Here is a 55007-nt window from a genome sequence, read left to right on the forward strand (position 1 = left end):
TCGCCAGGTCGTACGCCTGCTGGGCCTGGAGCCGTTGTGCAGCGGAGAGCGCGCCGACGGCCGAGCTCAGCCCGTTGATCCCCCGCTGCACGGCGCGGACGGCCTGGTCGGCGCTGCGCGCGGCGGCGTCGTACTGCCGCTGGGCGGAGGTCACCTGGGCCAGCAGCGCGTCCCGCACCTGCGGGTCGGCGATCTTCTCGGCGGCCTTGCGGGCGGCGTCGAACGCCTCGCCGGCGGCCTTGTCGGTGTCGCGGCGGCTGCCGGTCAGGTCGCCTGTGGGAACACCTCGGCCGGCGCGCTTCGCGGCGGTCAGCGCCTCCTTCGCCTGGCGCAGGCGCTGCTGCGCCGACGGCGAGTCGACGACGGCGAGGACCTGGCCGCGCTTGACCCGCTGACCAGGTTGAACGCGCAGGCTGGCCACTGTGCCGTCGGCGGGTGCGGTGAGGGTCGCGGCTGCACGGGCAGTCACCGTCGCCGGGGCGTCGATCACCTCGGCGACCGGGTTGCGGGCGGCCGACGCCAGCGCGAGGTCGGGGTCTTCGTCGCCGCAGGACGCGGCGGTGGTGGCGGTGAGGACGGCGATGGCGGTCAGGGCGATGAGCAGGCGGGGCCGCGTGACGCTTGCGGGCCGCGGCGGCTGGGGGCGGCGCACCCATCGATGGTACGGCGCACCGTCACTGCCGCATCGGACGTCAGGCGGCGACCGCGCGGACGTACGCGACGCACTCGTCGTGCAGCGTCGACCACTGCTCACCGAACGACTCCTCGGCGGCGACGTCGAAGGGCTTGCGCTCGTGCACCACGGCCTTGAAGAAGGCGAGGAGCTGGGTCGTTCCGAACCTGTCGACGAGGTGCCGGACGGCGAGGTAGCCGACGCCGTAGCTGCCGCCGACCCGCTCGGCTTCGGCGTTGTCGGCGGGCGTGATCCCCTCCAGCCTGCCGTCCCATCTGCCCCTGACCAGCGCGCGCACCTCGGCGAGCCCCTCGTACCTGTCGACCGCCTGCCCTCCCGCACCGGCGAACTCGGCCAGCCCTTCGACCAGCCACCAGGTCGTCTTGCCCGGATAGCCGCGCTCCGGCAGCGAGGCGGCGTGGGTCAACTCGTGCCGGAGCAGGTCGTCCGTGCCACTGCTGGGCAGCCCTTCGGCGTTGAGCACCACCTCGTGGTGGCCACCGCCGACTGTCACCGCGTAACCGCCGGTCCACTGTGGCCGGCCGCCGCCGTACCAGCGCTGCCACTCGGTGCGACCGGCGTAGAAGATCCGGTAGCGGTCCGGCGGGGAGCCGGCCACGACGTACCCGTCGGCGATCTTGGCCGCCGCCTCGGCCTGGGCCAGCAGGCCGGGCAGCTTGCCGCGCAGCGCCGGTGTGGTGGCCACTATGGTCCGCGCGCCGACCGCAACGGCCAGGTCGCTGATCTCCCACGGTCGGGTGCCGGTCTCCGCCGACTTGGACTCCTCCACGGCGACCAGCCGGGGCTGGTCGCCGTTCTCCCGCCAGCGGGTACCGATCAACACCGGGCTCGGCCGGCAGTCGGGCACCACGAAGCAGTACTGGAAGCGCACCAGCAGCCGCCACTCGCCGGGTCGGCCGACGACAGGCACGGGCAGGCCGCTCGACTCGGCCCGCCACACGGTGACCTTGAGCGCGCGCAGCGCGGCGAAGCGGCGGCGCAGGTCGGCGTGCGCGCCCGGGTCGGCGACGGCCAGGTAGGCGGCCCGGTCACCGCCGAGCAGTGCCGTGGCCTGCCGCTGGAGCTGCGCGGTCATCCGGTCGGACAGTCCGCGGGCGACGGCTGTCGCCGGATCGTCGCTGGCCGGGGTGCCGGCACGGCTGACGGTGGCCCGGTCACTGGACTCCCGCACCACACCGGCGACAAGCAGCGCGGGCAGGCCACAGCCGAGCAGCAGGACGACCACCACGAGCACCGTCCACAGCGGCCAGAGCCGCCGCGGCGATGGCTGCTCCACCTCGTCAGTCACCCGCCGAAGGGTACGACCATTCGCCGGAGCAAACGAGCCGCTACCACCTCGACCCACCCTGTGGACCCACCCGCCACAGCGGGCTACTTCTTGGACATCAGGGCGCGGCCGAAGAAGACAAGGTTCGCCGGGCGCTCCGCGAGCCGGCGCATCAGGTAGCCGTACCAGTCGTCGCCGTACGGGACGTACGTGCGCACTGTGTAGCCCTCGCCGGCCAGCCGGGCCTGCTCCTCCGGACGGATCCCGAAGAGCATCTGGAACTCGAAGCGATCCGCTCCCCTGTCGAACCAGCGGGCCCGGTCCTCGCCGATCGCGATCATCCGGGGGTCGTGGGTGGCGAGCATCGGGTAGCCGTCGCCGGACATCAGGATGTTCATGCAGCGGACGTAGGACTTGTCGACCTCGCGTGCCGACTGGTACGCCACCGACTCCGGCTCCTTGTAGGCGCCCTTGCACAGCCGTACCCGCGACCCCGCCGAGGACAACTCCCGGCAGTCCGACTCGGTGCGACGCAGGTACGCCTGGAGCACCGCGCCCGTCGACGGGAAGTCCTTGCGCAGCTTGCCCAGCACCTCCAACGTCGAGTCGGTGGTGGTGTGGTCCTCCATGTCCAGCGTGACAGTGGTGCCCGCCGCGTCGGCCGCCGCGCAGATCGCCCGGACGCTGTCGTACGCCAGCTGCTCGTCGAACATCTGGCCGAGGGCGGAGAGCTTCACGCTCACCTCGGCCGCCGGGGTGAGCCCGGCCTCGGCGAGCATCTTCAGCAGCCTGAGGTATTCGTCCCGGGTGGCGACTGCCTGCTCGGGGGTGACGGTGTCCTCGCCGAGGTGGTCGAGGGTGACAGCCAGGCCGTCGTCGATGAGCCCGCGGGTCACGCGCAGCGCATCGTCGGTGGCGGCGCCGGCGACGAACCGGCGGACGACGTCCCGGGTGTACGGGGCAGTCGCGACAAGCCGCTCGACCTGGGATGACCGGGAGGCGGCGAGGATGACGGAACGGAGCATGAGCCGAGCGTATCGCCCGTGCCGGTACCTCCGCCGGGCAGCGGCCGGGGCACCTCGACCGGATGTCACTTGGGGGTTTATGTGCTACAACGGGCCCCTTTGACAGCCGGGGGCGGGGCGGTGCTGTTGGCATCGATCAGCTACAACGGTGCCGTGGAACAACGCCCCCGTCGCCGGCTCCGGTCGGCCTCCGTGCAGCTCGGCGCGCTCACCGCCCTGGCGCTCGCTCTCTCCGGCTGCAACATGACCTCCGACGACGACGATGACGACGACTGCGCCCTCGGGCCGGTCGGCGGCGGCGACACTGTCGCGCTGGCGATGCGGATTCCCCAGGCCTCCGCCGGTCGGGCGGCGCCGGAGCCCCCGACAGCAGCCGTGCCCGAACGCGGCGGCTTCGGCACCCACCTCGCCGCCTGCGGAGGTTGACGTGCGCCGTGTGCCGGTGACCCCTCGGCCCGACTGGGACGCCACCATCCGGGAGCAGGGGCTCGTCTACGTCGACACGGAGCTCCCCGACGGCGGGATCATGTCGTACTGGGACGAGACCGCCGCGTACGCCTTCGACCTGGACAAGGTGCTGCGCCTGGAGGAGGCCACCGAGGAACTGCACCGCATGTCGGTGGCTGCCGCCGAGCACGTGGTCGCCAAGCACCGGTACGCCGAGTTCGGCATCCCGCAGTGGGCGGCCGAGGCGGTGGCCAGGTCACTGCGCGAGGCGCCGCCCACCCTCTACGGCCGCTTCGACCTGGCGTACGACGGCACCTGGCCTCCGAAGATGTTGGAGTACAACGCCGACACCCCCACCGCGCTTGTCGAGGCGAGCATCATCCAGTGGTACTGGCTGGAGGAGACCCGGCCGGACCTGGACCAGTGGAACAGCCTGCACGAGCGGCTGGTCGGCGCCTGGGCCAAGATCGGCGCCGGGCTGCACGACCGCCGGGTGCACGTGCTCTGGTCGAACGAGGAGGAGTCGGGCGAGGACCACATGACCGCCGGCTACCTGGCAGAGACGGCACGGCAGGCCGGCCTGGACGCCGAGCTGCAACCCATCCAGAAGATCGGCTGGGACGGCCGGCGCTTCATCGACGCCGCGGACCGCCCGGTGACCACGTGTTTCAAGCTCTACCCGTGGGAGTGGATGCTTGCCGAGCCGTACGGGGTGCCGGCGCTCGACCCGGGTACGCCGACCACCTGGATCGAACCGGCCTGGAAGCTGCTCCTGTCGAACAAGGCGCTGCTCGCGATCCTCTGGGAGCTGTACCCGGGCCACGAATACCTGCTCCCGGCGTACCTCGACTCGCCGCGCGGCATGCGGGAGTACGTGGCGAAGCCGCTGCTCGGTCGCGAGGGCGGCTCGGTACGCATCGTGACGGCCGAGGAGGAGATCACCAATCCGGGGATCTACGGCGACGAGGGCTGGTGCTATCAGGAGTTCCGGGCGTTGCCACAGTTCGACGGCAATCGGACGGTGCTGGGGAGTTGGATCGTCGACGGGGAGTCGGCGGGCGTCGGGGTTCGCGAGAGCGCAAGCCTGATCACCGACGGTTACGCGCGGTTCCTGCCGCACTACATCGACGCGCCGCGTACCCCGTGAGTCGTCTACCGTTGGGGGCGTGAACTTCGACGCGTACGCCCGGACCGGTGTTGACCTGGTCAACGCCCGCCTGGACGACCTCGACGACCTAAGGGCGCTCTTTCCCGCCGAGAACGAATGGATGCGCGACGAGGTCGCGGAGCGGGATATCGCGATCTTCCGGCGAGCGCAGAAGCGGCTCCGCGACGTCTTCGAGTACGGCACCTCGGGGCGTGACGCCCAGGCGGTGACCGAGCTGAACGCGCTGCTCGAGGCGTTCCCGGTCCAGCCGCGCATCTCCGGGCACGACTCCAGCGACTGGCACATGCACGTCACCAGCCGGGGCGCGTCGGTGAGCGCGGAATACCTGGCCGGCGCGGTCTGGGGGCTGTCGGTGTGGCTCTGCGAGTACGGCAGCGCCCGTTTCGGCGTCTGCGCCGACGAACGGTGCGGCAACGTCTACCTGGACACGTCGTCCAACTGCTGCCGGCGGTTCTGCTCGGAGCGCTGCGCCACCCGCTCGCACGTTGCGGCGCATCGGGCCCGTAAGCGGGCCGCGATCGTCGAGCAGCCGACTGTCGCTTCGCAGCCGAAAGCGAAAGCCGATTCGCTGACGCCGATCAGCTAGGCCACCGGCCGGCGCAGGGCGGGCCCGCGCCGGGTCCCGGCGCGGGCGTTCAGGCGTCGACCGGGGACGGCGTGCTCAGGTGCTGGCGGGCGAACTCCAGCGAGGCGCGTAGGTCCGCCTCGCGCACCGCGCGGCTCTTCGCTCCCCGCGTCGCGACCTCCACCGCCACCGAACCGGTGAAGCCGCGCCCGGCCAGCGAGGAGAGCAGCTCCCCGCAGGGCTGGGTGCCCCGCCCGGGCACCAGGTGCTCGTCGCGGCCCTCGCCGGTGCCGTCGCCGAGGTGCACGTGCACCAGCCCGGAGCCCATCCGGTCGGCCATCGCGAGCGGGTCGCTGTGCGAGGCCGCGCAGTGCGACAGATCCAGTGTGTACGACGCATAGCCGGCCTCGGTGGGATCCCAGCCCGGCACGTACGGGACGAACTGGCGGCCTGCCATCCGCACCGGGTACATGTTCTCCACAGCGATGTGCAGCCCGCTGAACTGGTCCGCGATGGTGGCCAGCCCGTCGACGAACCCGCGCGCGTAGTCGCGCTGCCAACTGAACGGGGGATGCACCACCACAGTCGGCGCCTCCAGCGTCTCGGCCAGCTCGGCGGCCCGCCGCAGCCGCTCCCACGGGTCCGGGCTCCATACCCGCTGGGTGACAAGCAGGCAGGGCGCGTGCACCGACAGGACCGGCACCCCGTAGTGCTCGGAGAGGCCGCGCAGTGCTCCGGCGTCCTGGCTGACCACGTCGGTCCAGACCATCACCTCGACGCCGTCGTAGCCGAGCGCCGCGGCCATCTGGAACGCCGCAGCGGTCGGTTCGGGAAAGACTGACGAGCTGGACAGGAGGACGGGAACGCGGGAAGTCACATCAGCCAGGGTAGCCCGGTTGTCACGGGACTATCAGGACGAGCATCAGCAAAACACCCGCTACCGGACCCGTCCTCACATCGGTTCGAGTTGATCGAGTCGGCGGAGGATGACGCCCTCGCGCAGCGCCCACGGGCAGATGTCCACCGAGTCCAGGTCCAGCTTGCGCATCACCGCCTCGGCGACCACAGCGCCGGCCAGCAACTGGTGGGCGCGGCCCGCGCTGACCCCCTCCAACTCCATCAACTGCGCCGGGGGGATGTGCCTGATGAAACCGATTACCTGCCGCAACCCGGCGCGGGTCAGGCGGCGGGGCACCCAGAGCCCGGCGCCCGACGGTGCCGCTCCGGCGAGCCGGGCCAGGGTACGGAACGTCTTCGAGGTGGCCGCCGTCCGCTCCCAACCCACCTGGGTCATCTGGTCGACCACCTTGTCGAGCCGGCCGTCCACGTACTCCCGCAGCCTTTCGACGGCCTCGGCGGACGGCGGCGCCGTGCTGTCCGGCTCGACCCGCAGCCGCTCCCGGGTCAATCGGCCGGCCCCGAGCGGCAACGAGATCGCGACGTTCGGGTCCTCGTCGATCCCGGCGGCGATCTCCAGGGAGCCGCCGCCGATGTCGAGCACAAGCATTCGCCCCGCCGACCAGCCGAACCAGCGTCGCACCGCCAGGAACGTCATCCGCGCCTCGTCCGCGCCGGAGAGCACCTCCAGGCGTACGCCGGTCTCGTCGCGGACCCGGGCCAGGACGTCGGCGGCGTTTGTGGCGTCGCGGACCGCGGAGGTGGCGAACGCGATCAGGTCGGCGGCCTCCAGGCCGGTGGCCGCTGCCCTGGCCATGCCGACCGCCTTGACCAGGCTGTCCGCGCCCGCCTCGGTCAGCGCGCCGTCGGGGCCGATCTGCTCGGCGAGGCGCAGCACCACCTTCTCCGAGTGCGCCGGCCAGGGATGCGCACCGTGGTGCGCGTCGACAACCAGCAGGTGCACGGTGTTGGAACCGACGTCGAGGACACCCAGTCGCATGGTGAAGACACTAGGGGCAACACGTTTGCGTGGCTCGGCAGCCCATGGCCTACACCGGGCGTACGCTGGGCCGGGTGACGATGGAGCTCCGCGTGCTGGTGGACGATCCGGGCGACCCGCGTAGCCGCGAGGTGCCGCTGGACTTCCCCCGGGAGTGGATCGAGTTCGCCGACCCGGCGGACGACAACCACCTGATCCGCGCCGACCTGACCTGGCTGCTGTCCCGCTGGACCTGCATCTTCGGCCAGGGCTGCCACGGCATCATCGCCGGCCGGTCCGCAGACGGCTGCTGCTCGCACGGGGCCTTCTTCACCGACTCGGACGACGAGAAGCGCGTCCGCAGCGCTGTCAAGCGGCTCACCCCGTCGACCTGGCAGCATTTCCGGCGCGGCTTCAAGAGTTGGACCGACCAGGACACGATCGACGGCAAGAACCCGGCCCGCCGCACCGCCACCCAGGGCGCGGAGGGGCCGTGCGTCTTCCTCAACGACGCCGACTTTCCCGGCGGCGGTGGCTGCGCCCTGCACGGTCAGGCGCTACGCGACGGCGTGCACCCGTTGGAATACAAGCCGGACGTCTGCTGGCAGTTGCCGATCCGGCGCGATCAGGACTGGGTCAAGCGGCCGGACAACACGAAGGTGCTGGTCTCCACGCTTGCCGAGTTCGACAGGCGGGGCTGGGGTGCCGGCGGGCACGACCTGGACTGGTGGTGCACCTCCTCGACGGATGCGCACGTCGGCACCGAGCCGATGTACCTGTCGTACGGGCCCGAGTTGACGGCGCTCATCGGTGCGGCGGCGTACGAGCGGCTGGCCGAGCTGTGCGCGGCCCGGGTGAAGCAGGGCATGATCGCCCCGCACCCCGCCGACGAACCCAGCTGATCTTGGTAGCAGAGTTGCTACCATTCGCTCATGGCCATGACGCTTCGGCTTGACGACGAACGCGAACGGCGACTCCGCCTTGTCGCCGACGAGGAAGCGCGCTCCATGCACGCGGTAGTCGTCACCGCGATCGACGAGTACCTGGCGCGGCGCAACGCCAAGGAGTTCGACGACCTCGCTGACGAGATCATCGACCGCCACGCCGCGCTGCTCGCCCGCCTGGCTGAGTGATGGCGGAGGTCCGCTACCCCACGCTCGCCGACGTGGCACGCATCGCCCGCAAGCTCGGCGTCGGCATCAGAGACGCCGGCCTCGTGGAGTCGGCTGTGGCGCGGTCGAGGGCGAGCGTGTTCGGGGAGGATGCCTACCCCGACCTGTGGACCAAGGCGGCGGCCCTGCTGCACTCCCTGGTCAACAACCACCCGTTCATTGACGGCAACAAGCGGATCGGCTGGATCACGGCGATCGCCTTCCTGCTGCAGAACCGCGCCGTCACCATTGCCCAGCTCGACGAGATGGATCAGGACGCCGCGTACGATCTGGTGATCAGCGTGGCGGAGAGTCGGCTGACAGAGGTCGCCGAGATCTCCGCCGCCCTGCGCAAGCTGTTCTGACCTGAGCGGCTGTCGATCACGGCTCGAACTTGTAGCCCAGCCCTCGCACGGTGACGATGAAGCGCGGCGCGGACGGCTCCGGCTCGATCTTGGAGCGCAGCCGCTTGACGTGCACGTCGAGCGTCTTGGTGTCACCGACGTAGTCGGCACCCCAGACCCGGTCGATGAGCTGGCCCCGGGTCAGCACCCGGCCCGCGTTGCGCAGCAGGAGTTCCAGCAGCTCGAACTCCTTCAACGGCAACTGCACGTTCCCACCCTCGACGGTGACCACGTGCCGCTCGATGTCCATCCGCACCGGGCCGGCGGCCAGCGTCGGGGCGCCGGATTCGGCCACCTCCGGGCTCTGCCGACGGAGCACCGCCCGGATCCGGGCAACCAGTTCCCGGGGCGAGTACGGCTTGGTGACGTAGTCGTCGGCACCGATCTCCAGGCCGACCACCTTGTCGATCTCGCTGTCCCTCGCGGTGACCATGATGATCGGCACTGCCGAACGCTGCCGGAGCTGCCGGCACACCTCGGTCCCCGACATCTCGGGCAACATCAGGTCGAGCAGGACGATGTCAGCGCCGGTCCGGTCGAACTCGGTGAGGGCGTCGGTGCCGGTCGCGGCGACCGAAACCTCGAAGCCCTCCTTGCGGAGCATGTACGACAGGGCGTCGGAGAACGACTCCTCGTCCTCGACCACCAGAACGCGGCTCAACGGGGGGTTCCTTTCATTGCTGTCAGACCTGCCGTAGCTCGGCCGGACCGGCCTCGATCCCAGCCTGTGGCAGTGTCGCCAGCAGGTCGTCCGGTGGGCTGGCGGGCAACCGGAGGGTGAACGTCGATCCACCTCCAAGAGTGCTCGACACCTCCACCCGACCGCCATGGTTGCTCGCGATGTGTTTCACGATGGCCAGGCCGAGCCCGGTGCCGCCGGTGGCACGCGAACGCGCCTGGTCTGCCCGGTAGAACCGCTCGAACACCCGGTCCACGTCGGTGGGGGCGATACCGATGCCCTGGTCGGCGACCGCGATCTCGACGTGCTCGTCGCCGCCGCGGAGGGTGACCCGCACAGTGGTGTCCTCCCCCGAGTAGTTGATGGCGTTCTCCACAAGGTTCGCCACGGCCGTGGCGAGCTGGGCGTCGCTGCCGTACGCGGTGAGGCCGCGCTCGCCGTCCACCGTCACCTCGACGCCGCGGGCGGCGGCCGTGGTGCGCGTCCGGTCGACCACCTCGGCGATCACCCAGTCGAGCGCCACGGGCTCCGGAGGCGGCTGCGGCTCCGCGCCCTGCAAACGGGTCAGCTCCAGCAACTCCTGCACCAGCCGGCCCAGCCGGGTCGACTCGTGCTGGATCCGTTCGGCGAACCGGCGGGCGGCCACCAGGTCCTCGGAGAGGTCGGGCATCGCGGCGTCGGCCGGTTCGGTGGCGTCCAGCAGCGCTTCGGCGAGCAGTTGGAGCGCCCCGATGGGGGTCTTCAGCTCGTGGCTCACGTTGGCCACGAAGTCACGACGTACCCGGGTCAGCCGGTGCGACTCGGTCACGTCGACCGCTTCCACAGCGATGAAGCCGTTGCCGATACCCATGGCCCGCAGGTGCACGCCGAGCGGGTTCTCCCCCGCGCTGTCGCGGCCCCGGGGCAGGTCCAGCTCGATCTCGCGGCGCACGCCGGTGCGCCGCACCTGGCCCGCGAGGGTACGGATCAGCGGGTGCGCGGCGATCGAGCCCGGGGTGCTGCCGGTACGCAGCAGCCCCATCGCGCGGGCAGCAGGGTTGATCAGCACAGGCACGTCGTCGTTGTCCAGGACCACGACACCGGCCCGGAGCGAGTCGATCGTCCGTCGGCCGAGCCCGGTCTGCTGTTCGTCGGCTATCGCGGGCCTCCCCCTGCTCCATCGGGAGCTCACGCTGCCCGTCGATGTGGTGCGGGCGTCGCGCGCCGGCAGGAACCGGGGCAGCAGGAGACCGGCGACCAGTCCGGCCACCAGCGCCACTGCCACAACGATCGCCACTGCCCACTCCACCCGGCGATCGTAGGGTCATTGTTAACCTGGCTACCACGCAGAACGGGACGAACCACCCTCACTTTCGAAACTGTTCACCCACCGGTCTGGCGTCGTTCATCGTGGTTCATCCGGGATCCGTCAACGCCGCCTACCGTTGGCGTCGCACCTGCTCAGCCCCATGCGCCGACAGCCGTCGGCGGCGACGACCACAGGACGTGATGATGCGCGACGAGTTCCGGGCCGACCTCCAGATCGTCAGCCAACTGCTTGTGGACATGGCGGAGGGCGTCCGCGCCGCCATGCGCCAGGCCACCCGCGCCCTGCTCACCGCCGATCGGCAGGCCGCCGAGACGGTCATCGAGCGGGACGCCGAGATCGACGACCTCTACCGGCACGTCGAGGAGCGGGTGTGTGACCTGCTCGCCCGGCAGGCGCCGGTCGCCTCCGACCTGCGCGCCATGATCACCGCCCTGCACGTGGCGGCCGACCTGGAGCGGATGGGCGACCTCGCCGACCACGTGGCGAAGACAGCGCTGCGGCGGCACCCGTCGCCTGCCGTGCCGGCCGAGCTGCGGGCGATCTTCACCGAGATGGCCGACATCGCCGACCGGATGGCGGTGAAGATCGGCTCGGTGCTGGCCAAGCCCGACGTCGACCTCGCCAGCGAGCTGGACCGTGACGACGACGCCATGGACGAGCTGCACAAGAGCCTGTTCTCGGTGCTGCTCGGCGACGACTGGCCGTACGGGGTGGAGACCGCTATCGACGCCACCCTGCTGGGCCGCTTCTACGAGCGCTTCGCCGACCACGCGGTGAACGCCGGCGAACACGTGATCTACCTGATCACCGGAGAAAGCGCCCCCACAGCCAGCTGAAGTGCAAGGAAGGGCCCCGTGTTATCGCTTTATGCATAACAAGGGGCCCTTCCTAACTTCTTAGCGGCCCTGGTTCGCGACCGCCGCGGCGGCTGCCTTCGCTGCCGTGGGGTCGAGGTAGGTGCCGCCCAGGGTGAGCGGACGCAGCTGCGGGTCGAGGTCGTAGCGCAGCGGGATGCCGGTCGGGATGTTGAGCTTGGCGATCGCCTCGTCGGAGATCTGGTCGAGGTGCTTGACCAGGGCGCGCAGCGAGTTGCCGTGCGCGGCCACCAGCACCGTCCGGCCGGCCAGGATGTCCGGCACGATCGAGTCGTACCAGTAGGGAAGCATCCGCTCGACGACGTCCTTGAGGCACTCGGTACGTGGCATCAGCTCGGTCGGCAGCAGCGCGTACCGCGGGTCGCCCACCTGCGACCACTCGTCGTCGTCGGCGATCGGCGGCGGTGGGGTGTCGTACGACCGGCGCCAGAGCATGAACTGCTCCTCGCCGTACTCGTCAAGGGTCTGCTTCTTGTTCTTGCCCTGCAGTGCGCCGTAGTGCCGCTCGTTGAGCCGCCACGACCTGCGCACCGCGATCCAGTGCCGGTCGGCGGCGTTCAGCGCCAGCTCGGCGGTGCGGATCGCCCGGCGCATCACACTGGTGTGGACGACGTCCGGCAGCAGGTCGTGTTCGCGGAGCAGCACGCCGCCGCGCCTCGCCTCGCCCTCGCCCTTCTCGGTCAGGTCGACGTCGACCCAGCCGGTGAAGAGGTTCTTGGCGTTCCAGTCACTCTCGCCGTGCCGCAGCAGGACCAGCGTCCCGATGGTGGGCCCCTCGCTCGCAGTCATGCGGATCATCCTGCCTCAACCCGGCACGGGACACGCGGCCACCCGTCGTGACGACCACCACGTGAAAAAGCGGGTGACCCGTCGATCGGACCACCACTAGGGTCGTAAGGCGCTACGGTCACTTCGGTCATTACTTGCAAGCGGGGGCACGACGTGTTGACGATGCGGAGCTGGTTCCGGGACACCACCGGCGGCCTCCCCACCACCTTCTGGTACCTGTGGACCGGCACCCTGATCAACAGGCTCGGCTCGTTCGTCCTCATCTTCCTTGCCATCTATTTGACCCAGGAACGCGGCTTCTCCGCCTCCCAGGCCGGCCTGGTGCTCGGCCTGTGGGGCGTCGGTGGCGCGGTCGGCACCACTGTCGGCGGCACCCTTGCCGACCGGTGGGGTCGCCGGCCGACACTGTTCACCGCGCACGTCGGCGCGGCCGCCATGATGATCGCCCTCGGCCTGGCCCGGGACCTCTGGGCCGTGGCACTGGGCGCGCTGCTGCTCGGCCTGTTCGCCGAGGCGGCCCGACCCGCGTTCGGCGCCATGATGATCGACGTGGTGCCGGCGAAGGACCGGCTACGCGCCTTCTCGCTCAACTACTGGGCGATCAACCTGGGCTTCGCCTGCGCCGCCATCCTTGCCGGTCTCGCCGCGCAGGCCGACTACCTGCTGCTGTTCCTTGTCGACGCGGCCACCATGCTGATCACCGCGCTGATCATCTTCATCCGCGTCCCGGAGACCCGCCACGCCGGGCCGACCGTCACGACCGCGAGGGCACCTCGTGGCGCCCTGCGCACGATCCTCGCCGACCGGGTCTTCCTCGGCTTCGTGGTCCTGAACCTGTTCGCCGCGCTTGTCTTCCTCCAGCACATCTCGATGCTGCCGATCGCCATGGGCGACTCCGGTCTGAGCCCGGCCACCTTCGGCTCGGTGATCGCGCTCAACGGCGTCCTGATCGTCGTCGGCCAACTCTTCGTGCCCCGGCTGATCCGGGGCCGCAGCCGCTCGCACGTGCTCGCGCTGTCCGCCGTCGTGATGGGGGTCGGGTTCGGGCTGACCGCGTTCGCCGGCTCCGCCTGGTTCTACGGGCTGACCGTGCTGATCTGGACGGTCGGCGAGATGCTGAACTCGCCGTCAAACGCCACGCTGATCGCCGAGTTGTCCCCGGCCGCGCTACGCGGGCGCTACCAGGGCGTGTTCGGGCTCTCCTGGCAGATCGCCGGGGCCAGCGCGCCGGTCCTCGGTGGCCTGGTCCGCGAACACGCCGGCAACTCCGCGCTCTGGCTCGGCTGCGCAGCGCTCGGTGTGCTGACCGCGGTGGCCCACCTGGTGTCCGGTCCGGCCCGGGAACGGCGAGCCGACGCGCTGCGCCGCTCCGGTGCGGGGCTGGTGCCTGCCGACGCCCGGACGGCCGCACAGCCCGCCGAGGCGACGGCCTGACCCGCGCTGTGACGTACCGCCCATGATCAGCAATACGACTGGCGCGAACGGGCCCGACTTCCTACCGTCCCAGGGAAACGGTTAGGAAACTGAACTGTCGGGAGGTCGGGTGCACGCCCTGCGGCGCTTGTGGAACGACACCGCGGGCGGACTTCCCGCCACCTTCTGGTACCTCTGGGCCGGCCTGCTCATCAACAGGGCCGGCGCGTTCGCCATGCTGTTCCTGTCGCTCTATCTCACCGACGCGCGGGGCGCCAGCGAGTCGCTGGCCGGCACTGTGGTCGGGGCGTACGGAGCGGGCGGGGCGGCAGGCGTGCTGCTCGGCGGGGTGCTTGCCGACCGGTGGGGCCGACGGTCCACCCTGGTCGCCGCCCACCTGGCCACCGCCGCCCTGATGGTGGCGCTGGCCTTCAGCCGGCCCCTGCTGTTGATCGCGGTGCTGTCCGCGCTTGTAGGCGTGGTGCACTCGATGCCCAGCCCGGCGTTCGTCGCGGCGATCGTCGACGTGGTGCCCGCGCAACGCCGCTCGCGTGCGTTCAACCTCCAGTTCTGGGCGTTCAACCTGGGTATGGCGGTGGCCTCACTGCTCGCCGGGGTCCTGGCCGAGGCGAGCTTCACAGCGCTGTTCCTGGTCGACGCGGGTGCCACGCTTACCGCCGCGGTGCTCATCGCCTGGAAGGTCCCGGAGACCCTGCGACGGGCCGCTGCAAGCGTCGACCTCCGGCCACCGGCCGAGTCCGCCCGAGCCCGGCGTCCCGGCCTGCGTACCGCGCTCACCGACCGGACCTTCCTGGTCTTCGTCGGTCTCACATTCGTGCTGGCCGTACTCACCATGCAAACCTCGACGATCATGCCGCTGGCGATGCGCGCGGACGGTCTCGGCCCATCGGCGTACGGGGTGGTGGTGGCCCTGGGCGGCGCGCTGATCGTGCTGGGGCAATTGTTCGTGCCCCGGCTGATCGACAGGCACCGCAAGGACGTCGTCCTGGCGGTCTCGACCGCTCTGCTCGCTGTCGGTTTCGGCGTGCTGGCCGTGGCCGACGTGCTGGGCGTCTACCTGGCCGCCGCTGCGGTCTGGACGGTCGGCTCGATGCTCGCCGCCCCACCCAACGCGCAGATCAACGCGGATCTGGCGCCACCGCAGCTACGCGCCCGGTATCAGTCGGTCTTCTACCTGACGTTCCCGGCGGCGGCGTTCGTCGCACCCACGCTGGGCGGGGTGAGCCTGCAACACCTCGGCGACGGGCACTGGCTGATCGTGGGCGGGCTGGGCCTGCTTGCCGCACTTGGGCACCTGCTGGCCGGGCCGCACCGGGAGCGCCACGTCGCCGCGCTGCGCCGGGCCGCCGGCCTGGAGCCGGCTCCGGCCGTGGACCACGCGCCGGCCCGCTGACCTCACCAAATGGGAGTACGAACACGCAAAGCGCCCACCATGCCCCGAAGGTCATGGTGGGCGCCCGCTGGTGGGGCCGGCGGCGGCGGGCAACACTCACCCCCGTAAGCATCGCCCGCTCACGCCGCCGGTCCAAACAGGTGGGCACCGTCCCCCAACGGTAGATCCACCCGTTCCTCGCATCTCGCCTGGTGCACGGATCTGATCGATCCGCCGCTCCCCCGAACGTTTCCAAGCGCGACGCGGTGCAATAAAGCTAGTTCGCCCGGATTCTGGATTCAACCCAACTGGATGTCTCGCCCGTCACAACTGGCGGGTATCCCCCAGTCGGGGGTCACCGTCTCTGGCAACCGCCGCATACCCCTCGGGCATTCCCGCAAACACCTCAGCCGTCTTCCCGATCGGGTGACTCGGTCCGGAAGAAGTTGCTCTGCCGGCCGTCGCGCATCTGCTCCTGATAGATCAGGTTCAGCCGGCGCAGATCGAAGGTGTGGAACCACTGGTCCCAGGTGATCTCGCGAATCTTGCTGCTCTCGCGATAGCCGGGGATGTTGAAGGTCAACACACCCGCCCGGCCGTCCCGCTCGGTGCCGGCGATGGTGGCCGGCTTCGCGCCACGCTCCCGTGCCCAGCGCTGGATCACCTCGTGGTTCGCGGTGATCAGACTGCGCCCCGGGCGCTCCGGCCGGTCCGCGATCGACGAGATCACCTGCGAGCTGCGGACCGACCGACCGGTGCCCCGCCCGGTCCGGATGCCACCGGCCGCCGTACCGCCGCCGGCCGGACGGCTCGCGGCAGCACGCTTCGCGGGCGCCGCACGCTTGGCCGCCGGTCGCGCCGGTGCCTTACGCGCGGTACGGGCCGCGGACGTCTTCGCCCCGGCGGTGGACTTGGCTCCGGCCGCCTTCCTGGCCGGGGCCGTCTTGCGCGCCGCCGCCGGCTTCGACGCGGCAGCAGTGGTACGCGCTGTCGTCGACTTCCGCGCCGCAGCAGTGGTACGCGCTGTCGTCGACTTCCGCGCGGCGGTCGTCTTCTTGGCGGCGGCCCGCTTCGCGGGGGCGCTCTTGTTGGCCGGCGCGGCCTTGGCGCGGCTGGGTGCCGCCCTCGACGCCGACTTCTTCGTCGCGGCGGCCCGCCCGGCCGACGCCCTGCTGCCGGTGGCCCGACCAGCCGGGCCGGTGCTGCCCCGGGCCGCGCCACCGCGTTCGGAACGCAGCGAGCGCCCCAACTGTTTCACCAGATCGGGCTTGCGCAGTGCGGAGATCCCGGAGATCCCGCGTTTGCGCAACTGGCCGCGGATGTCGTCCACCCGCATCCGGGAGATCTCCGACTCGGAGACCCCTGGAGTATTCGGCGTCTGGTTGCCGGCCCGCCGTTTGGTCCTGGTCGCAGTCCCGCCGCGACCTGAGCTGTTCCGCTGAGCCATGGGATGCTCCGCTCCTCGACACTCCGTCCTCGGCGCGCGGGGGTCCCTGTGCCGTACCGCGCGGTGCGGCATACCCGTCAGGAGCAGTCCGAACCACAGACAACCGGCGGGCTGGAATCCGGGTCATCAGGCCAGGCGGAAACGGGCGTCGGGCCAGGCGGAAACGGGCGTCGGGCCAGGTGGAAAACGGGTGCCGGGCCGGACGGAAGCGAGCGTCAGGCCGGGTCGGGACCGGTGCCGGACGGTTCGAAGAGGTGGGCGAAGGCGGCCAGGTTCGCTGTCGACTCGCCGCGCTTGACCCGCCACTCGTACTCGCGCCGGATGGAGCTGCCGAAGCCGATCTCCAGCATCGTGTCGAACGACTCGTCGGAGTACGTGAGCACCGCGCCGAGCAGCCGGTCCAGTTCGTCGGCGTCCACACCGGCCGGGTTGACCCGCCCGGTCAGATACACGTCGCCGACCTTGTCGGTGGAGAAGGAGACGCCGTACATCCGGGCGTTGCGCTGCAACAGCCAGGCCCACAGCTCCTCGCGGCGCTCGTCGGGCTGGCGCATCACGAACGCCTCGATCCGCAGCGCGTGCTCCCCGACGATCAGGTTGCAGATCGTCTTGAGCTTGTGGGTGCCTGGCAGGGTCACCGCGTACGAGCCGGGGCCCGTCGATTCCCACACCAGGTCACGCTCGGCGCACACCGACTCGATCAGGGACGCGAGATCGCTTTTCGGGCTCACCGGACCCACTCTACGACCGGCCGGGGCGGCGCACCCGATGAGAGCCGGTGCCCTCGATCACCAGGAGCAGGACAGCGCCGGGTCACCCGCCAGGTCGGCGGCGAGCCGTGCGCGGCGCGCGGCGACCGCCTCGCCGTAGACGTCGAGCAGGCCCGAGACCGTGCGATCCCAGGAGAAGTGCCGGGCGTGCTGTTCGGCGCCCCGGCCGAGCACCGCCCTGCGGGCCCGGTCGGGAAGCAGGCGGGCCAGCGCGCGGGCCCAGTTCACCGGGTCGTGCCCGTCGATGAGCACCCCGCTCACCTGGTCCCGTACGGCGGTGACAAGCCCGCCGACGGCTGCGGCCAGCACCGGCGTACCGCAGGCCTGTGCCTCGAGCGCGACCAGGCCGAAGGATTCGTTGTGCGACGGCACCGCGACCAGGTCGGCGGCCCGGTACAGGGCCGGCAGGTCGTCGCCGGTGCGCGGCGGCAGGAAGCGGATCCGGTCGCTGACTCCCAGCGTGCTGGCCAACTCGATAAGTGCCGTCGGCCGGTCCAGACCGCTGCCGCTGGGCCCTCCGCAGATTGCGACAGTCACCTGATCGGCCAGGGCCGGGTCACGCTCGCGCAGCGCGGCGACCGCGCGGATCAGCACGTCGGGTGCCTTCAAGGGCTGGATCCGGCCGACGAAGGCCACCAGGTACCCGTCGACGGGGAGCCCGAGGCGGCGACGGGCGGCCTGTGCGGCCACGTGCCGGTCGCCGGGAGCGGGCCGGAACCGTGCCAGGTCGACGCCGGGCTGCACGACGGCGACCTGGCTGGGGTCGGCGTCGTACCGCTCGACCAGGTCGCGGGCCTCCACGCGGGTATTGGCGACCAGGCGGTCCGCCTCCGCGACCACCTGCTCCTCGCCGATCACCCGGGCCTTGGGCTCCGGACGATCCCCGGCCGCGAGCTGGGCGTTCTTGACCTTCGCCAGGGTGTGCGCGGTGTGCACCAGCGGCACTCCCCAACGTTCCTTGGCCAGCCAACCGACCTGCCCGGAGAGCCAGTAGTGGGAGTGGATCAGGTCGTAGTGACCGGGTGGCCGGGATGCCTCGGCGCGCAGCACCCCTGCGGTGAAGGCGCAGAGCTGGCCGGGCAGTTCCTCCTTGGTGAGCCCTTCCAGGGGGCCTGAGGTGATGTGCCGGACCTGCACACCGGGGGCCATCTCGGTCACCGGGGGAAGGTCACCAGAGGTTGCCCGGGTGAAGATCTCCACCTCGACGTTGGCCTCGGCGAGCCGCCGGGCGACCTCCAGGATGTAGACGTTCATCCCGCCGGCGTCGCCCGTGCCGGGCTGGTGCAGCGGGGAGGTGTGTACGGACAGGGTGGCGATCCGACGCGGCCGGGGCCACGGTCGAGCACCTCGCTGACGACCGACACCGGTGTGCACTTCCGCCACGTCCGCTCCCTCTGCCACGGTCAACGTCGTCTCGCACGACCGGCGCATCTCGGTCAACCTGTACGCCGGATGTCATCTTCCCCACCCGACCACGGAAATTCGCCGGCACGGGCCCCGGGCGTGACGGACCTCATCACGGCCGCCTCTGTCCGGTCCGGTCCCGCCCGTGTCGACGCCGGACCGGAGCGGAGCGGACGGGCGCGCGACAATGAACGGATGACCTCTGTCGCCATCGTCACCGGAGCGTCCAGCGGGATCGGGGCGGCCACCGCCCGCCGGCTCGCCGCCGACGGTTTTTACGTGCTCGCCGCCGCCCGCCGCACCGACCGGCTCGCCGGTCTGGTCACCGAGATCACCTCCGCCGGCGGTCAGGCAACCGCGGTGACCTGCGACGTCACCTCGGACGAGTCGGTAGCCGGGCTCGCCGAGGCGGCGGCGCGGGCACCCGGGCCGGTCACCCTGCTGGTGAACAACGCCGGCGGCGCGCGCGGTCTCGACCCGGTGGAGTCCGGCTCCGTCGACGACTGGCAGTGGATGTACGACGTGAACGTGCTCGGCACGCTGCGGGTGACCCAGGCGCTGCTGCCGGCGCTGGAGGCGTCCGGTTCGGGGACCATCGTCGTGGTCTCCTCCACTGCCGGGCTGACGGTGTACGAGGGCGGTGGCGGGTACACCGCCGCGAAGCACGCGCAGACCGCCATCGCGGGAACGTTGCGGCTGGAGCTGTGCGGCCGGCCGCTGCGGGTGATCGAGATCGACCCCGGGATGGTGAAGACAGACGAGTTCGGGCTGGTCCGCTTCGAGGGCGACGCGGACCGGGCGGCTGCCGTCTACGCAGGGGTTCCCGATCCGCTTGTCGCCGAGGACGTGGCGGACTGCATCGCCTGGTGCGCCACCCGCCCCGAGCATGTGAACGTGGATCGGCTGGTGGTACGGCCGAGGGCGCAGGCCGCGCAGCACAAGGTGCACCGCGTCAACCCGTGAGGCGCACGGTCGTCGGGAGGTCACGATGAGCGGGACGGCGCGACGCCGGCCGCTCGGCGTTGTCACCCGGGGCACCACGAACCCGAACCGGCTCCGCCGGGTGGACAACTGGATCGTGGCCACCTGCGCCGACCGGCTGCGGGCTGCGGCCGACCCGCTCGTGGTCGACCTCGGCTTCGGTGCCACCCCGGTGACCGCCGTGGAGCTGCGGGCACGGTTGGCCGCGGGCGTCCGTCCGGACGTACGCCTGGTCGGGCTGGAGATCGATCCGGCCCGGGTGGCCGCCGCGACGCCGGCCGCCGACCCGCCGGGCCTGACCTTCGCCCGGGGTGGCTTCGAGCTGGCCGGGTTGCGGCCGGTGCTGGTCCGCGCGTTCAACGTCCTGCGACAGTACGACGAGCGCGAGGTGCCCGAGGCGTGGCGGACGATGACCGCCGCCCTCGCCTCTGGCGGCGCGCTCGTGGAGGGCACCTGTGACGAGCTGGGCCGGCTCGCGAGCTGGCTGCTGATCGACGCCGAAGGCCCGCAGACGCTGACAGTGGCCGCGAAACTCACGACCCTGGGCAGCCCCGCCGAGCTGGCCGAACGCCTGCCCAAGGTGTTGATCCACCGCAACGTCCCGGGTGAGCCGGTGTACGACCTGATCGGCGCGTTGGACGACGCCTGGCGTGCCGCCGCCCCCTACGCGCCGTTCGGGCCGCGTCAACGGTGGCTGCGAGCCGTGGCCCAACTGCGCGAGACGGGCTGGCCCGTCCTCCACGGCCCGCACCGCTGGCGCCACGGCGAGCTGACCCTCCCCTGGCCACCGCGCGGCTGACGGGACGGCCGCGCCGGGATGGTTGTCAGAAGGCGCAGTTGATGAGGACCGGCTCGGGGTGCAGGGTCACGCCGAAGCGGGCGTGCACAGCGTCGCGGATGGTGCCGGCCAGGGTGAGCAGGTCGCTGGTGCTGGCGGTGCCGCTGCGGTTGGTGAGGGCGAGGGTGTGCTTGCCGGAGATGGCAACACCACCCGGGCCGGGGTGACCCTTCTCGAAGCCCGCCTTGTCGATCAGCCAGGCGGCGCTCACCTTGACTGTGTCGTCGCGTCCGGGCCAGGCCGGTGGGTCGCCCAGGTCGGTGGCGCGTTCCCGGAGCAGCTCGTACGTCGCCCGGTCGAGCACCGGGTTGGTGAAGAAGGAGCCGACCGAACGGGTGTCCGGGTCGGCCGGGTCGAGCACCATGCCCTTGCCGGCGCGCAGCCGCAGCACCGCCGCCCGCGCGTCGGCAAGAGGCACCTGGTCGCCCACCTCGACACCGAGCGCCCGGGCCAGCTCGGCGTAGCGCACCGGGCCGGAGAGCGGTGACCGGGTGAGCCGGAAGTCGACCGACAGCACGATCCAGCGGTCCTGGTACTTGAAGATGCTGCCCCGGTAGGCGAAGCCGCATTCGCCGGCGGGGATCATCTGGCGGGTGCCCTCGGCGCGGTCGTACACCTCGACCCCGGTGATCGTCTCGGCGACCTCCTGGCCGTACGCGCCGACGTTCTGGATCGGGGTGGCCCCTGTCGCGCCGGGGATGCCGGAGAGGCATTCCAGGCCGGCCCAGCCGTTGGCGACGGTGGCGGCGACCAAGTCGTCCCACGGCTCGCCTGCTTCGACACGTACGGTGACGGTTTCGGTGTCCTCGGCGACGACCCGCAGGCCCCGCGAGCGCACCAGCACGACGGTGCCGGGGAAGCCGGCGTCGCCGATCACCACGTTGCTGCCGCCGGCCAGGACCAGGACCGGGTCGCCCGCGTCCCGGACCGCCCGGACGAGTTCGTCGGCGTCCTTCGCCGCTACGATCCGCCTGGCCGGCCCGCCCATCCGCAGCGTGGTGTGGTGGGCCAGTGGAACCGGGATGGCACGATCGGTTTCGGTTGTCGGCTGGGCATAGGCGTCTGACACGTATCTCACCTTAGGCTGATGTGCAGCCGCAGCACCCATTGGTCGCTCGGCACCCCCGGGAGGATGGCGATGAGCAGACTGCAGGGCAGCAAGGATTTCTGGATTGGGGCACTCCGGACCGAGGGTCCGGCCTTCGCTGCGGCGGTCGCCGAGGCGCCGCCGGAGACACCTGTGCTGTCCTGTCCCGGCTGGACGGTCGGTGACCTCACCCTGCACCTCGCCGGGATCTACCACTGGGTGGGTTCGTTCGTCGGGACGGGCGAGACGAGCGCGCCGCCGCCCCGCCCGCAGCCGCCGGAGATACCGCCGGGTGTGAGTCCGCTCCAGCTCTGGCAGCAGGGGTACGACCAGCTGATCACCCGGTTCGACGGGCTCGACCCGGAGGCGCCGGCGTGGAACTGGGCGCCGCAGCCGAAGAGGGCGGGCTTCTGGCCGCGCCGGATGGCGCACGAGACGGCTGTGCACCGCTGGGACGCCCAGCTCGCCATCGCCTCTGGTGAGCCGATCGAGGCGAAGCTGGCGGCCGACGGGGTGAGCGAGGTGCTGGACACCTGGCTGCCCGCGGGCCGGCGGCGGACGCCGGGCGGCTGGCACGGCGTGGTGCAGCTGACGTCGACCGACGCGGAGCAGCAGTGGTATCTGCGGCTGCGCGGCGAGGGGGTGGCGCTGCTGGACACGGCGACCATCTTCGACCACGACGACCATCACGCCCGTGCGCAGGTAAGCGGCACCGCGAGCGACCTGCTGCTTGCGCTCTGGGGGCGGGTCAGCTTCGAGACGCTCGACGTGGCAGGGGATCGCGCGCTGCTGGAGGGCCTGCGTACCCGCTGATCTGGTAACGGGCCGACCTGGCTCGACGAGGGCGCCACCGGTCCCGGTGGCGCCCTCGTCGCATGTCGGGATCGATTCGGACAACCGAGAGAGCGCTCTCTTGACAGCGGGTCGAGGACCCACCACCCTGTCGTGAGAGCGCTCTCTTGGCTACCGCCATCACCTGACCACCTTGAGAGAGGTCCATATCCCATGGCTGTCTTCCCACGCCGCCGCCTCGCCGCGGTGGCCCTCGTCGCCGCCACCGCCCTTCTCGTCACCGCCGGCTGCGGCGGTGGCGACGACGCCGAAGGAGACGGGCCGATCACGCTTACCGTCGACGTCTTCGGCCAGTTCGGCTACGAACAGCTCTACCAGGACTACATGGCCGCGAACCCCGGCGTGAAGATCGTCGAGCGGGGCACCGGCACCAATCTCGACGAGTACTCACCGAAGCTGACCCAGTGGCTCGCCGCCGGCCGGGGCGCCGGTGACGTGGTGGCCATCGAGGAAGGCCTCATGGTCGAGTACAAGGCGAACCCCAACAACTTCGTCAACCTGCTGGACCACGGCGCCGCCGACCTCAAGGGCAACTTCCTCGAGTGGAAGTGGAACGCCGGCCTGACCGCCGACGGCAAGCAGCTCATCGGCCTCGGCACCGACGTCGGCGGCATCGCCATGTGCTACCGCAAGGACCTGTTCGAGAAGGCCGGCCTGCCCACCGAGCGCGAGGCCGTCTCCAAGCTGTGGCCGACCTGGCAGGACTACATCGCCACAGGCGAGAAGTTCGTCGCCGCGAAGACCGGTGCGTCCTTCCTCGACGCGGCCACCAACACGTTCAACACCATCCTGCTCCAGACCGCCGGCAACACCACCGGCTACAGCTACTACGACACCAGCGACAACCTGGTCGTCGACAGCAACCCGGCCATCCGGCAGGCCTGGGACACCACTATGGACATCGTCGACTCGGGCCTCTCCGGCAAGTACGGCTCCTGGTCCGAGGAGTGGGTGTCCGCCTTCAAGCAGTCGAAGTTCGCCACCATCGCCTGCCCTGCCTGGATGACCGGGGTCATCGAGAGCAACGCCGGCACTGGCGCCCAGGGCAAGTGGGACATCGCCAAGGTGCCCGGCAACGGCGGCAACTGGGGCGGCTCGCACCTCGCCGTACCGAAGCAGAGCAAGCACCAGGCCGAGGCAATCGAGCTGGCCAAGTTCCTGACCAGCGCCAAGGGCCAGATCGGCGCGTTCAAGGCCAAGGGCCCGCTGCCCTCCTCGCCGCAGGCGCTCGACGACCCGGCGATCTCCGGCGCGACGAACACGTACTTCTCCGGAGCGCCCATCGGCTCGATCTTCGGCGCGGGCGCGAAGAGCCTCAAGCCTGTCTACATGGGCCCCAAGAACCAGGCCGTACGCACCGAGGTGGAGAACGCCGTGCGGACCGTGGAACTGGGCCAGCGCAGCCCGGCGCAGGGCTGGACGGACGCGGTGACGAACGCCAAGAAGGCCGCCGCCAAGTAGCCCGAACGAGCGTGTGTGCGGGCCTCCGTCCGCCGGAGGCCCGCACACACGGCGAAAGGAGTTCCCGGGCATGACCGTCCAGCTCGACGCCCGCCCGCCGGCCGCACCGGCAACCGGGCCCCGCCGCCGATCGACGGGTCGGCTCAGCCGGCTCGACACCCGCTACTCGCCGTACCTCTACATCGCCCCGTTCTTCCTGCTCTTCGCGGTCTTCGGGGCCTACCCGCTGGTGTACACCTTCTGGGTCTCGCTGCACGACTGGGACCTGCTCGGCACCGACCACCCGTTCGTCGGCGCGGAGAACTACACCCGACTGCTCGCCGACGCCGACTTCTGGCACGCACTCGTCAACACGATGGGCATCTTCGTGATCTCCACAGTTCCGCAGTTGCTCGCCGCGCTCTGGCTGGCCAACCTGCTGAACCGGGGACTGCGCGGGCGCACCGGCTGGCGGATGGCGGTGCTCGTCCCGAACGTCACCTCCACCGCGGCCGTGGCGATCGTGTTCGGGGTGCTCTTCGGCCGCGAGTTCGGCATGATCAACTGGATGCTCGACCTGGTCGGGGTGGACGCGATCGAGTGGAAATCCAACCGGCTCGCCTCCTGGGTGGCCATCTCCACGATGGTCGACTGGCGGTGGACCGGCTACAACGCGCTGATCCTCCTTGCCGCGATGCAGGCCATCCCCCGCGACCTGTACGAGGCGGCGGCGATCGACGGCGCCGGTCGGGCCCGACAGTTCTGGTCGGTCACCGTGCCGATGCTCAAACCGACGATCCTCTTCTGCACCATCATCGCCACCATCGGCGGGTTGCAACTCTTCACGGAGCCCCGGATGTTCAACTCCGGCACCAACCCGATCCGCGGTGGACCGCTGCGTGAGTCGCAGACCCTGACCATGTACATGTTCGAGAACGCATTCGCGCCGCACTACAACTTCGGGTACGGGTCGGCTGTCGCCTGGCTCCTCTTCGCGCTCATCGCGGTTGTCGCGGCTGTCAACGTGCTGGTGCTGCGCCGGCTGGGCGGGGCCCGGCCGGGCGCCCGGAAGGGAGTCACCCGATGAGCCGGCTCTGGCGGGCCAGCCCGCTCACCTACCTGGCCCTTGTGGTCGCCGCCGGCCTGTCGGTCTTTCCGATCTGGTGGATGTTCGTCGTCGCCAGCCGCACCAACGACGCGATGGGCCAACTGCCGCCGCCGATCACCCCCGGCGGCAACCTCGGCGCGAACATCTCCCGCCTCTTCGACAACACCGACGCGTACTTTCTGACCGGCCTGATCAACTCGACCGTCGTGGCCACCACGGTGACCGTCTCGGTGGTGTTCTTCTCCAGCCTGGCCGGTTTCGCCTTCGCGAAACTGCGGTTCCGGGGTCGCAACGCGCTGCTGCTGGTGATCATCGCGACGATGATGGTGCCGACCCAGCTCGGCGTGATTCCGCTCTACATGCTCATGAGCAAGCTCCAGTGGAACGACCGGCTGCCCGCGGTGATCGTCCCGGTGCTGGTCACCGGGTTCGGGGTGTTCATGATGCGGCAGTACGCCGGCCAGGCGATCAGCGACGAACTGATCGAGGCGGCCCGGATGGACGGCTGCGGGACCGCCCGGATCTGGTGGCACGTGGTGGTGCCCGCGCTACGCCCGGCCGCCGCGGTCCTCGGTCTGCTCACGTTCATGACCACCTGGAACGACTTCCTGTGGCCGTACGCTGTGCTGAACGACCCGGCGAACCCCACAGTGCAGCTCTCCCTGCGAGCGCTGTCGGACGGCTACTACCAGGACATGTCGCAGGTGTTCACCGGGACGGCCATCGCGACGCTGCCCCTACTGCTGGTCTTCGTGCTGTTCGGGCGGCAGATCATCGGTGGGATCATGGAAGGTGCGGTCAAGGCGTGAACGAACTCCGGTTTCCCGAGCATTTCCTCTGGGGAGCGGCCACCGCCGCGTACCAGATCGAGGGCGCCGCCCGCGACGACGGACGCGGCCCGTCCATCTGGGACACCTTCAGTCGCACACCGGGCAAGGTCTACCAGGGCCACACCGGTGACGTCGCCTGCGACCACTACCACCGGTACGCCGACGATGTGACGATCATGGCCGAGCTGGGGCTGCGGGCGTACCGGTTCTCCGTGGCCTGGCCCCGGATCCAGCCCGACGGCACCGGCCCGGTCAACACGCGCGGGCTGGACTTCTACGACCGGCTGACCGACACCCTCCTCGCCAGGGGAATCGATCCGATCGTCACCCTCTACCACTGGGATCTGCCGCAGTCCCTCGGCGACCGTGGCGGCTGGACCAACAGGGACACCGCCGAGCACTTCGCCACGTACGCCACCGCCGTGTACGGCCGCCTCGGCGACCGGGTGGACGTGTGGACCACGCTCAACGAGCCGTGGTGCTCGGCGTACCTCGGCTACGGCAACGGTGTGCACGCGCCGGGCGAGCAGGACCCGGCGGCGGCGTTCACCGCCGTACACCATCTGCTTCTCGGGCACGGCCTGGCGGCGCGGGCGCTGCGGTCGGCCGGGGCACGCAGCGTCGGCATCACGCTCAATCCGGCCGACGTGCGGCCGGCGGACCCGCAGAGCGCTGCCGACGCCGCCGCTGTCCGCCTGGTCGACGGCCTGCACAACCGGATCTTCCTGGACCCGTTGCTGGCCGGCGGCTACCCGGACGACGTGCGCGAGCACGTGGCTCGCATCGTCGAGCCGACGTTCATCCGCGACGGCGACGAGAAGCTGATCGCCGCCCCGATCGACCTGCTCGGGATCAACTACTACCAGCCCGGTTACGTCGCCGGTCGGCCCGACGGCGAGGGCAACGCCGCGTACCCGGGCACCGAGGGCGCTGTGCACTTCCTGCCGCCGACCGGGCCACTCACCGACATGGGTTGGATGATCGAGCCCGCGGGGCTGACCCGGCTTCTCGAACGGATCGCCACCGACTATCCCGGGGTGCCGCTGCTCATCACCGAGAACGGCGCGGCGTTTCCCGACAAGCCCGGCGTCGAGCAGGCCGGCGGGCCGGGGCAGGTGATCGACACCGACCGGATCGCGTACCTCGACGGGCACCTGCGCGCCGCGCACGAAGCGATCTCCCGGGGGGTGGACCTGCGCGGTTATCTCGTATGGTCATTCCTGGACAACTTCGAGTGGGCGGAGGGTTACCGCAAGCGGTTCGGGATCGTGCACGTCGACTACCTGACCCAGCGGCGCACACCGAAGGCCAGCGCCCGGTGGTACCAGGAGGTGATCTCCCGGAACGGGCTGTGACGAGCGGGGGTGGGGAGTCGCGATGACGACGGCGCAACGGCCGACGTTGGAGGCGGTGGCGGCACGGGCCGGGGTGTCCCGGGCCACCGTCTCCCGGGTCGTCAACGGCTCCACCACCGTCGCCGAGCCCATCCGGGAGGCCGTCAACAGGGCCGTGGCCGAACTGGGGTACGTGCCCAACCTGGCCGCCCGGAGCCTGGTCACCCAACGGACCGACTCGATCGCGCTAGTCATGCCGGAAGCGGCCACCCGGGTCTTCTCCGACGACCAGGTGTTTCCCGGCATCATCCGCGGCGTCAGCCAGGAGCTGGAGACCGCCGACAAACAGCTCGTGCTGATGCTTGCCGGCTCCCCCGCCGGGCACCACCGGGTCGAACGGTTCACCACCGGCCGGCACGTCGACGGGGTGCTGTTCGCCTCGCTGCACGGCGCAGACCCGCTGCCCGGGACGCTGGCCCGGCTCGGCATTCCGGTGGTGTGCAGCGGGCGACCGCTCGGCGACGTGCCAGTGCCGTACGTGGACGTCGACCACGTCGGTGGCGTCACCGCAGCCGTCCGCCACCTGATCGACAGCGGTCGGCGGCGGATCGCCACGATCGCCGGCCCGCAGGACATGGTCGCCGGCATCGAACGGCTCCGCGGCTACCGGGAGGCGGTCGCCGCCGCCGGCCTACCCGAGCTGATCGCCGTGGGTGACTTCACAAGGGAATCCGGTGCGGAGGCCACGCGCCGGCTGCTCAGCGAGCACCCCGACATGGACGCCGTGTTCGCCGCCTCCGACCTGATGGCCCACGCGGCTCTGCGGACGCTGCGCGAGGCCGGCCGGCGGGTGCCGGAGGACGTGGCGGTGGTGGGCTTCGACGACATCGAGACCGCCGCGTACACCGAGCCGCCGCTGACCACCGTCCGGCAGCCCATCGTGGAGATCGGTCGCCAGATGACCCGGCAACTGCTTCGGCTGGCCGCTGGCGAGACCATCGAGCAGGCGATCATGCTGCCTACCGAGCTGATCATCCGCGAGTCGGCGTAACCGGGGGCTCTCCTCGTCGAGGAGAGCCCCCGGCTCACTGGGTATTCCGGGGCCGCTGCCCGTGCTGGCCGATCAGCCCTGCGCGTCCCGGCGACCCGATCAGCCCTGCGCGTCCCGGCGACGGCGCACGGCGATCAGCGCGACGCCGAGCGCCACGGCACCGACGCCGAGGATGGCCATGGGGACCAGGGTTCCCCCCGCTGACGTGCCGGTGATCGGCAGATGGCTCTTCGTCGGGGTAGCCGTGGGCGGCGCGCTCGTGGGCGGCGGGGTGGTGGGTGGCGGGGTGGTCGGCTGGCCGCTGGCGGCACAGGTGTGGGTGAGCACGAAGAAGTCCGCCGTACCCGTGATCACCGCTGTGGCGTCGGTCAGCGTCCAGCCGGCGGGCAGTCGGATCCACGCCTTGCTGGTGCCCATGTCGTTGACGATCTCCCCACCGTCAGTGGGGATCGTCCGGTTCACGGTGCCGTCGTCCGGGATGGTCCAGGTGCCGGTGACCGTGACGAACTGACCGGAGGTCTGCGGGTTCCCGGGCAGGTTGAACACCCACACGTCCTGGTCCGGGAACGGGCCACCGCCGAGGTTCGGGTCGCATTCCTGGCTGTACGCGGCTGCGGTCGTGGGAACGTTGCCCGGGTTGATGTCGAGGGTGCTGACGTTGGGCACCGGCTGGGTCGGGTCCGGCTGGGCGAACGCCGCACCTCCCGTCCCCACCAGGAACGCACCGGCTATGGCCCCGGTAGCGACGAGTTTGACGAGTACTGCTCTCACGATTCCCCCTGATATTCACGATGTTTCCACCGTTTTAGGAGGTTAATCCCATCTAGGCTGATTGTGGACTTAGTTTGCTTTTTTATCCCTAACGCAGGATTAGACGGCCGGTTAATCCGTCGCTCACGCTTCCGATCGTCGCTAGCCTCGCCGGCATGCCCGATCCCGTCGCCCTGCTGCACGTGCCCGCCCTGCCCGACGCCGCCGAGTACGCGTACGCGGCCACCGTCGAGCCGCCCGCCCGGCTGGTGTTCACCGCCGGCGCGTGCCCGCTGGACGCCGACGGGCGTACCGTCGCGCCCGGTGACCACGCGGCGCAGGCCCGGCAGGTGATGGCGAACCTGGAGACCGCGCTCACGGCAGCCGGCGCCACCCTCACCGACGTGGTCAAGACCACCGTCTACGTGGCGTCGTCCCGGCAGGCGGATCTGGTGGCCGCCTGGGAGGTCGTGCGGGACCGCTTCGGCGACCACGACCCGCCCAGCACCCTGCTGGGGGTCGCCGTGCTCGGCTACACCGACCAGCTCGTCGAGGTCGAGGCCGTCGCCGCCGTACGGACGGGGGCCTGACGTGCGGATCCGTGTGGCGCAGCCCGACGACGCGCCGGCCGTGGTGGCGCTGCGGGCGACCGTCTACCCGTACCTGGTACGCGGGGTCGAGTCGACCCGCAGGATGATCGCCGAACCGCCGCCCACCCCGGGCTGGACCGCCCTGGTGGCCGAGGTCGACAGCCAGGTGGTCGGCTGGGTGACCGCTGAGCGCGACAACACGACCTCGACGGCCAACTTCGGCAACATCAGCCTGCTGCACGTCCACCCCGAGCACCGGAAGCGCGGCATCGGCACCGCGCTGCTGGCTGCCGCGACCGGGCACCTCGTCCCGCTGGGCATCCGCCGGGTCCGGGCCTGGGCGCAGCCGGAGGCGCTGCCCTTCGCCCGTCGGCACGGCTTCGAGCCGAGCCGGGAGATGCGGTATTCGGCCCTCGACCTCGACTCGCTGTCCGCGCTTCCCGATCCACCCCCGGGTGTACGCCTGCGCCCGATCGCCGAGTTGGACCCGCATCTGATCTACGCGGCGGACGTGGCGGCGGCCGTCGACGAACCGGGCGACGTGCCAGTGGACGCGATGAGCTACCAGAGCTGGCAGTACGACGTGTGGGACAACGTCGGGCTGGACAAGACGGCAAGCACTGCCGCCGAGGTCGACGGCGAGGTGGCCGCCTTCAGTCTGGTCAAGCGCGACGGTGACCGGATGTGGTCGGATTTCACAGCGAGTGTCCCGGCGTACCGGGGTCGCGGGCTTGCCCGGCTTGCCAAGACGGCGGCGCTGCATCGGGCCGCCGCCGCGGGTGTCCGCGTGGCATACACGTCGAACGACGAGGCGAACGCGCCGATGCTGGCGATCAACGCCCGGTTGGGTTACCGGCCGGTCGCGGCCCAGTGGTCCTGCCTGGCCGACCTGACCTGACGTCAGGTGCGGCGACCGGCCTCAGGCGCTGCCGCCGTCGAGGTACGGGCTGAGGAGTTCGCGGCCGAGGCGGGTAGCCGCCCGCAGGGAGAGCCCGCCCTCGATCATCCGGCTGAGGGCGTAGACGATCGACTGGACCAGCTCGGCCATCCGGACCGGGTCCGAGGAGCCGTGGTCGGTGAGCGCGGTGCGCAGCGGGGCTTCCAGGCGGTCATGCATGAGTCGGCTGGAGCTGGCGAGTGCCTCGCTGCTGCTTGCCGACGCCAGGGCGCGGGCCAGAGCGTGGTCGCCCCGGGCAACCAGTTGCAGGTTGGAATCCACGTACGCCTGGATCTTCTGCCCGGGTGTGGTGGCGGCGTCCATGCGCTTCTCGACGTAGGCCGACCAGCGGGGGAACGTGTCGGTGACCAGGGCGTCGAACATGTCGGCGCGGGACTTGAAGTAGGAGTAGACGCTGGATCGGGCGAGGCCGGCGTGCTGGGCGACCTCGCCCAGGCCAGGGATCCGCTCGGGGTGTTCTGACAGCAGGGTGCGGGCCGCGTCGAGCAACGCGGCGCGTTGGGATGCCCGGTGCTCGACGACGGTCGGAGCCTGGATCTTCGGCACGCCGTCCTCCCTGTTCCGGATGGACGTGACCTTCTCCTGCGCCCCGCCCGCACCCTGCCGTCGTCGTTCAGCTGGTGGCCGCGAGCTTGCCGTCGACCATCTCGTAGACGGTGTCACAGTAGTGCAGCACATCGTGGTCGTGGGTGACCATGACCACCGCGACCGAACGCTGCCGGGCCTCATGGGCCAGGAGCTTCACGATGTCGTGGCTGCGTGCCCGGTCCAGAGCCGCGGTCGGTTCGTCGACGAGCAGCACGCTCGGCTCGGTGACGAGCGCACGGGCGATGCCGACCCGCTGGCGCTCGCCGCCCGACAGCTGGTGCGGGCGACGATCGGCCTTGTCGGCCATGCCGACGTCCGCCAGCAACTCCAGCGGGTCCCGACCGGACCGCTCCGATCGCGGCCCCAGGTGCAGCGGCAACCGCAGCTGGTCGGCGGCGGTCAGCGCGGGCAGCAGGTTGCCCGACTGGAACACGAAGCCCACGTGCTTGCGGCGCAGGGCCGTCCGCGTGCGGCGACTCGGCACGGTCATGTCCTGACCGGCCACCGTGACAGTGCCCTCGTCGGGCCGGGCCAGGCCACCCGCGACGGCGAGCAGGCTGGACTTGCCGGCGCCGGACGGACCCACGACGGCGGCGAGTTCGCCGGGTCGCACTGTCAGATCCACGTTGTCGAGCGCCTGCACGGTCTCGGCGGCGTTGCCGTGTCGCAGGGACACCGCACGCATCACCAGCCCGAGACGCTCGGCTGCGTCGGTGGTGGGTGTGGTCGCGGCGGTCGAAGCGGAATGCCTGCTCATCGGTTACCTCCCAGAGCGGTGGCCGGGTCGACGGAGGTGATGCGGATGACGGCAGCACCGGCTCCGATGAGGCCGAGGACGATGAGGCCGACACCGGCGACGGAGATGCTCGGCATGCTCAACGCGAACGGAATGCCGCTGCCCGTGATGAGGGCGCCGAGCGCGAGGCCGACTCCGACACCGATGGCGACGGCGGCAGCCAGCAGCACGAACGCCTGCGTGAGCGCGTCCCGCAACACCCAGCCGGTCGAGGCGCCGAGTGCCCGCAGAACGGCCACCTCGGGCTTGCGCTGGATCGCCCACACGGCGAAGAACGCTCCGGCCACCAGCGCCGAGATCGCGTACAGGAATCCCTGGATCAGTTGCAGGGTCGTCGTCTCGGCGGTGTAGCCCGGCGAGGCGCCGTAGGACTCCTTCAGGGTCAGGCTCTCGGTGCCCGCGGCGGTGTCACCGGCGGCCATGTCGAGGGACTTCCCGTCCTCCGCGCGGATCGCCACCGCAGTGATCTCCGTTGCGGCGCGCTGCGGCAACTCGGCCTCCGGAGGGGTACCGGACTTGATGGCCTGCCATGCCGCCAACGGCACGTACGCGACGTCCACGTGCCCGAACGTGTCCTGCTGCTCCGTGACACCGACGACCCGCAACCGCGTGCCGAGCCGGTCGATGGTGACGATGTCACCCATCTGCAAGCCCGCGTCCAGTGCGGTCGGGCTCACCACGATCCCGTCCGCCGTGCCCAACCGGTCGCCCTGGCTGACCGAGGGCGACAGGAACGAGTCGGGCAGGACGCCGAACAGCGCCAGGTCCACCTCGGTTCCCCGGTCGGTACGCGTGTTCACGAGCGTGTTGCCGAACGGCGTCGCGTCCGCGACTCCCGGCTGGGCAGCCCACGTCTCCACGGCCGACAGGTCCACGACGCTACGGGAGAACGCGGAGTCCTTCTGGACGTCCTTCGCGAAGGCGAATGAGGTGACCGGCAGGTTCTGGAGCCCGGACACACCGTCACGGACCAGCCCCACCGACAGCCCTGACAGCATCACCATCAAGACGGCGATCAGCGCGATCACGGCACCCATCAGAACGAACCGCAGCCGGGCGAAGTTCAACTCACGTATCGCGAGGAACATCAGCGCCCACCCTCGTGGATTGTCGACATCATGTCGACATGTTATCAACACCTTGTCGGCAAGTACGACGAGGTGGCTGTCTCCCCCGCCACACCGCGGCCTGCGGAAACGGCATGGCGGAGCGACAACGGGCGACCCTCCGGGCAGCCGTGATCACGGGCACTGCCGCAGCGGTGACGGTTCAGGCGGCGTCGAGGACGCGGCGGGCCACGGCGTGGGTGTCCGCGCCGAACAGCACCAGGCGCGCCTCGGCGACGTTGGCGGACGTGGCCGAGCGCAGCACTGACAGCGCTTGACCGACCGCGTCGTCGACAGGCCAGCCGTAGATACCGGCGGAGATCAACGGGAAGGCGAGCGTGGCCGCCCCCAACTCGTCGGCCACCCGCAGACTGTTGGCGTAGCAGTCCCGCAGCAGCGCCGAGCGGTCCTCGTCGGCCGACCAGACCGGCCCAACGGTGTGGATCACCCAGCGGGCCGGCAGCTCACCGGCCGTGGTCGCCACCGCCTGCCCCGTGGGAAGTCCCCGGCCGTACCGGGACGACCGCAGTGCCCGGCACTCCTCAAGGATCGCCGGGCCGCCGCGCCGGTGGATGGCACCGTCGACCCCGCCGCCACCCAGCAGTGACGAGTTGGCCGCGTTGACGACGGCGTCCACCCGCTGGACGGTGATGTCCCCCTCGACCAGGACGATCTCCACGTCAGCCCTCCACGGCCGGTGTGCCGGAAGGCGGCGCGGACAACGGACCGTCGATCGACTGGCCGAGCGAGCGGCGGGCCAGCAGGGCGGCGCCCGCCACCGCCGCCGGCATGATCAGCACGGCACCCAGCGGGATGAGGAAGCAGAGGAAGACCGCCACCCCGAAACCCAGCGCTGTGGGCCGGTCGGCCTTGAGGATCGCCCGGCGCTGCGGCAACCGCATGCCCCGCCTATAGAACGGCGCGCCGACCAACTCGACGGCGAGGAACCAGCCACCCACCGCCGCCCCGATCACCGGCACCACCGTCTGCCCCACCACCGGAATGAAACCGGCCACGAAGAGCGGGATACCGACGAGCAGGGAGAGGGCTACCAGACGTGCCGAGTCGGCGAGGCTGCGGCGCAGCGACGGCCAGAACGGCACCTCCACCGCGTTCGGCGTGCCGCCGTACCGCTCCTCCACCCGCTCGGAGATCTTCTCGTAGAACGGGTCGCCGATGACAAGTGTGACCGCCGTGAAGGTGAGCACACCGACAAGCCCACCGATGCCCAGGATGGCCACTCCGGCGATCACCCGGGCCAGGCTGCGTACGGTGCCCGACCAGTCATCGGCGAACGGCGTGACGAGCGCGGCCAGGTCGTCCACGAACCACACGAGGGTGGCGAACGCGCCGAGGAACAGCACGCCGGAGATCAGCGCCGGTATGACGCCCAGCAGCATCAGACCGGGGCTGCGCACATAGAGGCCGAGGCCACGAAGGAGCAGGCCCGCTCCGGAGAGGAACCGGCCGAGGGACCCGGTGACCGGGCGGGCGATGCTGCTGACATCCACGAGCGAAGAGCCTAGATGAGCGCGGCCCGGCACGCCGGTCTAGCAGGCGACCGGAGGTGGGTCGGGCGGCGGCGACAGCCGCTCCATCCTGTTCCAACCGGACCAGCCACGCTCGCGCATCAGCTCCCACAGTCGCTCGACCCGCGGGTCGGACTCCAGAGCGAGAGCGTCGATCAGGTCATGCGGGAGGTCGTCGGTGGCCTCATAGCCGGCAACGACAGTTCCGGCGTCGTACGCCTGCTCGGCCAGGGACGCCATGATGTCGGCGACCTCCGCCATCCGCGAGTCGTCGTCCTCCGTGGTGTCGAAGATTTCCGACAACAGCTGGTAGAGCCGGACGATCTGCGGGTCGTCCAGCTCGGCGACCTTCGCTGGCATCCATTCGCTGATGCGGTCGGGCCAGCGCGCCGCAACCAGGATCCACCCGTCCCGTTCGGCCTCGACAATCCGCTTCGACGCCCCGATCTGGCGCAGCCGATCCAGATAGGAGGCCACCTCCGGCGGCAGCGCCAGGCTGTCCCCGGCGCTGAGCTGCGCGATGTGCCTGCGGCTGGTCTCCAGCCGCTCGACCTCGCCGCGCAGTTGGTCGTCGATCGCCCGGACCGCCTGGGCGAAGCCCTCGGCGTCGGCTTCGAGCATCCGGCTGATCTGCGACCGCGGAACACCGGCGTCGGCGAGCGTACGGATCTTGATGAGGGACACGACAGCTGTCGCGCCGTAACGGCGGTAACCCGAAGCGTCCCGTTCCGGCTCGGGCAGCAGCCCGATCTGGTGATAGTGCCGCACCGCCCGCACCGTGACGCCCGCGTACGCCGCGAGTTGCCCGATCGTCAGCATGCCCCAGATCCTGCCCTCGACCGACCCGGTCCGACGCCCCCTGTTCAGGAGATCCGGCGCCGATAGGACATGGTGGCGAACAGATAGGCGACGACGAGGATGCCGACGCACCAGGCGAGGGCGGTCCAGAGGTCGGCACCGACCGGCTGAGACGTGAACAGGTCGCGGATCGCGTTGACGATGGAGGTCACCGGCTGGTGCTCGGCGAAGGCGCGTACCGGGCCGGGCATGGTGCCGGTGGGCACGAAGGCCGAGCTGATGAACGGCAGGAAGATGAGCGGGTAGGAGAACGCGCTCGCACCGTCGGCGGATTTCGCGCTGAGGCCCGGGATCACGGCGATCCAGGTCAGCGCCAGTGTGAACAGGATGAGGATGCCGGCGACCGCGAGCCAGGCCAGCACTCCCGCGCCGGAGCGGAAGCCCATGGCCAGGGCGACGAGGACGACAACCACCAGCGAGATCACATTGGCGACCAGCGAGGTCAGGACGTGCGCCCACAGCACGGCCGGCCGGGCGATCGGCATGGACTGGAAGCGCTCGAAGATCCCGCCCTGCATGTCCAGGAAGAGCCGGAACGCGGTGTACGAGATGCCCGAGGCGATAGTGATGATCAGGATGCCGGGCAGCAGGTAGTTCACGTACGAGTCGGTCCCGGTCTCGATCGCGCCGCCGAAGACGTACACGAACAGCAGCATGAAGGCGATCGGCATGACAGCTGTGGTGATGATGGTGTCCGGGCTGCGGCTGATGTGCCGCAGGGAACGGCCCAGCAGGACGGCGGTGTCGCCGAGGAAGTGCTTGTTCATCGTTGCCCCTTGTCCGTTCTGGTGCCGACGAGGCTGAGGAAGACGTCCTCAAGGGTCGGCCGCTTCTCGACGTACTCGATCTCGGCGGGTGGCAGGAGTTGTCTGAGCTCGTCGAGGGTGCCGTTCACGACGATCCGGCCCTCGTGCAGGATCGCGATCCGGTCGGCGAGTTGCTCGGCCTCGTCGAGGTACTGGGTGGTGAGCAGCACTGTCGTGCCGCCCTCGGCGAGTTCCTTGACGGCGTGCCACACCTCGATGCGCGCCTCCGGGTCCAGCCCGGTCGTCGGCTCGTCGAGGAAGATGACAGGCGGATTCCCGATGAGGCTCATCGCGATGTCCAGGCGGCGGCGCATACCACCGGAGTACGTCGCCACCCTGCGGTTGGCCGCCTCGGTCAGCGAGAAGCGCCTCAGCAGGTCGTCGGCTATCGCACCCGGGCCCGGGAGGTGCCGCAGCCGGGCCACCAGGACGAGATTCTCCCGCCCGGTGAGGATCTCGTCGACCGCAGCGAACTGCCCGGTGAGGCTGATGGCAGCGCGTACGTCGGCGGCCTCGGTCCGGACATCGAAGCCGTTGACCCGGGCGGTCCCGGCGTCGGCCCGGAGCAGCGTGGACAGGATCTTCACAACTGTGGTCTTGCCGGCGCCGTTCGAGCCGAGCAGGGCGAAGATGTCGCCCCGGGCCACGTCGAGGTCCACGCCCCGCAGGACATTGACCTGCCCGAACGACTTCTCCAGGCCCTGTACGGAGATGGCGGTCTGCTCGACCTGCCCGGTTGCCGGCGGAATGCTCATGACGGTCAGCATGGAGGGTTGACGCAGCGTCAAGGTCAAGCCGACATCAACCAGTTGGTGGATCGGCCGCATCAACCAGGGCCCGAAAGATCACCAACTGCCGGTCGATCCGCCGTCCGGCCGCCGCCAGCAGGCTGAGGAGGTACGGATACGACGGCGGAGGGCGGGGCGATGCCGGTCATCGAGGTGACCAGTCTGCACAAGCGATACGGCGACCTGGTGGCCGTGGACGACGTGTCGTTCGCGGTGGAGGCGGGAGAGATCTTCGGGATCCTCGGGCCGAACGGCGCCGGCAAGACCACAACGGTGGAGTGCGTCTCCGGGCTGCGGACCCCGGACTCCGGCACGGTTTCGGTGCTCGGGCTCGACCCCCGCAAAGACGCGAACCAGCTCCGCCAGCAGGTGGGGGTGCAGCTTCAGGAGAGCCAACTGCCCGACCGGCTGCGCGTCGCGGAGGCGCTGGAGCTCTACGCGTCGTTCTACCGGAACCCGACCGACCCGGCCCGACTGATCGACAAGCTTGGCCTGGGCGAGAAGCGGAACACCGCGTACAAGAAGCTCTCCGGCGGTCAGAAGCAGCGGCTCTCCATCGCGCTGGCCCTTGTCGGCAACCCGAAGATCGCCATCCTCGACGAGCTCACCACCGGGCTGGACCCGCAGGCTCGGCGGGACACCTGGGCGCTCATCGAACAGGTACGCGAGAGCGGCGTGACAATCGTGCTGGTCACCCACTTCATGGAGGAGGCCGAGCGGCTCTGCGACCGGGTCGCCGTGATCGACCGCGGGTCGGTGGTCGCGCTGGATAGCCCGGCCGGTCTGGTGTCGACGGTAGTGCCGGAGCAGCGGGTCCGGTTCCGGCCGTCCGCTCCCCTGGACGACGAACTCTTCACCGGTCTGCCCGAGGTCAGTGCCGTGCACCATTCCGGAGGCCAGGTGGTGGTGACCGGTACGGGCGACCTGCTGCACGCTGTCGCGTCGACGCTCGCCCGCCACCAGATCGTCGCCGCCAACCTACGGCTGGAGCAGTCCACCCTCGACGACGCCTTCGTCGAGCTGACCGGGCACCAGCCCGCCGAGTGAGGGAAGACGACAATGAGTGCCTTCGGGCAGATCCTCAAGATCGAAACGAGACTGTTCCTGCGGGACCCCGCCGCGCCGCTGACCACCATCGCGTTGCCGCTCGCGCTGCTCGTGGTGTTCGGATTCATTCCGGCGCTGCGTAGGCCGGACCCGATGTTCGGCGACCGGACCTTCATCGAGTACTTCGTCCCGTCGCTGCTGGTGATCACTGTCGCCATGGCGGCAGTGAACATCCTGCCCACAGTGCTCGCCACGTACCGGGAACGTGGGGTGCTGCGTCGGCTCGCCACCACGCCGGCCCACCCGGCCGCACTGCTCGCCGCCCAACTGGTCATCTCGCTCGCCACCATCCTGACCAGCGCCGTGCTGCTCGTCGTCGTCGGCCGGCTGGCCTTCGACGTGCCGCTGCCCCGACATCCACTCGGCTTCACGCTTGCCCTCACCCTCGGCACGGCGGCGCTGCTCGCGCTGGGCCTGCTGGTGGCCGCGGTGGCCCGCACGACGAAGGCGGCGCAGGCCCTCGCCGTGCCGGTGTTCATGGGGAGCATGTTCTTCGGCGGCGTCTATCTGCCCCGGTTCCTCCTGCCGGACTTCCTGGCTCGGATCGGCGACTACACGCCGCCCGGTGTGCAGGCACTGCTCGACGCCTGGACCGGAGACTCCCCGCAACCGCTGCACCTGGCGATAATGGCCGTGATCACAGTGCTCGTCGGTTCGGTGGCAGCAAAGCTGTTCCGCTGGGAGTGAGCGGGGATTCGATGACCAGCAGCGATGGGCCGGACCGTCTGACCAATTGGCGAGAGCGCGAGGCACGTGTCTTCCGCGTACTCCCCTATGGAGGGCTGGTTCTGGGCACCCTGCTGGCCCTCGTCGTCCCGACACCAAAGGGCCTCGGGGCGGGGCCCACCCTCGCCGTCGCCGTGGCGACGGGGTGCTGGATCGCCTGGTTCGTCACCCTGCACCCCGGCTGGCAGAGCCGGCTCAAGCTGATGGCGGTCTACTACGCCGGGCTGCTCGCGTTCGCCGCCGTGCTGGTGGCGGCCAGTCCGTGGTACGGCTTCTTCGCCTGGGTCGGTTACATCCACGCCTTTCCGGTGCTGCCCAAGCGCTGGCGGATCGCCGGGGTGACCACCACTGCCGCCCTCGTCGCCACCTCCCAGGGCGGTGGCCTGGCGATAGCGCTGTCGCACTGGCCGCTCTGGCTGGTGCTCGTGCTCTTCAACCTGGGAGCGGCCGGCTCGGTGAGCTGGTTCGCGATGGTCGGCGAACAGGAGGACGCCAAACGCCAGCGACTGATGGCGGAACTCGGCGAGGCCAACCGCCAGCTCACCGACACCGTCCGGGAGAACGCCGGGCTGCACGCCCAACTGCTCACCCAGGCCCGGGAGGCCGGCGTGCTCGACGAGCGTCAACGGATGGCGCGGGAGATCCACGACACGCTGGCCCAAGGGCTGACCGGCATCATCACCCAACTGGAGGCGGCCGAGCAGACCCGCGACCGGTCCGCAGACTGGCGCCGGCACGTGGACAACGCGCTCGCGCTGGCCCGGGAGAGCCTCACCGAGGCCCGCCGTTCGGTACGGGCGGTCCGTCCGGAGTCGCTGGAGACGGCCCGACTGCCGGACGCCCTCGTCGAGCTGGGCGAACGCTGGTCGGCCCTGCACGGCGTACGCGCCGAAGTCAGCGTCACCGGCCAGGCCCACGCGCTGCACCCCGAGGTGGAGGTGACACTGCTGCGGACCGCCCAGGAGTCCCTGGCCAACGTGGCGAGGCACGCCGGCGCGTCCCGCGTCGGGCTCACCCTGTCGTACATGGGGGACGTGGTGACGCTTGACATCCGCGACGACGGGGTGGGCTTCACGGTCGTCGAGCCGCTCGCCGCCCGCCAGCCAGCTGGCGGCTACGGTCTGACAGTGATGCGGCAGCGGGTGACCCAGGTCGGCGGGGAGTTGGCGGTGGAGAGCGAGCCGGGGGGCGGCACCGCCGTGTCGGCGTCGGTGCCCGCGCTGGCCGGGAGCGCCGGGTGAGCCTGCCGATCCGGCTGCTGATCGTCGACGACCATCCGGTGGTCCGGGACGGGCTGCGCGGCATGTTCACCGGCGACCCCGACTTCGAGGTGGTCGGCGAGGCCCGCGACGGCGCCGAAGCCCTCGCGCTGGCCGCGAACAGTCGACCCGACGTGGTGCTCATGGACCTGCGGATGCCCGGAATGGACGGGGTGACAGCGATCGGCCGGCTGGTCGGCTCGGGCAACCCGGCGAAGGTGCTCGTGCTCACGACGTACGACACGGATGCCGACGTACTGCCGGCGATCGAGGCGGGTGCCACCGGCTACCTGCTCAAGGACGCGCCCCGCGAGGAGCTGGTCCGGGCGGTACGGGCCGCCGCCCGAGGTGAGGCGGTGCTCTCCCCATCCGTGGCCGGCCGGTTGATGGGCCGGCTGCGCGCGCCCGCCGAGGAACCGCTGAGCCACCGCGAGCTTGAGGTGCTGGCAATGGTGGCGAAGGGCACCTCCAACCGGGAGGCGGCAGCCCGCCTGTTCATCAGCGAGGCAACTGTGAAGACCCACCTGCTGCACGTCTACGCCAAGCTCGGCGTCAACGACCGGGCGGCCGCCGTGGCCGTCGCGTACGACAGAGGGCTGCTCACCCCCGGCGGACGGTGAGCGACGCCGAGGCAGGATAGGCGGGTGCGCGCATCCCGGCTGATCTCCCTGATGTTGCTGTTGCAGGCACGTGGGTCGATGACAGCGGGCGAGCTGGCGCAGGAGTTGGAGGTGTCCGAGCGGACCGTCTATCGGGACGTGCTGGCGCTCTCCGCCGCCGGCGTCCCGGTCTACGCCGATCGGGGCCGGGCCGGCGGCTACCGCCTGCTCGGCGGCTACCGGACCCGGCTGACCGGGCTGAGTCGGGACGAGGCGGAGGCGCTCTTTCTCGCCGGGCTGCCCGGACCTGCCGGCGAGATGGGGCTCGCCGACGCGGTCGCCGCCGCCGAGCTGAAGGTGCTCGCCGCGCTGCCGCCCGCTCTCCGGGACGCCCCGGCCCGCGCCGGGCAACGCTTCCACCTGGACGCGCCGGGCTGGTTCCGGGAGACGTCCCCACCGCCGGGGCTGACCGAGCTGGCCCGCGCGACCTGGCGGGACCGGGTGGTGGACCTGCGGTACCGGCGCGGCGAGCGGGAGGTCACCCGCCGCGTCGAACCGTACGGGCTCGTGCTCAAGAGTGGGATCTGGTACCTGGTCGGCCGGGTCGACGACGGCCACCGCACCTACCGGGTGGACCGGGTGACAGGCGTCGACGTCAGCGAGGAGACGTTCGACCGGGACGAGGGCTTCGACCTGGCCGGGCACTGGCGGGAGCAGGCCGGATCGTTCCTGCGGACCATCCTGCGGGCCGAGGTCACCGTCCGGCTCAGCCCTGCCGGCCTGCGCCAGCTCCGGCGCCTGGTCGATGCCCCGATGGTGTACGAAGATGTGCTCGCCGCCGCCAGCGGCAGCGACGAGCAGGGCTGGGTGGTGACCCGGCTGCCCGTCGAATCGACCGATGTCGCCTACGCCCAGTTGCTCGCGCTGGGGCCGGAGGTCGAGGCGCTCGACCCACCGGAGCTGCGCGAGCGGATGGCCGACGCGGCACGCCGGGCCGCCGCACGGTACGCCGGCCCGGCACGCCGTGACGATCCGCAGGGTCAGCGGTAGCCGGTGACGTCCGACGGCTTGCCCGCGTCGACCACCTCGACGATGTACCGGAAGCCCTCCGGCTGACTGCCGTCCAGGTCGGTGAAGCCGTACACCTTGGACAGGCTGCCCGCGTCGACGGATTTGCCGTTCCAGCGGGCCTTGTCCTCGTCGGCGGCGAGGGCTGCCACCGCTCGACCAACGAAGGCCGGGCTCTCGGAGATGAGGAAGTTCGGATCGGCGGCCGCGCCGTCGCGCCAGTTGTCCTCGGTCACGCCGAAGTGCTCCAGCATCGCCTCGGAACGGATCCACCCTGGGGTCAGCGCCACGGCCGTACAGCCATGCGGCTTCAACTCGTGCGCCTGGCTGAAGGCCAGCCGGTTGACCGACACCTTGGCGAGGTCGTAGAAGACCGACAGCCGATAGTTGTTGTCGTTGTACGCCTTCGTCCCGTCGCCCATTTCCACCACCAGACCACCGGGGTTGCGGGTCAGCAGCGGCAGCGCGAAGTGACTGGTGATGATGTGCGTGTCTACCGCCAGCCGCAGGGTGCGGAAACCGGCGTCCAACGGCTGCTCCCAGACCGGCTTCTCCCAGGTCACCAGCGGGTCGGCTCCCCAGATGTCGTTGACGAGCACGTCGAGGCGGCCCTGCTCGGCGTCGATCCGGGCGACGAGGTCACGGACCTGCACGGGCACCAGGTGGTCGACCCGTACCGCGATGCCCGTACCGCCGGCCGCGGTGACCAACTCGGCGGTTTCCTCGATGGTCTCCGGTCGGTCCATCTCGGAACGGCCGGCACGGCTGCTACGGCCCGTGGCGTAGACGGTGGCGCCGGCCGCCCCGAGCTGGACGGCGATCTGTCGGCCCGCACCCCGGGTCGCCCCGGCGACGAGCGCGATCTTTCCTTCGAGCGGTGGTGTCATGCCTGCGACGTAATCAGCAAAAGCTGACACCCGCCGTCCGAATTACCGATCGTGCTGCTCAGTCCACCAGTCTGACGCGGACGCGGCGGTTGGCCCGGCCCTTGCTCTCCACCTTGACCACCTGCACCTTGCCGATCTGGGCTGTGGACGCGACGTGCGTGCCGCCGTCGGCCTGCACGTCCAGTCCGACGATGTCGACGATCCGGACCTCCTGCTCGTCCGGCGGGATGAGGTTGGACTGGGTACGGATGATGTCCGGCAGAGCCAGCGCCTCGGTACGCGGCAGCACCCGGGTGGCGACCGACCGGTCGGCGGCCACCTCGGCGTTGACCAACTCCTCGATCCGGCTCTTGAAGTCGGGTGGCACCTCGGGCAGGTTGAAGTCCATTCGAGCCTCGCCCGGTTCCATGTTTCCGCCGGTGACGAGGGCACCGAAGTCGCGGAACACCACGCCGCAGAGCACGTGCAGCCCGGAGTGGGTACGCATCAGTCGGGTCCGCCGGTCGTCCTCCACGGCGCCCACGACCTCGGTGCCGACCGGTGGCAGCGGGTCACCCTCGGCGGGGATCAGATAGGGGTCGTCGCCCTTGCGGGTGCCGACGATCCGGGTCTGCACGCCCTGCCAGAGCAGCACCCCGTGGTCCGGTGGCTGACCGCCGCCACCCGGATAGAACGCCGAACGGTCCAGCACGATGCCCTGCTCCGGGTCGGAGTGCAGGACAGTGCAGGTCCACTCGCGCAGGGTCGGGTCGGCGAGGTCCAGCCGGTGCGTCCGGCCGTGTTGTGTGACGCCCATGACCGGGGACGTTACTCGTTGAGGAACCCGGACACGCGGCCCCGCAGATCGGCGCGTTCCGACCAGAGCACGCCCGGCCTGTCGTACACGTGCAGGGTGGCCCGGGGCAGCGCGGCGGCGAGCTGCTCGGCGACCTCGACCGGGTGCAGGTCGTCGCCCGCGCAGCCGATGACAAGCGCCGGTGCGTCGACGGCCGCCAGGGCGGAAGCGTCGCGCAGCGGCGCCTGCTCCGTCAACGTGGCCAGTCCGTCGGCCAGGCCGTCGCGGAGCAACTGGTCGAGCCGCTGACGCAGGTACGCCCAGCCGGCCGGGGTGTTGCGGACCGCCGGTGGCAGCTCCAGCGAGACGACGTCGGCGACCGCCGAGGCATCCCCGCTCTCCACGGCTTCGAGCAGAGCGGTGAGCCGCTCCCGGGCGACCGGGCCACGCGGTTTGTCGAGCACCGCTGGCAGGAAGAAGACGAGCTTCTCGAAGCGTTCCGGGCTCTCGACGAGCAACCGGCAGAGCGCGCCGGCGCCGAGACTCGCCCCGAACGCCCGGCTGGCACCGCCGAGGTCCGCGATGGCGCGCAGGTCCCGGGCGAGGTCCAGGTAGTTCCACGGGCCGTCCGGCGCTTCGGAGCGGCCGTGCCCACGGAACTGGAAGAACACCTTGCGGCCGGTCACCCCGCTGCCGAACGGTCGGGTGGTGGCGATCCCGTTGCCCAGCCCGTGCGCGAACACGGTGACCGGATCACCGGTGCCGGTGACCAGCCGCTCCAGCCGCACGCCGTGCGGGGTGGCGACCAGTTCGGTCTCCGGCTCCGGCAGCGCCGGCCGACCGGTACGCGGCCCGCCCGGACCCGGCCCCCAGGTGCGGGGGCCTCCGTCGGGCGGCGGCGGCCAACGGAAACCTCTCACCAGAACCCTTTGCCGTCAGTGAGGTCGCGCAGGCCGACCCGGACGTCGAGCAGGTAGATGAGTGCGGCGGCGATGCCGATCAGTCCGAAGAGGCTGATCGGACCGAAGCCGAGCAGGGTCAGCACGAGGCAGACCGCCAGGATGGCGATCCAGCCACCCTTGGGCAGCGTCCCGATGGCGGAGAAACCGTCGGATCGCTGGGTGACGGCGTGCACCAGCGCGACGCCCTGGATGATCAGCGCGAAGACGAGCAGGATCAGCTCGATCACGTAGCGGACTTCGAACGCGAAGATCGGCGCAGCGTTGGCCATGCCGGCAAGCTTATGTCGACGGCCCCGGCTACGTCCGACAAGGACGCCGCCGGGACCGTCGACGTCGCGAACTATTCGGCGGCCGGGCGGGTCCGCTTGGTGGCCCGGGGCAGCTTCGCCGACGGGGTAGCGGCCGACTTGGCAGCCTTGGTGGTCGGAGCAGCGGCCGTCTTGGCGGTCGAGGTGGCGACCGGCTTGGCCGCCTTCGCCCGGGTGGCCTTCTTGACTGCGGCCGGCTTGGCCTCGACGATCTCGGCCACCTCGGCCGGGGTCGGCACCTCGGTCGGCGCAGTCGCCGCAGTCGTGGTGCCGGCGGTCACAGCCGGGGTGGCGGCGGTCGGCGTGGCGGTCGCGGCCGGCAGGCCCTCGGTGGCCTCGATGTCGGCGTTCACCGTCTCGGCGGCCTCCAGCACACCTGCGCCGACGACCCGCTCACCGCGGGCGACGAGCGCGCCGTACGCGGCGAACGCCCGCTCCTGGGCGGCGTGGGCGCTGGCGACGACAACGGCGGCGTTGCGGGTCGCGGCGGCGCGCAGCTTGTCGAGGTCGGCCACCTCGCGCAGCTTGTCCAGGTCGGCGACCTCGCGCAGCTTTGCCAGGTCGGCGGACTCGCGCAGCTTCGCCAGGTCCAACTCGGCCTGCGCGCGGCCCTTCAGGGTCTCCGCGGTCTCGTTCGCGGTACGCAGCGTCTCGGTGGCCTTCTGGCGCAGCTCGAAGCCGGTCAGGACGGCCCGACCACCCAGGTCGGCGACGACCCGGGTGCCGAGGACACCGACCACCGACGGCAGCTTGCGCAGCTGCTCGAAGGCCAGCTCGCCAACGCCTGCGGCGGCGTAGATCGGGGCGGGGATGCGGTTGGTCTTCGGCTCGGTCATGACGTCTCCTCCTCGGCCGTCGGGGCGGCCTTCTTCTCAGGGGTGTTTGTGCTTGTCGGAGCGGGAGCGGTGCCCGCCTCGGTGACGGCTACCGACTCGAGGACGGCCTCGGTCGGGGTGCCACCGGCAGTGGTGGGGCCGGTCGCGGCCAGGTTGGCCACGTCCGCAGGCTGATCGACGACGTCGGTCGGGGCGGTCGGCCCGGTCGCGTCGCCAGTGGTGTCCGGGGTGTCCGTGCGGGTGCCCTCGGCGGCGGCCTGGGCCTCGGCCAGCCGCGCGTTCTCCCGTCGGAAAGTCTCGTAGATCTGGGTCAGCGACTGCTTCTGGGCCATCGTCAGGTCGGGGTCCACGGCAATGGAGGCGAGCACGCCGTGCCCCTCCTTGTCGTCGAGCAGCCCCGCCCGCAGGTACATGGCGGGCGTGGAGACCCGTAGCGCGTTCGCCAGTTGCTGGAGCACCTCGGCGCTGGGCTTGCGCAGGCCACGCTCGATCTGGCTGAGGTACGGATTGCTGACCCCCGCCTGGTCGGCGAGTTGCCGCAGCGAGATCTTGGCGTTACGCCGCAGATCACGAATGAACCCGCCAACGTCGGAGAGATCCTTGGGTGTGGCCATGACCCAGACGCTAATCCGCGCTGCTAACTCCTGCAAGCAAAACGCTAACCAGAGTTAGCAACGTCTCAACATCCCATTTGCGCGCCACTCGTCCGTTCCGTACGGTCCGTTCCGTGCACAAGATCACAATCAACGGTGCAGCCCTCGCGTACGACGAGGCCGGCACCGGCACCCCCGTCGTACTGCTGCACGCCGGCATCGCCGACCGCCGTATGTGGCGCGGCGTGCTGCCCGCGCTCGCCGCCCGGCATCGGGTGATCGCCCTCGACCTGCGCGGGTACGGAGACTCGGAACTGCCGGCGACGCCGTTCGCGCACCACGACGACGTGGCCGGCCTGCTGGACGCGCTCGACATTCCCCGGGCCGCACTGGTCGGCTGCTCCTTCGGCGGGTCGGTCGCCATCGACACCGCGCTCGCACACCCGGACCGGGTCACCGCGCTCGCACTGTTCGGCACGGCGGTGTCCGGCAACGAGTGGTCCGAGGAGGCCAACGACCTGTGGGACGACCTCGTCGGTGAGGTCGACCCCGACGACTTCACCGCCGGGGCGGCAGGCGAGGTGCGGTTCTGGGTGGTCGGCCCGGCCCGCCAGCCGTCCGACGTCGACAGCGACCTGATCGCGTTCGCGCAGGAGATGGATCAGCGCGCGCTCGCCGCCGAACTGGCCCTCGGCGCGGTCGAGGTGGGCGAGCTGACACCGCCGGCGATCGACCGTCTCGGCGAGCTACGGGTGCCCGTCCTGGTCACCGCCGGCGCGGCCGACGTGCCGGACATCCGCCGGCTCGCCGACCGGATCGCCGCCGAAGTGCCCGACGCGGTACGGCTGCCCGACGTACCGGACGCCGGGCACCTGCTGCCGCTGGAGCGCCCCGAGCCGGTAAACGCCGCAGTGCTCGACTTCCTGAGCTGATCCACACCGCATCGTCGCCCTCCAGGAACGCCTCGGCGCCGTCCGCTCCAGAGCCGCTGCTCGGCGCCCCTGTCACCCGAACAAGCCTGATGCCTCAGAGTCATCAATATGCCTCTGAGTCATCAGGCCCATTCATGGCCTCCGCCCCGGCGGCGGCCGGCGGTGCCTACGCTGGCGGTTGCCTACCGCACCGCACACGCAGGCAGGCAGGGGCACATTTCCCCGCCTGGACGGGGCCGCCCTTCGCTCACCAGAGCGCGCGGACCGCGCCGACCGGGACGCCGCCGCCGAAGAGAGGCACCTCGGCGTACTCGGCCAGCACGGGAGCGTCCACGCCGAGCCGGCGCAGCGCCGACACCAGCACCGGCATCCGGGCCCGCTCGGCCCCGTCGTCGATCTTCAGGGCCACCGCGCCGACGCCCGGCAGCCCCACCGCGAACACGCCCTCCGCGCCGACCTTGGCGAGCAGACCTGGTACGCCGCGCATCAACCGGGTGTCGTCGGCCTGGCTGCCGCCGACGATCTCCGGATGGGCACGCATGGCGTCGGCGACGGCGCGCGCCGCCGAGCCGGGCTCGGCATCGACAAGCCTGAGGTACGCGCCAGCCAGGCCGGTCAGCGACACCGCGAGCACCGGGGCACCACAACCGTCCACCCCCACCGCCGCCGCCGGCTCGTCGGTGAACTCCTCGATGGCTGCCCGTAGCCGCTGCTGCAACGGGTGTTCCGGCCGCCAGTAGCCGTCCAGCGGCCACCCGGCGGCCTGGCAGGTCAGCAACATTCCGCTGTGCTTGCCCGAGCAGTTCATCTGGACCCTGGAGGGGCCGCCACCGGAGCGCAGTACCGCCTCCCGGGCCGCCGCACCGGCCGGCAGGTCGGGCGGGCAGTGCAACGCGGATGCGTCCAACCCCGCACTGTCCAGCAGAGCGCCGACACGCTCCAGGTGGAACGCCTCACCCGCGTGGCTGGCCGAGACCAGTGCCAGGTCGGTCGGGTCGGTCAGCGACAGGCCGGCGCGGAGCATTCCGATCGCCTGCATCGGCTTGCTTGCCGAGCGGGGAAAGATGGGTGCTGTCACATCCCCGGCGGCGGCCACCGGCACACCGGCCGCGTCCAGCACCACCACCGAGCCGCGGTGCGCGCCCTCCACGAACCCGGAGCGGACCACCTCGGCGAGCGGCACGCCGCCCTCGTACGTCTTTGCCACGGCTGGACGGTACCGACGGTCCGGGACCGCACGGCGGCGGGGTGACCAGGCTTTCCACCGCCCGGGTGACAAGGGCGTAGGACAGGGTCGGCCTTACAACCCGAGCAGGGTACGGGCTTCGACCGTGGTAAGCGGCGGCCGCTGGGCGAGCTGGGCGAAGCCGACCGCACGGGCGACCAGCTGCATGTTGGATTCCACCGGGCGCCCCTTGGCGTACGTCACTGTGTCCTCCATGCCGACGCGCAGGTGCCCGCCTGTCGACAGCGAGGCCAGCAGGACCGGGATCGTGCTCCGACCGACGCCGGTCGCCGAGAACGTGGTGCCCTCCGGCAGGTCCCGCAACATCCGGTGCGCAGCGACGAGCGTTTCGGTGGTGCCCGGCATGCCGCCCGGCACACCCATCACGAAGTCGACGTGCACGTGCCCACCGGCCGGCAGCCCGTACTTGCCGAGCAGCCGCTGCAACGCCGACAGGTGACCGAGGTCGAAGATCTCGTACTCCGGCACGATCCCCCGCTCCTGCATACGGGTGTGCAGATCGACGATGAACTCCCACCGGTTGAGGAAGACGTCGTCGCCGAAGTTGACGGTGCCCATGGTGCAGGAGGCCATGTCCGGGCGGGCGTCGAGCACTGCGAGCCGGGACGCCTCCGGGTCGGTCACCGCGCCGCCGGACGAAAGCTGCACGATGAGGTCGGTGCTCTCCCGCAACGCCGCAACGGTCTCGGCCAGGCGCACCGGGTCGAGGGTCGGCCGCGCCGCCTCGTCACGGATGTGGACGTGGATCACGGCGGCACCGAGTGCCTCGCACTCCTTGGCGGTGCGCAGCAGCTCGTCGAGCGTCACCGGCAGCGCCGGCACCTCGGCCTTGGCCGACTCCGCGCCGGTCGGGGCCACCGTGATCAACGTTCCTGTCGTCATGCCGGCGATCCTAGACGGCTCGCTCAGGACGGGTCGATCGCTGCCGCGGTCTCGTTGATCATGAGGGCGGCGTCGTCCGGGACGTTCCGCTTCAACACGGCGAGCGCGACCTGACCCAACTCGTGGTGCAGCACGGCGGTGCCCACGAAACCCACAGTCCGGCCGTCGAGGGTCACCGGCGTACCGGCGGTCGGTGGCTGATCGGTGGTCACCCCGTCCAGGTGCAGCAGCACCAGACGACGCGGCGGCCGGCCCATGTTGTGGACGCGGGCCACCGTCTCCTGACCTCGGTAGCAGCCCTTGTCCAGGTGGACCGCCGGGCCGATGAGATCCACCTCGGCCGGGATGGTCCGGTGGTCGGTGTCCACCCCGACCCGGGGCTGCTTGGCGGCCACCCGGATCGCCTCGTACGCCCAGAGGCCGGCCAGTGGTACGCCTGCGCCGCGAAGCTCCGCCACCACCTGCTCCATCGCCGGGCGGGGCACCAGCAGGTCCACCCCGAGCGGCCCCCTCCGAGCCCAGCCGCCAGCCGGCAGCGGTCGGACGTCGTACCGCACGCCGGCCCGGGGTGGGACGGCGCCGGCGACGAACTTCGGGCCGGGCACGGGAAGCAGGTCCGGGGCGGCCAGCCCGGTCACCCCGAGCGTGGCCAGGGCGTCCGGTGCCGCCGGACCGACCAGTGACAGCAGCGCGCGCTCGGCGGTGGCGTCGCGGGGTTCGACCTTGCTGAAGAACCGCATCTTCTCCAGATAGCCGAGCAGGCCCTCGGTCGCTCCGGGGTCGGTGTCCAGCCAGGTGGTCTCGCCGTCCTCGGCGACAAACGCGTGCTGCTCGATGTGGCCGTGCGGGGACAGCACCAGCAGCTCGGTGCCTTCGCCCGCGGCAAGCGTCGTCAGATGCTGCGACGTGACAGTGTGCAGCCAGCTGGCCCGTTCCTCGCCGGGCACCGCGACGACACCCCGGTGCGACCTGTCGACGAGCCCGACCTCGGTGTCCAGGATGCGCTGCTCACGCAGCGGGTCGCCGTAGTGGGCGGCGACCCCTCGTACCCCGGCCGCGACGTGCGCCGGATCCGGCTGGTCGCGGGTGGCCTCGTCGATGCTCTCGACGGCCACCGCGCCCGCGATGTCGATCATTTCTGGTCCCCGTTCTGGCAGCGTGCGCAGACGCCGAAGAGTGACACGTGCCCGATGTCCACCTGGAAACCCCGCTGCGTGGCCAACTGGTCGGCAAGCGGCCGGAGCATCTCGGGTTCGATCTCGTCGATAGCGCCGCACTCCCGGCAGACCAGGTGGACGTGTTGGTGCTCACCGGCCGCGTGGTAGGTGGGCGAACCGTGCGACAGGTGGGTGTGCGTCACCAGGCAGAGCCGCTCCAGCAGCTCCAGCGTGCGATAGATGGTGGTGATGTTGACTCCGGCGGCGACCTCGCGGACCGCGGTGTGCACCTGCTCCGGCGTGGCATGGCCCAGATCGAGCACCGCCTGGAGGACGAGCTGCCGCTGGGCTGTCAGCCGCAGGCCGCGGGCTCGGAGCATTTCCGCGAGCGAGGATTCGGACACCGTCCGATCATAGTTCGGCAATCGCGACCCCTCCTGCCCGCGACCGACCGCCGCTAGGCTCGACGGTCATGGTGACGTCACCCACCGGCACGACCCCGACCACAGCGAGCGCCCGCCTCGCCGTACTCGGGCGGGGTCTCATCCCTGCCGACGAGCCCGTCCTGAGGGGCGACGACCTGGGCGTTCTGCGCGGCGACGGGCTCTTCGAGTCCATGCATCTGCGCCAGGGCCGGCCGTGGCTGCGCGACGAGCACCTGGCCCGGCTCGCCACCGCGGCGGCCGCCGTCGACCTGGACCTGCCCCCCACCGACGCGCTCATCGACCTGCTCGACACTGTGCGCGCGGGCTGGCCGGCAGAGGTGGAGGGCGCGCTACGGCTTGTGTGCACCAGAGGCTCGGAGGCGGGCGGCCCACCGACCGTCTACGCCACGCTTACCGAGGTGGCGGCGGCGTCCCAGGCGACCCGGCGCACCGGGATCACAGTGGCCTTCCTGCCGCTGGGGATCCCCGCCGACGCGCGGACCGGCCTGGACTGGCTGCCGGCAGGCATCAAGTCCACGTCGTACGCGGTGAACACCGCCGCCCGTCGCTGGGCGAAGCTGGCCGGCGTGGACGACGTGCTCTGGCTCTCCTCCGACGGGTACGCCCTGGAGGGGCCCACCGCCAACGTGGTGTGGCTCACCGGAGACACGCTCTGCACCGTGCCGGCCGCCACCACAGGCATCCTGCCCGGCACGACAGTGGCGTGGCTGCTCGCCCACGCCGGCGAGCTGGGCCTGGACGCCGCCGAACGGATGGTCACGCCGGAGGAGCTGCACGCCGCCGACGGGGTGTGGTTCAGCTCCTCGGTGCGCGGGCTCACCGAGGTCCGGGTGCTGGACGGGGTGCGTCGGGACCACTGCCCTCGCACCCCGGCCCTGCACGCCCTGCTGGGCTTTCCCGTCGACTGAGCGTCAGCCGCCGACCCGGATGAGCCGGGCGGACAGGTGCGGGCTGAGCGGGTGCCCCATGGCCGCCATCTCCTGGGCGTAGAGCAGCGCGCCCTCGACGATGCCGAAGAGGCGGCGCCCTCCGGTGACCTCCTTGGCGGTCGGCGACCGGACGACCGCGTCGGTGGCGAACTCGACCTGGGTGCCGGTGCGCTTGCCGAGATGCAGCTCCATCACACCGGTGGGGGTCGTGATCAGCGCCTCCAGCTCGTCGGTGGCCCGACCGTCCACCATCACCGGCCGCCACCAGCCGACCTCACGACCCGCCGGGCGCACCGGCCTGCTCTGCTCGTCGAGAAGCCAGGCACGGGATTCGTAGTGCAGGAACGGCCGGCCGTCGTGGCTGATCCGGATTTCCTGTGCGTAGTCGAAGTCCTCGATGGTGGGGAAGCCACCCTTGCCCCGGCCACGCCAGAGCCCGACGTAGGGCAGCAGGCCGTCCAGCGCCGGGTGCAGCTTGGGCCCGACCCGAAGGTCGTAGCTCTCCTCGTACGGGTACTCCTCGACCGGCGGCGCGTTCAGCCACGGTGGTTGCAGGGGGTTCTCGTCGCTCAACCCGGCTCACTCCTCGCGCTCACCAGCGTCCTCTCGAAATGCGTACGGCAAGGTACAGCAGGCCACCGGCGAGCCCGCCCAGGCCGGCGACCAGCAGGCTGACGAACCCGATCTCGGTAACCATCCAGCCCATCCTATGCTGGGCGTCATGGCCCGCTCTCTCGTCGTCAAGGCCACCGCAGGGGCGGACGCCCCGGAACGGTGCGCGCAGGCGTTCACTGTCGCCGCCACGGCGGTCGCGGCCGGGGTGGACGTCTCGCTCTGGCTCACCGGGGAGTCGACCTGGTTCGTGCTGCCCGGCCGCGCCCAGGAATTCGAGCTGCCGCACTCCGCGCCGCTGGCCGAGCTGCTGCACGTCATCCTCACCAGTGGCCGGGTGACCGCCTGCACCCAGTGCGCGGCCCGCCGGGGAATCGGCCCGGACGACGTCCTGCCCGGCGTCCGGATCGCCGGTGCTGCGGCGTTCGTCGAAGAGGCGATGGCAGAGGGCGCACAGGCGCTCGTCTACTGACCGCCCGCGCGCCGCCACGGGACAGGCCGACGGAGTACGGATACCGGCCCGGCGACCCCACCGGCTGCCTACGATTCGGAGGTGACCGAGGCGACGGAGAGGTTCTTCGAATCACTGCCGGCTCGTGGCCCCACGATCCTGCGTGGCCTTGTCGAAGGAACCCTTCAGATCGATCTCGAGGACGGCCAGCAGTCGGAGCACTGGCTGGTACGGATGCAACCGGGTGCGGTGCGGAGCGCCCGCGAACGGGGGCCCGCCGACGCCATCTGGTACTGCCGTGCGGCCCTGTTCGACAAGCTGATCACAGGCGAGGCCCAGGGGATCGCCGCCGTGCTGCGCAACGAGAGCACGTTCAGCGGCAACGTGGTGCTCTTCCTGGCCTTCCGTCGCTTCTTCCCGAACCCGCCCGGCACCCGCGACCCCCGTGAGGTGGCCCGAAGGGCAGCCGGGCGGCTGGCGTGAAGGATCTCGTCAGCATCCTCGATGGCAACACCTTCCTGGTCAGCGACCGGGCGGGCGACATCGAGCCGTCGTACGACTTCCCGACCGGCTTGTTCTCCTTCGACACACGCTTCCTGTCCAGCTGGGTTCTGAAGATTAACGGCGAGCGGCTGCACACCCTCTCGATGGACGACCGCGAGTCGTACCGGACGAAGTTCTTCCTCGCCCCCGGCGAGCCCACCCACTACCTGGACGCCAAGGCGTCGGTGATCCGCAGCCGGTCGATCGGCGGCAGCTTCGAGGAGGAGCTGACCGTGCTGAACCACTCCGGCAAGCAGGTCGAGTTCACAGTCCGGCTGGAGATCGGCAGCGACTTCGCCGACCTGTTCGAGATCAAGCACGCCCGGCAGAAGCAGGGCCGCACAACGGTTTCGGTTACCGACAACGAGCTGCGGTTCACCTATCGACGGGAGGCGTTCCACCGGGAGACGGTGGTCGCCTCCAGCATGCCCGCGCAGGTCGACGCCTCCGGAATGACCTTCGACATCCGTGTCGATGCCAAGGGCGAGTGGACCACCAGGCTGTGCGTATCGACAGTCGTCTACGGGGCGCGGGGAGAGGACATCCGGGCCACCCTGCCGTTCGGCGGCGGCCGCAGCGCGGACGTCATCCGCGTCGAGCAGCAGGAACTGATCGACAGGGCGCCGAAGCTCGGCTGCGACTGCGAGCCGCTGGCCGGGGCGTACCGGTGCAGCCTCAACGACCTGGCCGCCCTGCGCTACGAGTCGATCACCCTGGGCGTACGGCTGATCGCCGCCGGGCTGCCCTGGTTCATGACGCTGTTCGGCAGAGACAGCATCTTCACCTCGTTGCAGGTGGTGCCGTTCCTACCGGAGCTGATCCCGCCGACCATCCTGATGCTGGCCGGCCTTCAGGGACACCGGGTGGACGACTTCCGGGACGAGGAACCCGGCAAGATCCTGCACGAGCTGCGCTACGGCGAAACCGCAGGCTTCGAGGAGCAGCCGCACTCGCCGTACTACGGGTCGGCCGACTCGACGCCGCTGTTCATCATCCTCATCGACGAGTACGAGCGCTGGACCGGCGACTCCGCGCTGATCCGTCGGCTGGAACCGCAGGTCCGCGCGGCACTGGAGTGGATCGACACCTACGGCGATCTGCTGGGCACCGGTTATCTCTGGTACCAGACCCGCAACCCGAGCAGCGGCCTGCAGAACCAGTGCTGGAAGGACTCCTGGGACGCCATCTCGTACGCCGACGGCCAACTGCCCGGCTTTCCCCGGGCTACCTGCGAGTTGCAGGGCTACGCGTACGACGCGAAGATCCGGGCCGCCCGGTTGGCCCGGACGTTCTGGAACGATCCCGAGTTCGCCGACCGGTTGGAGCGGGAGGCCGCCGATCTCAAGCAGCGGTTCAACCACGACTTCTGGATCGCCGAGCGGGGCTACTACGCGCTCGCGCTGGACGCCGACGGCCGCCAGGTGGACGCGTTGACGTCGAACATCGGGCACCTGTTGTGGAGCGGCATCGTCGACGAGAGCCGGGCCGGCAAGGTGGTCGGGCATCTGCTGGGGCCGCGCCTCTTCTCCGGCTGGGGCGTGCGGACCCTCGCCGAGGACCAGGGCCGGTACAACCCGATCGGCTACCACGTGGGCACCGTCTGGCCGTTCGACAACTCGATCATCGCCTGGGGCCTGTGGCGGTACGGATACCGCGCGGAGGCCGGCTTGATCTGCGACGCGATGCTGGCGGCGTCCCGCCATTTCGGAGGTCGGCTTCCGGA

Annotated in this window: 62 protein-coding genes (2 of these 62 running past the window's edge); 29 read left to right on the plus strand and 33 right to left on the minus strand. The window is 70.8% G+C overall.

The annotated features are described in order from the left end of the window. The 3 genes from ADK66_RS11355 to ADK66_RS11365 form a co-directional block, all read right to left on the minus strand. Positions 1–652, minus strand: partial view of an efflux RND transporter periplasmic adaptor subunit gene (locus ADK66_RS11355; protein WP_053654178.1) — the beginning only. The gene continues 731 nt to the left of window position 1, outside the view; 652 of the gene's 1383 nt are visible here — the first part of the coding sequence; its start codon is at positions 650–652; its stop codon lies off the left edge, out of view. Positions 653–692: 40 nt separating this feature from the next. Further along, complete coding sequence (locus ADK66_RS11360; RefSeq protein WP_053654180.1) at positions 693–1982, minus strand: hypothetical protein; 1290 nt, start codon at positions 1980–1982, stop codon at positions 693–695. 83 nt (positions 1983–2065) lie between these two features. Further along, the gene (locus tag ADK66_RS11365) at positions 2066–2986 is read right to left on the minus strand and encodes a proline dehydrogenase family protein (RefSeq protein ID WP_053654182.1); all 921 of its coding nucleotides are present in this window, start codon (positions 2984–2986) and stop codon (positions 2066–2068) included. Between the two features lie 153 nt (positions 2987–3139). Between ADK66_RS11365 and ADK66_RS11370 the strand changes: the two genes are divergently transcribed. The 3 genes from ADK66_RS11370 to ADK66_RS11380 are packed head-to-tail and all read left to right on the plus strand — an operon-like array spanning position 3140 to position 5187. After that, positions 3140–3412, plus strand: a complete 273-nt coding sequence (locus ADK66_RS11370) for a hypothetical protein (protein WP_231640005.1) — start codon at positions 3140–3142, stop codon at positions 3410–3412. A gap of 1 nt (position 3413) precedes the next feature. Then, positions 3414–4580, plus strand: a complete 1167-nt coding sequence (locus ADK66_RS11375) for a glutathionylspermidine synthase family protein (protein ID WP_053654184.1) — start codon at positions 3414–3416, stop codon at positions 4578–4580. A gap of 19 nt (positions 4581–4599) precedes the next feature. Continuing rightward, positions 4600–5187: a CGNR zinc finger domain-containing protein gene (locus ADK66_RS11380; RefSeq protein WP_053654186.1), complete on the plus strand. Its 588-nt coding sequence runs from the start codon at positions 4600–4602 to the stop codon at positions 5185–5187. Positions 5188–5236: 49 nt separating this feature from the next. Here ADK66_RS11380 and ADK66_RS11385 read toward each other — a convergent pair whose 3' ends face one another. Continuing rightward, entirely contained in the window at positions 5237–6043 is an 807-nt protein-coding gene (locus tag ADK66_RS11385) for a sugar phosphate isomerase/epimerase (RefSeq protein ID WP_053654188.1), read from the minus strand. Between the two features lie 75 nt (positions 6044–6118). After that, positions 6119–7063: a Ppx/GppA phosphatase family protein gene (locus tag ADK66_RS11390; protein WP_053654190.1), complete on the minus strand. Its 945-nt coding sequence runs from the start codon at positions 7061–7063 to the stop codon at positions 6119–6121. An 80-nt stretch (positions 7064–7143) separates the two neighbouring features. Between ADK66_RS11390 and ADK66_RS11395 the strand changes: the two genes are divergently transcribed. Genes ADK66_RS11395 through ADK66_RS11405 form a run of 3 tightly spaced genes read left to right on the plus strand, consistent with a single transcriptional unit; the run spans position 7144 to position 8558 of the window. Then, positions 7144–7944 (plus strand): hypothetical protein, encoded by an 801-nt coding sequence (locus ADK66_RS11395; protein ID WP_053654996.1) that lies wholly within the window; start codon positions 7144–7146, stop codon positions 7942–7944. A 30-nt stretch (positions 7945–7974) separates the two neighbouring features. Further along, positions 7975–8175, plus strand: coding sequence for a hypothetical protein (locus ADK66_RS11400; RefSeq protein WP_197281488.1), 201 nt, complete (start codon positions 7975–7977; stop codon positions 8173–8175). Continuing rightward, positions 8175–8558, plus strand: coding sequence for a type II toxin-antitoxin system death-on-curing family toxin (locus tag ADK66_RS11405; RefSeq protein WP_053655000.1), 384 nt, complete (start codon positions 8175–8177; stop codon positions 8556–8558). Before ADK66_RS11400 ends, ADK66_RS11405 begins: the two co-directional genes overlap by 1 nt. Before the next feature lie 16 nt (positions 8559–8574). On the opposite strand, the gene ADK66_RS11410 is transcribed toward ADK66_RS11405, so the two are convergent. After that, positions 8575–9258 (minus strand): response regulator transcription factor, encoded by a 684-nt coding sequence (locus ADK66_RS11410; RefSeq protein ID WP_053654192.1) that lies wholly within the window; start codon positions 9256–9258, stop codon positions 8575–8577. A 22-nt stretch (positions 9259–9280) separates the two neighbouring features. Then, a complete protein-coding gene (locus ADK66_RS11415; protein WP_053654194.1) occupies positions 9281–10564 on the minus strand; it encodes a cell wall metabolism sensor histidine kinase WalK in 1284 nt (427 codons plus the stop codon). Between the two features lie 203 nt (positions 10565–10767). Between ADK66_RS11415 and phoU the strand changes: the two genes are divergently transcribed. Continuing rightward, complete coding sequence (phoU, locus tag ADK66_RS11420; RefSeq protein ID WP_053655002.1) at positions 10768–11421, plus strand: phosphate signaling complex protein PhoU; 654 nt, start codon at positions 10768–10770, stop codon at positions 11419–11421. 60 nt (positions 11422–11481) lie between these two features. Here phoU and ADK66_RS11425 read toward each other — a convergent pair whose 3' ends face one another. Further along, positions 11482–12249: a phosphoglyceromutase gene (locus ADK66_RS11425; RefSeq protein ID WP_053654195.1), complete on the minus strand. Its 768-nt coding sequence runs from the start codon at positions 12247–12249 to the stop codon at positions 11482–11484. A 153-nt stretch (positions 12250–12402) separates the two neighbouring features. Between ADK66_RS11425 and ADK66_RS11430 the strand changes: the two genes are divergently transcribed. After that, positions 12403–13683, plus strand: a complete 1281-nt coding sequence (locus ADK66_RS11430) for an MFS transporter (protein WP_053654197.1) — start codon at positions 12403–12405, stop codon at positions 13681–13683. A gap of 109 nt (positions 13684–13792) precedes the next feature. Further along, positions 13793–15076, plus strand: coding sequence for an MFS transporter (locus ADK66_RS11435; RefSeq protein WP_053654199.1), 1284 nt, complete (start codon positions 13793–13795; stop codon positions 15074–15076). Between the two features lie 385 nt (positions 15077–15461). Here the strand turns inward: ADK66_RS11435 and ADK66_RS11440 are convergent, their stop codons facing one another. The 3 genes from ADK66_RS11440 to mshA all read right to left on the minus strand — a co-directional run bounded on the left by ADK66_RS11440 (position 15462) and on the right by mshA (position 18655). Beyond that, the gene (locus tag ADK66_RS11440; protein WP_369814784.1) at positions 15462–16292 is read right to left on the minus strand and encodes a hypothetical protein; all 831 of its coding nucleotides are present in this window, start codon (positions 16290–16292) and stop codon (positions 15462–15464) included. 425 nt (positions 16293–16717) lie between these two features. Continuing rightward, entirely contained in the window at positions 16718–17233 is a 516-nt protein-coding gene (locus tag ADK66_RS11445) for a YbjN domain-containing protein (RefSeq protein WP_053655004.1), read from the minus strand. A gap of 57 nt (positions 17234–17290) precedes the next feature. Beyond that, a complete protein-coding gene (mshA, locus tag ADK66_RS11450; RefSeq protein ID WP_053655006.1) occupies positions 17291–18655 on the minus strand; it encodes a D-inositol-3-phosphate glycosyltransferase in 1365 nt (454 codons plus the stop codon). Between the two features lie 216 nt (positions 18656–18871). Between mshA and ADK66_RS11455 the strand changes: the two genes are divergently transcribed. After that, the gene (locus tag ADK66_RS11455) at positions 18872–19639 is read left to right on the plus strand and encodes an SDR family oxidoreductase (RefSeq protein ID WP_053655008.1); all 768 of its coding nucleotides are present in this window, start codon (positions 18872–18874) and stop codon (positions 19637–19639) included. Positions 19640–19664: 25 nt separating this feature from the next. Then, positions 19665–20456, plus strand: a complete 792-nt coding sequence (locus ADK66_RS11460) for a hypothetical protein (RefSeq protein WP_053654202.1) — start codon at positions 19665–19667, stop codon at positions 20454–20456. Between the two features lie 25 nt (positions 20457–20481). Here ADK66_RS11460 and ADK66_RS11465 read toward each other — a convergent pair whose 3' ends face one another. After that, a complete protein-coding gene (locus ADK66_RS11465) occupies positions 20482–21564 on the minus strand; it encodes a UDP-N-acetylmuramate dehydrogenase (RefSeq protein WP_255353029.1) in 1083 nt (360 codons plus the stop codon). A gap of 69 nt (positions 21565–21633) precedes the next feature. Here ADK66_RS11465 and ADK66_RS11470 point away from each other — a divergent pair, with 69 nt between their 5' ends. The 6 genes from ADK66_RS11470 (at position 21634) to ADK66_RS11495 (ending at position 28197) form a co-directional block, all read left to right on the plus strand. Then, positions 21634–22395: a maleylpyruvate isomerase family mycothiol-dependent enzyme gene (locus ADK66_RS11470; RefSeq protein ID WP_053654207.1), complete on the plus strand. Its 762-nt coding sequence runs from the start codon at positions 21634–21636 to the stop codon at positions 22393–22395. Positions 22396–22587: 192 nt separating this feature from the next. After that, positions 22588–23895: an ABC transporter substrate-binding protein gene (locus tag ADK66_RS11475; RefSeq protein WP_053654209.1), complete on the plus strand. Its 1308-nt coding sequence runs from the start codon at positions 22588–22590 to the stop codon at positions 23893–23895. Positions 23896–23965: 70 nt separating this feature from the next. Beyond that, on the plus strand, positions 23966–24961 hold the full coding sequence (locus ADK66_RS11480; RefSeq protein ID WP_053654211.1) for a carbohydrate ABC transporter permease: 996 nt from the start codon (positions 23966–23968) through the stop codon (positions 24959–24961). Beyond that, complete coding sequence (locus ADK66_RS11485; RefSeq protein WP_053654213.1) at positions 24958–25791, plus strand: carbohydrate ABC transporter permease; 834 nt, start codon at positions 24958–24960, stop codon at positions 25789–25791. The genes ADK66_RS11480 and ADK66_RS11485 overlap by 4 nt, the downstream gene beginning before the upstream one ends. Then, positions 25788–27167 carry a GH1 family beta-glucosidase gene (locus tag ADK66_RS11490; protein ID WP_053654214.1) on the plus strand — a complete coding sequence of 460 codons (1380 nt, stop codon included), beginning with the start codon at positions 25788–25790 and terminating at the stop codon, positions 27165–27167. Before ADK66_RS11485 ends, ADK66_RS11490 begins: the two co-directional genes overlap by 4 nt. 22 nt (positions 27168–27189) lie before the next feature. Next, the gene (locus tag ADK66_RS11495) at positions 27190–28197 is read left to right on the plus strand and encodes a LacI family DNA-binding transcriptional regulator (RefSeq protein WP_053654217.1); all 1008 of its coding nucleotides are present in this window, start codon (positions 27190–27192) and stop codon (positions 28195–28197) included. A gap of 99 nt (positions 28198–28296) precedes the next feature. Here the strand turns inward: ADK66_RS11495 and ADK66_RS11500 are convergent, their stop codons facing one another. After that, positions 28297–28968: a hypothetical protein gene (locus ADK66_RS11500; protein ID WP_157552404.1), complete on the minus strand. Its 672-nt coding sequence runs from the start codon at positions 28966–28968 to the stop codon at positions 28297–28299. Between the two features lie 155 nt (positions 28969–29123). Between ADK66_RS11500 and ADK66_RS11505 the strand changes: the two genes are divergently transcribed. After that, the gene (locus ADK66_RS11505) at positions 29124–29537 is read left to right on the plus strand and encodes a RidA family protein (protein WP_053654222.1); all 414 of its coding nucleotides are present in this window, start codon (positions 29124–29126) and stop codon (positions 29535–29537) included. A 1-nt stretch (position 29538) separates the two neighbouring features. Then, entirely contained in the window at positions 29539–30435 is an 897-nt protein-coding gene (locus tag ADK66_RS11510; RefSeq protein WP_053654223.1) for a GNAT family N-acetyltransferase, read from the plus strand. Positions 30436–30456: 21 nt separating this feature from the next. On the opposite strand, the gene ADK66_RS11515 is transcribed toward ADK66_RS11510, so the two are convergent. The 8 genes from ADK66_RS11515 to ADK66_RS11550 form a co-directional block, all read right to left on the minus strand. Then, positions 30457–31041, minus strand: coding sequence for a TetR/AcrR family transcriptional regulator (locus ADK66_RS11515; RefSeq protein ID WP_053654225.1), 585 nt, complete (start codon positions 31039–31041; stop codon positions 30457–30459). Between the two features lie 67 nt (positions 31042–31108). Continuing rightward, complete coding sequence (locus tag ADK66_RS11520; protein ID WP_053654226.1) at positions 31109–31840, minus strand: ABC transporter ATP-binding protein; 732 nt, start codon at positions 31838–31840, stop codon at positions 31109–31111. After that, positions 31837–32967: an ABC transporter permease gene (locus ADK66_RS11525; protein ID WP_053654228.1), complete on the minus strand. Its 1131-nt coding sequence runs from the start codon at positions 32965–32967 to the stop codon at positions 31837–31839. Before ADK66_RS11525 ends, ADK66_RS11520 begins: the two co-directional genes overlap by 4 nt. 181 nt (positions 32968–33148) lie before the next feature. Beyond that, a complete protein-coding gene (locus ADK66_RS11530; protein ID WP_053654230.1) occupies positions 33149–33664 on the minus strand; it encodes an O-acetyl-ADP-ribose deacetylase in 516 nt (171 codons plus the stop codon). A 1-nt stretch (position 33665) separates the two neighbouring features. Continuing rightward, positions 33666–34496: an EI24 domain-containing protein gene (locus ADK66_RS11535; RefSeq protein ID WP_053654232.1), complete on the minus strand. Its 831-nt coding sequence runs from the start codon at positions 34494–34496 to the stop codon at positions 33666–33668. A 39-nt stretch (positions 34497–34535) separates the two neighbouring features. Then, a complete protein-coding gene (locus ADK66_RS11540) occupies positions 34536–35333 on the minus strand; it encodes a MerR family transcriptional regulator (RefSeq protein ID WP_053654234.1) in 798 nt (265 codons plus the stop codon). Between the two features lie 44 nt (positions 35334–35377). Then, complete coding sequence (locus ADK66_RS11545; protein WP_053654236.1) at positions 35378–36139, minus strand: ABC transporter permease; 762 nt, start codon at positions 36137–36139, stop codon at positions 35378–35380. Then, positions 36136–36933, minus strand: a complete 798-nt coding sequence (locus tag ADK66_RS11550; protein WP_231640006.1) for an ABC transporter ATP-binding protein — start codon at positions 36931–36933, stop codon at positions 36136–36138. The genes ADK66_RS11545 and ADK66_RS11550 overlap by 4 nt, the downstream gene beginning before the upstream one ends. A 171-nt stretch (positions 36934–37104) precedes the next feature. On the opposite strand from ADK66_RS11550, the gene ADK66_RS11555 reads away from it, so the two are divergent. The 5 genes from ADK66_RS11555 to ADK66_RS11575 are packed head-to-tail and all read left to right on the plus strand — an operon-like array spanning position 37105 to position 41707. Beyond that, the gene (locus ADK66_RS11555) at positions 37105–38013 is read left to right on the plus strand and encodes an ABC transporter ATP-binding protein (protein ID WP_053654238.1); all 909 of its coding nucleotides are present in this window, start codon (positions 37105–37107) and stop codon (positions 38011–38013) included. A gap of 12 nt (positions 38014–38025) precedes the next feature. After that, positions 38026–38760 carry an ABC transporter permease gene (locus ADK66_RS11560; protein WP_053654240.1) on the plus strand — a complete coding sequence of 245 codons (735 nt, stop codon included), beginning with the start codon at positions 38026–38028 and terminating at the stop codon, positions 38758–38760. Positions 38761–38771: 11 nt separating this feature from the next. Next, positions 38772–40040: a sensor histidine kinase gene (locus ADK66_RS11565; RefSeq protein WP_053654242.1), complete on the plus strand. Its 1269-nt coding sequence runs from the start codon at positions 38772–38774 to the stop codon at positions 40038–40040. Beyond that, a complete protein-coding gene (locus ADK66_RS11570) occupies positions 40037–40678 on the plus strand; it encodes a response regulator transcription factor (RefSeq protein WP_197281489.1) in 642 nt (213 codons plus the stop codon). The genes ADK66_RS11565 and ADK66_RS11570 overlap by 4 nt, the downstream gene beginning before the upstream one ends. Positions 40679–40702: 24 nt before the next feature. Then, positions 40703–41707, plus strand: coding sequence for a YafY family protein (locus ADK66_RS11575; protein ID WP_053654244.1), 1005 nt, complete (start codon positions 40703–40705; stop codon positions 41705–41707). On the opposite strand, the gene ADK66_RS11580 is transcribed toward ADK66_RS11575, so the two are convergent. From ADK66_RS11580 to ADK66_RS11605, 6 genes are all read right to left on the minus strand, one after another. After that, on the minus strand, positions 41698–42612 hold the full coding sequence (locus tag ADK66_RS11580; protein ID WP_053654246.1) for an SDR family oxidoreductase: 915 nt from the start codon (positions 42610–42612) through the stop codon (positions 41698–41700). The two genes, ADK66_RS11575 and ADK66_RS11580, sit on opposite strands and share 10 nt — an antisense overlap. 58 nt (positions 42613–42670) lie before the next feature. Beyond that, positions 42671–43408 (minus strand): alanyl-tRNA editing protein, encoded by a 738-nt coding sequence (locus ADK66_RS11585; RefSeq protein WP_053654248.1) that lies wholly within the window; start codon positions 43406–43408, stop codon positions 42671–42673. 11 nt (positions 43409–43419) lie between these two features. Further along, positions 43420–44307: an alpha/beta fold hydrolase gene (locus ADK66_RS11590; protein ID WP_053654250.1), complete on the minus strand. Its 888-nt coding sequence runs from the start codon at positions 44305–44307 to the stop codon at positions 43420–43422. Continuing rightward, the gene (locus tag ADK66_RS11595; RefSeq protein ID WP_053654252.1) at positions 44304–44618 is read right to left on the minus strand and encodes a DUF2516 family protein; all 315 of its coding nucleotides are present in this window, start codon (positions 44616–44618) and stop codon (positions 44304–44306) included. Before ADK66_RS11595 ends, ADK66_RS11590 begins: the two co-directional genes overlap by 4 nt. A 71-nt stretch (positions 44619–44689) precedes the next feature. Beyond that, positions 44690–45493 (minus strand): hypothetical protein, encoded by an 804-nt coding sequence (locus tag ADK66_RS11600; RefSeq protein WP_053654254.1) that lies wholly within the window; start codon positions 45491–45493, stop codon positions 44690–44692. After that, positions 45490–46107: a helix-turn-helix domain-containing protein gene (locus ADK66_RS11605; protein ID WP_053654256.1), complete on the minus strand. Its 618-nt coding sequence runs from the start codon at positions 46105–46107 to the stop codon at positions 45490–45492. Before ADK66_RS11605 ends, ADK66_RS11600 begins: the two co-directional genes overlap by 4 nt. 113 nt (positions 46108–46220) lie before the next feature. Here ADK66_RS11605 and ADK66_RS11610 point away from each other — a divergent pair, with 113 nt between their 5' ends. Beyond that, positions 46221–47018 (plus strand): alpha/beta fold hydrolase, encoded by a 798-nt coding sequence (locus ADK66_RS11610; protein ID WP_082377400.1) that lies wholly within the window; start codon positions 46221–46223, stop codon positions 47016–47018. 247 nt (positions 47019–47265) lie between these two features. Here the strand turns inward: ADK66_RS11610 and ADK66_RS11615 are convergent, their stop codons facing one another. The 4 genes from ADK66_RS11615 to ADK66_RS11630 form a co-directional block, all read right to left on the minus strand. Then, positions 47266–48225, minus strand: a complete 960-nt coding sequence (locus tag ADK66_RS11615; RefSeq protein ID WP_053654260.1) for an asparaginase — start codon at positions 48223–48225, stop codon at positions 47266–47268. 93 nt (positions 48226–48318) lie between these two features. Then, positions 48319–49146: a 3-keto-5-aminohexanoate cleavage protein gene (locus ADK66_RS11620; protein ID WP_053654262.1), complete on the minus strand. Its 828-nt coding sequence runs from the start codon at positions 49144–49146 to the stop codon at positions 48319–48321. A gap of 23 nt (positions 49147–49169) precedes the next feature. Beyond that, positions 49170–50282: a folate-binding protein YgfZ gene (locus ADK66_RS11625; protein WP_053654265.1), complete on the minus strand. Its 1113-nt coding sequence runs from the start codon at positions 50280–50282 to the stop codon at positions 49170–49172. Beyond that, complete coding sequence (locus tag ADK66_RS11630) at positions 50279–50683, minus strand: Fur family transcriptional regulator (RefSeq protein WP_082377401.1); 405 nt, start codon at positions 50681–50683, stop codon at positions 50279–50281. Before ADK66_RS11630 ends, ADK66_RS11625 begins: the two co-directional genes overlap by 4 nt. 92 nt (positions 50684–50775) lie before the next feature. Between ADK66_RS11630 and ADK66_RS11635 the strand changes: the two genes are divergently transcribed. Continuing rightward, positions 50776–51657 carry an aminotransferase class IV gene (locus tag ADK66_RS11635; RefSeq protein WP_053654269.1) on the plus strand — a complete coding sequence of 294 codons (882 nt, stop codon included), beginning with the start codon at positions 50776–50778 and terminating at the stop codon, positions 51655–51657. A 3-nt stretch (positions 51658–51660) separates the two neighbouring features. Here ADK66_RS11635 and ADK66_RS11640 read toward each other — a convergent pair whose 3' ends face one another. Both ADK66_RS11640 and mtfM read right to left on the minus strand, forming a co-directional pair. Next, entirely contained in the window at positions 51661–52251 is a 591-nt protein-coding gene (locus tag ADK66_RS11640) for an FABP family protein (protein WP_053654271.1), read from the minus strand. Positions 52252–52270: 19 nt separating this feature from the next. Continuing rightward, on the minus strand, positions 52271–52375 hold the full coding sequence (gene mtfM, locus ADK66_RS32620) for a small membrane protein MtfM (protein WP_053655014.1): 105 nt from the start codon (positions 52373–52375) through the stop codon (positions 52271–52273). A 12-nt stretch (positions 52376–52387) separates the two neighbouring features. Between mtfM and ADK66_RS11650 the strand changes: the two genes are divergently transcribed. The 3 genes from ADK66_RS11650 to ADK66_RS11660 form a co-directional block, all read left to right on the plus strand. Then, the gene (locus tag ADK66_RS11650) at positions 52388–52762 is read left to right on the plus strand and encodes a DsrE family protein (RefSeq protein WP_053654273.1); all 375 of its coding nucleotides are present in this window, start codon (positions 52388–52390) and stop codon (positions 52760–52762) included. 81 nt (positions 52763–52843) lie between these two features. Beyond that, the gene (locus tag ADK66_RS11655) at positions 52844–53224 is read left to right on the plus strand and encodes an SCP2 sterol-binding domain-containing protein (protein ID WP_053654275.1); all 381 of its coding nucleotides are present in this window, start codon (positions 52844–52846) and stop codon (positions 53222–53224) included. Next, positions 53221–55007, plus strand: partial view of a glycogen debranching N-terminal domain-containing protein gene (locus tag ADK66_RS11660; RefSeq protein ID WP_053654277.1) — the 5' portion only. The gene runs 268 nt beyond the window's last position; 1787 of the gene's 2055 nt are visible here — the first part of the coding sequence; it begins with the start codon at positions 53221–53223; the stop codon falls past the right edge of the window. Before ADK66_RS11655 ends, ADK66_RS11660 begins: the two co-directional genes overlap by 4 nt.

It is taken from the genome of Micromonospora sp. NRRL B-16802 (genome assembly GCF_001279555.1).
Classification (GTDB): domain Bacteria; phylum Actinomycetota; class Actinomycetes; order Mycobacteriales; family Micromonosporaceae; genus Micromonospora; species Micromonospora profundi.

What these genes read in the sequence shown, in the direction of transcription:
- mtfM (WP_053655014.1), bottom strand. Translation starts at nt 52,375, where the DNA reads ATGGTTACCGAGATCGGGTTCGTCAGCCTGCTGGTCGCCGGCCTGGGC.
- ADK66_RS11540 (WP_053654234.1), bottom strand. Translation starts at nt 35,333, where the DNA reads ATGCTGACGATCGGGCAACTCGCGGCGTACGCGGGCGTCACGGTGCGG.
- ADK66_RS11520 (WP_053654226.1), bottom strand. Translation starts at nt 31,840, where the DNA reads ATGAGCAGGCATTCCGCTTCGACCGCCGCGACCACACCCACCACCGAC.
- ADK66_RS11585 (WP_053654248.1), bottom strand. Translation starts at nt 43,408, where the DNA reads ATGGGCGTCACACAACACGGCCGGACGCACCGGCTGGACCTCGCCGAC.
- ADK66_RS11560 (WP_053654240.1), top strand. Translation starts at nt 38,026, where the DNA reads ATGAGTGCCTTCGGGCAGATCCTCAAGATCGAAACGAGACTGTTCCTG.
- ADK66_RS11480 (WP_053654211.1), top strand. Translation starts at nt 23,966, where the DNA reads ATGACCGTCCAGCTCGACGCCCGCCCGCCGGCCGCACCGGCAACCGGG.
- phoU (WP_053655002.1), top strand. Translation starts at nt 10,768, where the DNA reads ATGCGCGACGAGTTCCGGGCCGACCTCCAGATCGTCAGCCAACTGCTT.
- ADK66_RS11400 (WP_197281488.1), top strand. Translation starts at nt 7,975, where the DNA reads ATGGCCATGACGCTTCGGCTTGACGACGAACGCGAACGGCGACTCCGC.
- ADK66_RS11545 (WP_053654236.1), bottom strand. Translation starts at nt 36,139, where the DNA reads ATGAACAAGCACTTCCTCGGCGACACCGCCGTCCTGCTGGGCCGTTCC.
- ADK66_RS11505 (WP_053654222.1), top strand. Translation starts at nt 29,124, where the DNA reads ATGCCCGATCCCGTCGCCCTGCTGCACGTGCCCGCCCTGCCCGACGCC.
- ADK66_RS11425 (WP_053654195.1), bottom strand. Translation starts at nt 12,249, where the DNA reads ATGACTGCGAGCGAGGGGCCCACCATCGGGACGCTGGTCCTGCTGCGG.
- ADK66_RS11580 (WP_053654246.1), bottom strand. Translation starts at nt 42,612, where the DNA reads ATGACACCACCGCTCGAAGGAAAGATCGCGCTCGTCGCCGGGGCGACC.
- ADK66_RS11625 (WP_053654265.1), bottom strand. Translation starts at nt 50,282, where the DNA reads ATGATCGACATCGCGGGCGCGGTGGCCGTCGAGAGCATCGACGAGGCC.
- ADK66_RS11395 (WP_053654996.1), top strand. Translation starts at nt 7,144, where the DNA reads ATGGAGCTCCGCGTGCTGGTGGACGATCCGGGCGACCCGCGTAGCCGC.
- ADK66_RS11390 (WP_053654190.1), bottom strand. Translation starts at nt 7,063, where the DNA reads ATGCGACTGGGTGTCCTCGACGTCGGTTCCAACACCGTGCACCTGCTG.
- ADK66_RS11600 (WP_053654254.1), bottom strand. Translation starts at nt 45,493, where the DNA reads ATGACCGAGCCGAAGACCAACCGCATCCCCGCCCCGATCTACGCCGCC.
- ADK66_RS11365 (WP_053654182.1), bottom strand. Translation starts at nt 2,986, where the DNA reads ATGCTCCGTTCCGTCATCCTCGCCGCCTCCCGGTCATCCCAGGTCGAG.
- ADK66_RS11630 (WP_082377401.1), bottom strand. Translation starts at nt 50,683, where the DNA reads ATGCTCCGAGCCCGCGGCCTGCGGCTGACAGCCCAGCGGCAGCTCGTC.
- ADK66_RS11405 (WP_053655000.1), top strand. Translation starts at nt 8,175, where the DNA reads ATGGCGGAGGTCCGCTACCCCACGCTCGCCGACGTGGCACGCATCGCC.
- ADK66_RS11650 (WP_053654273.1), top strand. Translation starts at nt 52,388, where the DNA reads ATGCTGGGCGTCATGGCCCGCTCTCTCGTCGTCAAGGCCACCGCAGGG.
- ADK66_RS11485 (WP_053654213.1), top strand. Translation starts at nt 24,958, where the DNA reads ATGAGCCGGCTCTGGCGGGCCAGCCCGCTCACCTACCTGGCCCTTGTG.
- ADK66_RS11455 (WP_053655008.1), top strand. Translation starts at nt 18,872, where the DNA reads ATGACCTCTGTCGCCATCGTCACCGGAGCGTCCAGCGGGATCGGGGCG.
- ADK66_RS11525 (WP_053654228.1), bottom strand. Translation starts at nt 32,967, where the DNA reads ATGTTCCTCGCGATACGTGAGTTGAACTTCGCCCGGCTGCGGTTCGTT.
- ADK66_RS11605 (WP_053654256.1), bottom strand. Translation starts at nt 46,107, where the DNA reads ATGGCCACACCCAAGGATCTCTCCGACGTTGGCGGGTTCATTCGTGAT.
- ADK66_RS11550 (WP_231640006.1), bottom strand. Translation starts at nt 36,933, where the DNA reads ATGAGCATTCCGCCGGCAACCGGGCAGGTCGAGCAGACCGCCATCTCC.
- ADK66_RS11495 (WP_053654217.1), top strand. Translation starts at nt 27,190, where the DNA reads ATGACGACGGCGCAACGGCCGACGTTGGAGGCGGTGGCGGCACGGGCC.
- ADK66_RS11555 (WP_053654238.1), top strand. Translation starts at nt 37,105, where the DNA reads ATGCCGGTCATCGAGGTGACCAGTCTGCACAAGCGATACGGCGACCTG.
- ADK66_RS11595 (WP_053654252.1), bottom strand. Translation starts at nt 44,618, where the DNA reads ATGGCCAACGCTGCGCCGATCTTCGCGTTCGAAGTCCGCTACGTGATC.
- ADK66_RS11470 (WP_053654207.1), top strand. Translation starts at nt 21,634, where the DNA reads ATGAGCAGACTGCAGGGCAGCAAGGATTTCTGGATTGGGGCACTCCGG.
- ADK66_RS11620 (WP_053654262.1), bottom strand. Translation starts at nt 49,146, where the DNA reads ATGACGACAGGAACGTTGATCACGGTGGCCCCGACCGGCGCGGAGTCG.
- ADK66_RS11475 (WP_053654209.1), top strand. Translation starts at nt 22,588, where the DNA reads ATGGCTGTCTTCCCACGCCGCCGCCTCGCCGCGGTGGCCCTCGTCGCC.
- ADK66_RS11635 (WP_053654269.1), top strand. Translation starts at nt 50,776, where the DNA reads ATGGTGACGTCACCCACCGGCACGACCCCGACCACAGCGAGCGCCCGC.
- ADK66_RS11460 (WP_053654202.1), top strand. Translation starts at nt 19,665, where the DNA reads ATGAGCGGGACGGCGCGACGCCGGCCGCTCGGCGTTGTCACCCGGGGC.
- ADK66_RS11565 (WP_053654242.1), top strand. Translation starts at nt 38,772, where the DNA reads ATGACCAGCAGCGATGGGCCGGACCGTCTGACCAATTGGCGAGAGCGC.